At 66.3% G+C, this 56775-nt stretch carries 50 protein-coding genes and 1 pseudogene (2 of these 51 cut by a window edge); 26 read left to right on the plus strand and 25 right to left on the minus strand.

Translation table 11 applies throughout. The annotated features are described in order from the left end of the window. Nucleotides 1–952 carry the 3' portion of a hypothetical protein gene (locus CYJ10_RS18085; RefSeq protein ID WP_101682857.1) on the plus strand. 68 nt of this gene lie to the left of the window's left edge, so the window shows 952 of its 1020 coding nt (coding positions 69–1020); its start codon lies beyond the left edge, outside the window; it ends in the stop codon at nt 950–952. Between the two features lie 175 nt (nt 953–1127). Beyond that, the gene (locus tag CYJ10_RS18090; RefSeq protein WP_101682858.1) at nt 1128–2627 is read left to right on the plus strand and encodes an MltF family protein; all 1500 of its coding nucleotides are present in this window, start codon (nt 1128–1130) and stop codon (nt 2625–2627) included. Between the two features lie 33 nt (nt 2628–2660). On the opposite strand, the gene ybaL is transcribed toward CYJ10_RS18090, so the two are convergent. Then, nucleotides 2661–4394, minus strand: a complete 1734-nt coding sequence (gene ybaL / locus CYJ10_RS18095; RefSeq protein ID WP_101682859.1) for a YbaL family putative K(+) efflux transporter — start codon at nt 4392–4394, stop codon at nt 2661–2663. Between the two features lie 208 nt (nt 4395–4602). Next, nucleotides 4603–5415, minus strand: coding sequence for a hypothetical protein (locus CYJ10_RS18100; RefSeq protein WP_101682860.1), 813 nt, complete (start codon nt 5413–5415; stop codon nt 4603–4605). Nucleotides 5416–5552: 137 nt separating this feature from the next. Here CYJ10_RS18100 and CYJ10_RS18105 point away from each other — a divergent pair, with 137 nt between their 5' ends. Next, nucleotides 5553–6407 carry a lysozyme inhibitor LprI family protein gene (locus CYJ10_RS18105; RefSeq protein WP_257993404.1) on the plus strand — a complete coding sequence of 285 codons (855 nt, stop codon included), beginning with the start codon at nt 5553–5555 and terminating at the stop codon, nt 6405–6407. Nucleotides 6408–6526: 119 nt separating this feature from the next. Here CYJ10_RS18105 and CYJ10_RS18110 read toward each other — a convergent pair whose 3' ends face one another. After that, nucleotides 6527–6817 (minus strand): hypothetical protein, encoded by a 291-nt coding sequence (locus CYJ10_RS18110; RefSeq protein WP_257993405.1) that lies wholly within the window; start codon nt 6815–6817, stop codon nt 6527–6529. A gap of 508 nt (nt 6818–7325) precedes the next feature. Between CYJ10_RS18110 and CYJ10_RS18115 the strand changes: the two genes are divergently transcribed. Together CYJ10_RS18115 and aspT are read left to right on the plus strand one after the other, a co-directional pair. Further along, on the plus strand, nt 7326–8945 hold the full coding sequence (locus CYJ10_RS18115; RefSeq protein WP_101682862.1) for a bifunctional aspartate transaminase/aspartate 4-decarboxylase: 1620 nt from the start codon (nt 7326–7328) through the stop codon (nt 8943–8945). A 62-nt stretch (nt 8946–9007) separates the two neighbouring features. Then, nucleotides 9008–10696 carry an aspartate-alanine antiporter gene (gene aspT, locus CYJ10_RS18120; RefSeq protein WP_101682863.1) on the plus strand — a complete coding sequence of 563 codons (1689 nt, stop codon included), beginning with the start codon at nt 9008–9010 and terminating at the stop codon, nt 10694–10696. A gap of 67 nt (nt 10697–10763) precedes the next feature. Here the strand turns inward: aspT and CYJ10_RS18125 are convergent, their stop codons facing one another. Next, nucleotides 10764–11738: a Bug family tripartite tricarboxylate transporter substrate binding protein gene (locus CYJ10_RS18125; RefSeq protein WP_180862973.1), complete on the minus strand. Its 975-nt coding sequence runs from the start codon at nt 11736–11738 to the stop codon at nt 10764–10766. Between the two features lie 359 nt (nt 11739–12097). On the opposite strand from CYJ10_RS18125, the gene CYJ10_RS18130 reads away from it, so the two are divergent. Further along, nucleotides 12098–13942, plus strand: a complete 1845-nt coding sequence (locus CYJ10_RS18130) for a CocE/NonD family hydrolase (RefSeq protein ID WP_101682864.1) — start codon at nt 12098–12100, stop codon at nt 13940–13942. A gap of 78 nt (nt 13943–14020) precedes the next feature. Next, nucleotides 14021–15034, plus strand: coding sequence for a LysR substrate-binding domain-containing protein (locus CYJ10_RS18135; RefSeq protein ID WP_257993406.1), 1014 nt, complete (start codon nt 14021–14023; stop codon nt 15032–15034). Here CYJ10_RS18135 and CYJ10_RS18140 read toward each other — a convergent pair. Then, nucleotides 14996–15934 carry a LysR family transcriptional regulator gene (locus CYJ10_RS18140; protein ID WP_257993407.1) on the minus strand — a complete coding sequence of 313 codons (939 nt, stop codon included), beginning with the start codon at nt 15932–15934 and terminating at the stop codon, nt 14996–14998. The genes CYJ10_RS18135 and CYJ10_RS18140 overlap by 39 nt on opposite strands. Before the next feature lie 121 nt (nt 15935–16055). Between CYJ10_RS18140 and CYJ10_RS18145 the strand changes: the two genes are divergently transcribed. Together CYJ10_RS18145 and ggt are read left to right on the plus strand one after the other, a co-directional pair. Next, nucleotides 16056–17039 carry a Bug family tripartite tricarboxylate transporter substrate binding protein gene (locus tag CYJ10_RS18145; RefSeq protein WP_101682867.1) on the plus strand — a complete coding sequence of 328 codons (984 nt, stop codon included), beginning with the start codon at nt 16056–16058 and terminating at the stop codon, nt 17037–17039. A gap of 10 nt (nt 17040–17049) precedes the next feature. Next, complete coding sequence (ggt, locus tag CYJ10_RS18150) at nt 17050–18675, plus strand: gamma-glutamyltransferase (protein ID WP_257993408.1); 1626 nt, start codon at nt 17050–17052, stop codon at nt 18673–18675. Nucleotides 18676–18734: 59 nt separating this feature from the next. Here the strand turns inward: ggt and CYJ10_RS18155 are convergent, their stop codons facing one another. Further along, nucleotides 18735–20531: an ATP-binding cassette domain-containing protein gene (locus tag CYJ10_RS18155; protein WP_257993409.1), complete on the minus strand. Its 1797-nt coding sequence runs from the start codon at nt 20529–20531 to the stop codon at nt 18735–18737. 196 nt (nt 20532–20727) lie between these two features. On the opposite strand from CYJ10_RS18155, the gene CYJ10_RS34185 reads away from it, so the two are divergent. Further along, the gene (locus CYJ10_RS34185) at nt 20728–20865 is read left to right on the plus strand and encodes a hypothetical protein (protein WP_180862974.1); all 138 of its coding nucleotides are present in this window, start codon (nt 20728–20730) and stop codon (nt 20863–20865) included. A gap of 122 nt (nt 20866–20987) precedes the next feature. Here CYJ10_RS34185 and CYJ10_RS18160 read toward each other — a convergent pair. Both CYJ10_RS18160 and CYJ10_RS35120 read right to left on the minus strand, forming a co-directional pair. Beyond that, a protein-coding gene (locus tag CYJ10_RS18160) for an IS3 family transposase (RefSeq protein WP_374703210.1) occupies nt 20988–22357 on the minus strand; the annotation gives its coding sequence in 2 pieces (ribosomal slippage) (nt 20988–21889 and nt 21889–22357; 1371 coding nt in all). Between the two features lie 85 nt (nt 22358–22442). After that, nucleotides 22443–24068 (minus strand): methyl-accepting chemotaxis protein, encoded by a 1626-nt coding sequence (locus tag CYJ10_RS35120; RefSeq protein ID WP_180862975.1) that lies wholly within the window; start codon nt 24066–24068, stop codon nt 22443–22445. Between the two features lie 322 nt (nt 24069–24390). Between CYJ10_RS35120 and CYJ10_RS18170 the strand changes: the two genes are divergently transcribed. Next, a complete protein-coding gene (locus CYJ10_RS18170) occupies nt 24391–24657 on the plus strand; it encodes an XRE family transcriptional regulator (protein WP_101682870.1) in 267 nt (88 codons plus the stop codon). A gap of 37 nt (nt 24658–24694) precedes the next feature. Here CYJ10_RS18170 and CYJ10_RS18175 read toward each other — a convergent pair whose 3' ends face one another. Further along, nucleotides 24695–25630 (minus strand): response regulator transcription factor, encoded by a 936-nt coding sequence (locus tag CYJ10_RS18175; RefSeq protein WP_101682871.1) that lies wholly within the window; start codon nt 25628–25630, stop codon nt 24695–24697. Beyond that, nucleotides 25614–28979 (minus strand): hybrid sensor histidine kinase/response regulator, encoded by a 3366-nt coding sequence (locus CYJ10_RS18180; RefSeq protein ID WP_101682872.1) that lies wholly within the window; start codon nt 28977–28979, stop codon nt 25614–25616. Before CYJ10_RS18180 ends, CYJ10_RS18175 begins: the two co-directional genes overlap by 17 nt. A gap of 178 nt (nt 28980–29157) precedes the next feature. Here CYJ10_RS18180 and urtA point away from each other — a divergent pair, with 178 nt between their 5' ends. From urtA to CYJ10_RS18215, 7 genes are read left to right on the plus strand one after another with little or no spacing between them, the layout of a single operon-like run. Then, nucleotides 29158–30453 carry an urea ABC transporter substrate-binding protein gene (urtA, locus tag CYJ10_RS18185; RefSeq protein WP_219621478.1) on the plus strand — a complete coding sequence of 432 codons (1296 nt, stop codon included), beginning with the start codon at nt 29158–29160 and terminating at the stop codon, nt 30451–30453. 23 nt (nt 30454–30476) lie between these two features. Beyond that, nucleotides 30477–31391, plus strand: coding sequence for an urea ABC transporter permease subunit UrtB (urtB, locus tag CYJ10_RS18190; protein ID WP_101682873.1), 915 nt, complete (start codon nt 30477–30479; stop codon nt 31389–31391). A 31-nt stretch (nt 31392–31422) separates the two neighbouring features. Then, complete coding sequence (gene urtC / locus CYJ10_RS18195) at nt 31423–32562, plus strand: urea ABC transporter permease subunit UrtC (RefSeq protein WP_101682874.1); 1140 nt, start codon at nt 31423–31425, stop codon at nt 32560–32562. Between the two features lie 12 nt (nt 32563–32574). Further along, the gene (urtD, locus tag CYJ10_RS18200) at nt 32575–33318 is read left to right on the plus strand and encodes an urea ABC transporter ATP-binding protein UrtD (RefSeq protein ID WP_101682875.1); all 744 of its coding nucleotides are present in this window, start codon (nt 32575–32577) and stop codon (nt 33316–33318) included. A gap of 33 nt (nt 33319–33351) precedes the next feature. Next, on the plus strand, nt 33352–34041 hold the full coding sequence (urtE, locus tag CYJ10_RS18205) for an urea ABC transporter ATP-binding subunit UrtE (protein WP_101682876.1): 690 nt from the start codon (nt 33352–33354) through the stop codon (nt 34039–34041). A 60-nt stretch (nt 34042–34101) separates the two neighbouring features. Beyond that, the gene (gene fmdA, locus CYJ10_RS18210; protein WP_101682877.1) at nt 34102–35334 is read left to right on the plus strand and encodes a formamidase; all 1233 of its coding nucleotides are present in this window, start codon (nt 34102–34104) and stop codon (nt 35332–35334) included. Between the two features lie 23 nt (nt 35335–35357). Next, nucleotides 35358–35672, plus strand: coding sequence for a zinc ribbon domain-containing protein (locus CYJ10_RS18215; protein WP_101682878.1), 315 nt, complete (start codon nt 35358–35360; stop codon nt 35670–35672). Nucleotides 35673–35682: 10 nt separating this feature from the next. Here CYJ10_RS18215 and CYJ10_RS18220 read toward each other — a convergent pair whose 3' ends face one another. The 5 genes from CYJ10_RS18220 to CYJ10_RS18240 all read right to left on the minus strand — a co-directional run bounded on the left by CYJ10_RS18220 (nt 35683) and on the right by CYJ10_RS18240 (nt 40624). Further along, nucleotides 35683–36882, minus strand: a complete 1200-nt coding sequence (locus tag CYJ10_RS18220; protein WP_101682971.1) for an MFS transporter — start codon at nt 36880–36882, stop codon at nt 35683–35685. 159 nt (nt 36883–37041) lie between these two features. Next, nucleotides 37042–37983, minus strand: coding sequence for a LysR family transcriptional regulator (locus tag CYJ10_RS18225; protein WP_101682879.1), 942 nt, complete (start codon nt 37981–37983; stop codon nt 37042–37044). A 127-nt stretch (nt 37984–38110) separates the two neighbouring features. Then, a complete protein-coding gene (locus CYJ10_RS18230) occupies nt 38111–38824 on the minus strand; it encodes a 4-carboxy-4-hydroxy-2-oxoadipate aldolase/oxaloacetate decarboxylase (RefSeq protein ID WP_101682880.1) in 714 nt (237 codons plus the stop codon). Further along, nucleotides 38821–39552 (minus strand): PIG-L deacetylase family protein, encoded by a 732-nt coding sequence (locus tag CYJ10_RS18235; protein ID WP_101682881.1) that lies wholly within the window; start codon nt 39550–39552, stop codon nt 38821–38823. Before CYJ10_RS18235 ends, CYJ10_RS18230 begins: the two co-directional genes overlap by 4 nt. A 55-nt stretch (nt 39553–39607) precedes the next feature. Beyond that, the gene (locus CYJ10_RS18240; protein ID WP_101682882.1) at nt 39608–40624 is read right to left on the minus strand and encodes a tripartite tricarboxylate transporter substrate binding protein; all 1017 of its coding nucleotides are present in this window, start codon (nt 40622–40624) and stop codon (nt 39608–39610) included. 101 nt (nt 40625–40725) lie between these two features. On the opposite strand from CYJ10_RS18240, the gene CYJ10_RS18245 reads away from it, so the two are divergent. Continuing rightward, a complete protein-coding gene (locus CYJ10_RS18245) occupies nt 40726–41607 on the plus strand; it encodes a LysR family transcriptional regulator (RefSeq protein WP_101682883.1) in 882 nt (293 codons plus the stop codon). Nucleotides 41608–41682: 75 nt separating this feature from the next. On the opposite strand, the gene alaC is transcribed toward CYJ10_RS18245, so the two are convergent. From alaC to CYJ10_RS18265, 4 genes are all read right to left on the minus strand, one after another. Continuing rightward, the gene (gene alaC, locus CYJ10_RS18250; protein WP_101682884.1) at nt 41683–42900 is read right to left on the minus strand and encodes an alanine transaminase; all 1218 of its coding nucleotides are present in this window, start codon (nt 42898–42900) and stop codon (nt 41683–41685) included. Between the two features lie 129 nt (nt 42901–43029). Beyond that, nucleotides 43030–43419, minus strand: coding sequence for a hypothetical protein (locus tag CYJ10_RS18255; protein ID WP_101682972.1), 390 nt, complete (start codon nt 43417–43419; stop codon nt 43030–43032). A gap of 71 nt (nt 43420–43490) precedes the next feature. Then, nucleotides 43491–44327, minus strand: coding sequence for a siderophore-interacting protein (locus tag CYJ10_RS18260; protein ID WP_101682885.1), 837 nt, complete (start codon nt 44325–44327; stop codon nt 43491–43493). 2 nt (nt 44328–44329) lie between these two features. Then, complete coding sequence (locus CYJ10_RS18265; RefSeq protein WP_101682886.1) at nt 44330–45046, minus strand: PadR family transcriptional regulator; 717 nt, start codon at nt 45044–45046, stop codon at nt 44330–44332. A gap of 163 nt (nt 45047–45209) precedes the next feature. On the opposite strand from CYJ10_RS18265, the gene CYJ10_RS18270 reads away from it, so the two are divergent. Further along, nucleotides 45210–45803, plus strand: a complete 594-nt coding sequence (locus CYJ10_RS18270; protein ID WP_101682887.1) for a 2-hydroxychromene-2-carboxylate isomerase — start codon at nt 45210–45212, stop codon at nt 45801–45803. A 78-nt stretch (nt 45804–45881) separates the two neighbouring features. Here CYJ10_RS18270 and CYJ10_RS18275 read toward each other — a convergent pair whose 3' ends face one another. From CYJ10_RS18275 to CYJ10_RS18285, 3 genes are all read right to left on the minus strand, one after another. After that, nucleotides 45882–47426, minus strand: a complete 1545-nt coding sequence (locus tag CYJ10_RS18275; protein ID WP_101682888.1) for a methyl-accepting chemotaxis protein — start codon at nt 47424–47426, stop codon at nt 45882–45884. Nucleotides 47427–47574: 148 nt separating this feature from the next. After that, the gene (locus tag CYJ10_RS18280) at nt 47575–48075 is read right to left on the minus strand and encodes a DUF6644 family protein (RefSeq protein ID WP_101682889.1); all 501 of its coding nucleotides are present in this window, start codon (nt 48073–48075) and stop codon (nt 47575–47577) included. A gap of 3 nt (nt 48076–48078) precedes the next feature. After that, nucleotides 48079–48453, minus strand: coding sequence for a DUF6152 family protein (locus tag CYJ10_RS18285; RefSeq protein ID WP_101682890.1), 375 nt, complete (start codon nt 48451–48453; stop codon nt 48079–48081). A 185-nt stretch (nt 48454–48638) separates the two neighbouring features. Here CYJ10_RS18285 and CYJ10_RS18290 point away from each other — a divergent pair, with 185 nt between their 5' ends. Further along, complete coding sequence (locus CYJ10_RS18290; protein ID WP_101682891.1) at nt 48639–49787, plus strand: DSD1 family PLP-dependent enzyme; 1149 nt, start codon at nt 48639–48641, stop codon at nt 49785–49787. 16 nt (nt 49788–49803) lie between these two features. Here CYJ10_RS18290 and CYJ10_RS18295 read toward each other — a convergent pair whose 3' ends face one another. Continuing rightward, nucleotides 49804–50286, minus strand: coding sequence for a hypothetical protein (locus CYJ10_RS18295; protein ID WP_101682892.1), 483 nt, complete (start codon nt 50284–50286; stop codon nt 49804–49806). A 468-nt stretch (nt 50287–50754) separates the two neighbouring features. On the opposite strand from CYJ10_RS18295, the gene CYJ10_RS34190 reads away from it, so the two are divergent. Together CYJ10_RS34190 and CYJ10_RS18300 are read left to right on the plus strand one after the other, a co-directional pair. Further along, nucleotides 50755–50928, plus strand: coding sequence for a hypothetical protein (locus tag CYJ10_RS34190; RefSeq protein ID WP_180862976.1), 174 nt, complete (start codon nt 50755–50757; stop codon nt 50926–50928). A gap of 65 nt (nt 50929–50993) precedes the next feature. Beyond that, entirely contained in the window at nt 50994–53138 is a 2145-nt protein-coding gene (locus CYJ10_RS18300) for a phosphocholine-specific phospholipase C (RefSeq protein WP_101682893.1), read from the plus strand. Nucleotides 53139–53162: 24 nt separating this feature from the next. Here CYJ10_RS18300 and CYJ10_RS34835 read toward each other — a convergent pair whose 3' ends face one another. Further along, on the minus strand, nt 53163–53720 hold the full coding sequence (locus CYJ10_RS34835) for a peptidase dimerization domain-containing protein (RefSeq protein ID WP_257993410.1): 558 nt from the start codon (nt 53718–53720) through the stop codon (nt 53163–53165). A 121-nt stretch (nt 53721–53841) separates the two neighbouring features. After that, a pseudogene (locus CYJ10_RS35125) lies at nt 53842–54327 on the minus strand (M20/M25/M40 family metallo-hydrolase); the annotation flags it as partial. A 190-nt stretch (nt 54328–54517) separates the two neighbouring features. Here CYJ10_RS35125 and CYJ10_RS18310 point away from each other — a divergent pair. The 3 genes in view from CYJ10_RS18310 to CYJ10_RS18320 are tightly spaced (at most 49 nt apart) and all read left to right on the plus strand, a layout consistent with a single transcriptional unit that may run on beyond the window. Further along, entirely contained in the window at nt 54518–55432 is a 915-nt protein-coding gene (locus CYJ10_RS18310) for a LysR substrate-binding domain-containing protein (protein WP_101682894.1), read from the plus strand. 49 nt (nt 55433–55481) lie between these two features. After that, on the plus strand, nt 55482–56513 hold the full coding sequence (locus tag CYJ10_RS18315; protein WP_101682895.1) for a M14 family zinc carboxypeptidase: 1032 nt from the start codon (nt 55482–55484) through the stop codon (nt 56511–56513). Beyond that, nucleotides 56510–56775, plus strand: the 5' end (the start) of a protein-coding gene (locus tag CYJ10_RS18320; protein WP_101682896.1) for an alpha/beta fold hydrolase. The gene runs 484 nt beyond the window's last position; 266 of the gene's 750 nt are visible here — the first part of the coding sequence; it begins with the start codon at nt 56510–56512; its stop codon lies beyond the right edge, outside the window. Before CYJ10_RS18315 ends, CYJ10_RS18320 begins: the two co-directional genes overlap by 4 nt.

Here is a 56775-nt window from a genome sequence, read left to right on the forward strand (position 1 = left end):
CGCACTCGCGGAGCGAGTCACACGGTTCAACCCCCGGCTGCGGCTGGTATCGCACTATGCGCGGCAGTTGCGGCCGGCCCTGGCGCGAGCCCTGACGCACGTGCGGGCACTGGTCCACGACGTGCCCGCGCCGCGCGACGCCAGCGACCACGCATGGGGCGTCGACCCCTATATCCACGCCTTCTTCGGCACGCCGCACGACGTGGCGCTGACCTTCAGCCGGTCGCCCGAACTGCGGGAATTCTTCGGCATATCCCCGGCTACGCAGACGGCCACCGCCGTGCTGGGCATGACCATGACCGAACGGCGCACGCTGGGCGTGGCGCTGGAAGGCGATGTCATGCGATCCGACGTACCACAGACCAACATCAGCTTCGGCGATCACCAGGTGACGATCATCGCCGACTCGGAAGCGGCCTTGCGCGACGAGATCGTGCACCGGATGTTCGACCAGTTGGCGCTGGAGTCCCTGGCCCGGTTCACCTCGGGCAAGTCGCGCCGCGACGAACTCGATCGCGAGCAGACGTTGCTGGTCGCGCGCCTGCGACTGTTCGAGCGCCAGGGCGCAGGCATGCGGTCGGTGGTGGGCGGCGATGCGCCGGTCAGCGCCGCCGAGGCCGCATCGCTGCGCGAACAGATCGCCAGCAACGAACAGGCGCTCTCCGAACTGGGCGCGACACCGGGCACCCTGGAGCGGCAGCTCGAATGCCTGACCGAAACGCTCGCGGACGCGCCGGCCAGATTTTCCATCACGCATCGCCCGCTGCGCCTGAGCGCGACGAATGTGCTGCTGGCGCCGGACAGCACGACGCCGGCCAGTGACATCGATCTGCTGACCGCCCACGTGCCGGGCGATCCGCCGCTGGTGCGCGCGTTCACGCTGGTCAACTTCGCGCGCGGCGACATGGTGTCGCCACGCGCCCTGCTCGACGAGGCCGAGCGCTACCTTTGAAACGCGCCGATTTCCGCCGTCCGCATGTCCGGGTATGGCGCCCTTGCACCGTTACCAACGCCGCCTATGCTGTAGAAGAGTCGTAGCCAGCGCCGGACGCCGTCCATTGCCTGACCACCAGACTGCCCACCGGCAGTGCCGGCCGGGCAGGACTCTGAACCGAACGGTGCATGTGATGCTATCTGCGCGCCCATGGCTTAAGACCGCCCTTCTCGCCGTGGCTCTCTGGCTGTCTGGCACACTTTGCAGCGCAGTTTGGTCCGGACCTTCGCCAGCGCCGGCCTCGGCGCCGCCCGCCGCGGGCCCCGCCAGAAAGCTCGACCTGACCGTGAAGGCCTGGCGCGGCGACTTCGACGCGATGCTCGAACGCCGCGTGATCCGGGTGCTGGTGCCCTTCAGCCGCACGCTGTACTTCAATGACCGGGGGCAGGAGCGCGGGCTGACCGCCGACTTCGTGCGCGACTTCGAGCGGTTCATCAACAAGACCTATGCGGCACGGCTGGGCAAGCGCCCGGTGACGGTGGTGATGATCCCGACCACGCGCGACCGCCTGCTGCCGGCCCTCAATGAAGGGCTTGGCGATATCGCCGCCGGCAACCTGACCGTCACCGACGAGCGCCTGAAGCAGGTCGACTTCGTGACGGCCACTGCGCAGAAGCCCACCCGGGAACTGGTGCTGACGGGGCCGAAGTCTCCCGCCCTCGCCTCGCTCGACGACCTGAGCGGCAAGACCGTGCACGTGCGCCGCCACAGCAGCTATTACGAAAGCCTGAATGCGCTCAACGGCCGCTTCGCCCAATCGCGCAAGCCGCCCATGAAGATCGTGCTGCTGCCCGACGCGCTGGAAGACGAGGACGCGATGGAAATGCTGAACGTCGGCCTGCTGCAGATCCTGGTGGTGGACGACTGGAAGGCGCGCATGTGGGTGCAGATGCTGCCGCAGGTGAAGGTCCACGAGAACATGGCCGTGCGGGAAGGCGGGTATGTCGGCTGGGCCATGCGCAAGCAGAGCCCCCAGCTGCAGGCGGCGGTCAGCAACTTCTACGACAACTACATCAAGAAGCAGAGCATCGCGCAGATCCGGCTGAAGCAGTACATGCAGGGGATCAAGCAGATCCACAGCAACGCCGAAAGCAGCGAGCTCAAGCGGTTCGCGGTGACCGTGGCCTTCTTTGAGAAGTATGGCCAGCAGTACCGCTTCGATCCGCTCATGCTGGCGGCGCAGGGCTTTCAGGAATCGCAGCTCAAGCAGGACGCCAAGAGCCGGGTCGGCGCGATCGGGATCATGCAGCTGATGCCCGCGACCGGCAAGGAACTGAACGTGGGCAACATCAAGGTGGCCGAGTCGAACATCCATGCCGGCGCCAAGTACCTGGACCAGCTGATGACGCGCTACTTCAAGGATGCCAACTTCTCGGAGCTTGATCGGCCGCTGTTCGCTTTCGCCAGCTATAACGCCGGCCCCGGCAATATCGCGAAGATGCGCCAGCTGGCGGCGGAGCGCGGACTCAACCCCGATGTCTGGTTCAACAACGTCGAAATCGTCGTGGCAGAGAAAATCGGCATCGAGACCACGACCTACGTCCGGAACATCTACAAGTACTACGCGTCCTACCGGCTGCTCAAGGACGCCGAGGCCCAGCGGCAGCGCGCGGTACAGCAGGTCAACCGCTGAACCGCACTGGCGCCGGGGCTCCCGTGCGCCGCCTTACAGGGCCACCGGGCTGGCGCTGGCGCCATTCACGCTCTCGGGCACGAAGCGCCCCAGCACATGGCCGGACATGCCCTTGGCCAGTTCCTCCTCGCCATAGAACACGGTGCCCAGCCCTTCCTTGCGCAGCAGCTTCGACTCGTCTTCGCTATGCGTGCGCAGCACGACCTCGACATGCGGATTGAGCGTGCGGGCCGTCTCCACCATCTGCCGCACGTACAGCGGTTCCGGCACGGCCACCACCAGCATGGCCGCATGGGCGATATGCGCCTGGATCAGCACGGCCGGGTCGGCCGCGTTGCCCGACACCGCCGCAAAGCCAGCCTTGCGCAGGCTCTCCACGAGTTCGCGGTTTTCGTCGGCAATCACGAACGGGATGCCGCGATCCTGCATCGCCTTGGCAATGCGGCGACCCACGCGGCCGTAGCCTACCAGCACCACCTGGCCCTGCAGATACTTGCGCTCGGTCGTGACCGGCAGTTCGGCATACGGATCGCCGCGTTGCTCAAGGTTGCGCGCCATCGACGAACGCGCCAGGATCCAGCGCCGCACGGGCTCCAGCGCCGCAAACAGCAGCGGATTCAGGGCGATGGAGATCAGCGCGCCGGCCAGGATCAGGCTCATGCCCTCTTCGGGCAGCAGGCCGAGCGTCACGCCAAGCCCCGCCAGGATGAACGAGAACTCGCCAATCTGCGCCAGGCTGGCCGACACCGTCAGCGCCGTGTTGAGCGGGTAGCGGAACGCCAGCACCAGCGCGAAGGCGGCCAGCGACTTGCCCACCACGATGACGGCCACTACCGCCAGCACGTGCAGGGGCTGCTCCACCAGGATCTCCGGCTTGAACAGCATGCCGACGGAAACGAAGAACAGCACCGAGAACGCATCGCGCAGCGGCAGCGATTCTTCGGCGGCACGATGACTGAATTGCGATTCGCGCATCACCATGCCGGCAAAGAAGGCGCCGAGCGCAAACGACACGCTGAAAATCTCCGCCGCACCGAACGCGATGCCGATCGCCACCGCCACCACCGCCAGCGTGAACAGCTCGCGCGAGCCGGTCTTGGCCACCTGCCACAGCAGCCACGGCAACACCCGACGCCCGGCGATCAGCATCAGCGCGATAAAGGCCACCACCTGCAGCAACGTCTGGAACACCGTCATGCCGATCGACTGCGAGGCCTGCGCTTCGGCGTTCACCGTCCCGCCCAGCAGCCCGGCCAGCGGCGGCAGCAGCACGAGCACCAGCACCGTTGCCAGATCCTCGACCACCAGCCAGCCCACCGCGATGCGCCCGTTCATGGTTTCCAGCACACCGCGGCTTTCCAGCGCCTTCAGCAGCACGACCGTGCTGGCGCACGACAGCGACAGCCCGAAGATCAGCCCGGTGCCCCAATGCCAGCCCCAGCCCCAGCCGATGGCCATGCCCAGCAGCGTGGCAATACCCATCTGTACCACCGCTCCCGGTATGGCAATGCGCTTCACGGCGAGCAGGTCGCTCAACGAGAAATGCAGGCCCACGCCGAACATCAGCAGCATTACGCCGATCTCGGACAACTGGGCAGCCAGGTGGACATCCGCGACGAAACCCGGGGTGCCGGGGCCAATGATGATGCCCGACACGAGATAGCCGACCAGCGCCGGAATCTTCATGCGCTCCGCGAGAAATCCGAGCACAAGCGCGATACCAAAGCCTGCGGCGAGCGTGGTGATGAGGGTCAGGTTGTGATCCATGGGTCAGGGGCGTCCGGGAGGTCAAGCGGCAAAGGGGCGTTCACGAATTGTAACTGCCATGCCGGCATTGCATCGCGAACCCTTGCCTGGCATGCATGATCCGGCCCCTTATCGCACGACAGTGCGGCACGACAATGCGGCACGGCAACGTGCGCCACCATGGCGCCGGTGTACCGTCGCGCCGCCGATGCGGCCGGGCCCGACCTGACTACCGGGTGCCGGACTCGCCGTTCTCGATGATCGGCCGCAGCAACGTGAAGTCGTTGGGATAGAACGGCGGCACCGCCGAGGGGCTCTTCTTGCGCGCCACTTCCACGAACGGGCGGTCCGCTTCGATGGCCAGCATCAGGTCGAACCGTTTGACGCCCGCAGCCTTGGCGCGTTCCACATCGCGCTCGCTCTTGGCGCGATAGGCAATGGTTCGCATCAACAGGTCATAGAGCAGCCGTGGCCGGCGCTCCACGGCCAGTTCCGCATCGTGGCGGCGCCTTTCCAGCACCGCCTGCCACAGCGCGGACGCTTCCAGTCCGGCGGTGTGCTCGGCCAGCGCAACCAGTTGCACCTTGCCGGTGCGCGGCGAGTACGCGACACCCTGCGCGTCCAGGAATGCACGGATGTCCGGCATCCGCTGGCCAAGCAGTTCCTCGGTCCGGGTCTTTGCCTTCTGGGGCAGGTCGATGTCGGTCCAGTGCGAAGGGAACGCACCCATCTCGGCAAAAATGACCGCCCAGTCGTCGTACTCGGTCCACGTCCAGTCGCGCCCCCTGAAGTACCCCGCATACACCTGCTCGAAGTACCCCGCCATGTTCAGGCCGTCGGAACCGCTGCGCTTGACGATGTCGAGAATCTCGGCGGCGTCGGCCTGGGAGATGCCGACCACGTTCTCCATCACGCGATTGAAGACGCGCTCGTAGGAACTGGTTGTATCCTGAACATACAACGCAGCCGGCGCGGCCTTCGGCACCGGAATGGCTTCAGCCGGACCGCGTCGGGCCTTGCGAAAGAATTTGAATACTCCCACTTCTCTTATGTGTGCCACGGGCAACACTATATCGGTTGATTCGTGACATTTTTGCATATTTGCAAGAAAACGAGGCGGCGATGCGATCTGCCGATAGCCATGCCGGGCAAGCCGGGCTAGCACCCTTCCTGCACGCCTTGCGCGCACTGCTGCTCCTGGCTGGCGGCTTTTTCTCGGCCAGCGCACCGGCCATGGACTTCCGCATCTACCACCAGCCCGAGCTGAACCGGCGGATGATTGTTGGCGAGGGGCGTATCGAGGATGGCGACGCAGACAAGTTCCGGGCAGTGGCCCGGATCGCCGATCGCGACGACGAGGGCCTGGTCACCCTGATCCTGGACAGCCCCGGCGGCAACGTGGAAGCCGCCTTCCGGCTGGTCGACGCGATGGACAAGGTGCATGTCTACACGGCGGTGCCGGACAGTGCCCGATGCGCGTCGGCATGTGCGTCGATCGTCTTCGCCTCGGGAGAACGCCGCAGCGTCCTGGGCTCCGGGTTGCTGGGATTCCACAGCTGCTACAAGCGCCAGGGATCGACCCTGCTTTCAGACTCCCTGTGCAACGAGATCGTGGCGGCAAACGCGATGCAGCGCGGCGTGACCCATGCCGCCATCAACCGGTTCGTGGCGGACCACGGCGCGAAGGACATGGCATGGGTCGGCCGCAACGTCGTGTGCAGGTCCCTGCAAGGGCTGTGCAAGCCGGGCCGCGTCGAAAATCGGACCGACACCCACGCAGCGCTTGCGCGCAGCTTCGATTGCAGCCGGCTCACCTCCATGGCGTCGCAACTGATATGCGGCGATACCGATCTTGCGCGCGCCGACAAGGAACTTGCCGACCTGTACGGCCGCAAGCTCGCGTCCAGCGCCAACAAGACGCGCGTCAGGGACGACCAGCGATCCTGGCTGCGCGACGAGCGGAACCGCTGCAGCGACAAGGCTTGCCTGCAGCGCGCCTATCGCAGCCGGATCGAGGCGTTGAAGCGGGCGTGACAAGCCCACCGCCCTACCGGCCTACCGCCGTACCGCCCTACCGCCCTACCGCCCTACCGCCCTACCGCCCTACCCGCCCTCGGTCTGGCGGCGCAGCCCTTGCGCCCCCAACTTCCCGGCTAGTACTTGATATCCCGCGCCGCTTCCCGGCCGCCCTGCTTGGTCTGCCGCTTGTCCTGCCGGCATGCCGAATTGCTCTTCTGGTCGGCGGCGCGACAATCCTGCTTGGTCTCGCGCGAACCCTGGCGCGTATCCTGGCGCACGTCGCGCCCCTGGCGCCGCTGCTGGGCCTGCTCGGTGGCCCACGTGGGCGTGGCAGGCAGCGCGACCACCAGCGCCAGCCATGCCAGCACGCAGGCCTTCGCATGGCGCCTGGCTTGGCCTTTCCCCTGACAGTTTCCGTTACGCATCACAGTTGCCTCGTCGGTAGTGAAAAATCGTTAGCTTGCCGGCGCCCCCCGGACTCCCCTTGTTGCGGCGCCGCAGACGGAGCCTTCGCCAGCCGGCCTTCGGCCACGGCCAGGCACCGGCGGAGATCACGCTTCGACGTCTGCGCGTTCACTTGCCGATCCGCTCGTCGCAGGAAATTTGGGGCGATGCCAGGTATCGCCCCGCACGCGATGCCTGCACGGACAGCGACCCAGTCAATCTGAGAATTTGGCAATCCGCGCCGGTTTTTCCATTGGACCTTGGCCTAATCCGGCGCGCAAATGCCGCGCAAACCGCATCCAGTAGCCCTTTGGACCAATTGAGCACAATCGCTTGGCCGACTACGTTGTGTATCTGGGAATAGTGCGTGGCACCCGCGCGTGATTTTCGCGATTCGCCAAGGTGCCCATTCATCACGCAGCCCGCGAAACGCGCCTACAGGGATGGCCGCTTTCGCGCTGCAACATTGGATCAAACCGGAGACACATGATGAGCAAGCGGGATACCTCCAAGCTGGCCAGCCTTTCGCCGTTCGAGCTGAAGGACGAGTTGATCAAACTAGCCGGCAGCGTGTCCAACCGGCTCATGCTCAATGCCGGGCGCGGCAATCCGAACTTCCTGGCCACCGTGCCGCGTCATGGCTTCTGGCAGCTAGGGCTGTTCGCCATGCGCGAATCGGAGCGGTCGTTCTCGTATCTGACCGAAGGCGTGGGCGGCTTTCCGCGCCGCGCCGGTATCGAGGAACGCTTCGACCTCTTTGCCCGCGAGCATCGCGATGTGCCGGGCGTGCGCTTCCTGGCTGGCGCTGTTTCCTATGTGCGCGACCAGCTCGGGCTCGATGGCGGCGATTTCCTGTACGAGATGTGCGAAGGCATCCTGGCCTGCAACTACCCAGTGCCCGACCGCATGCTCAGGTTGTCAGAAAAAATCGTCAAGCAATACATCCGCCGGGAAATGATCGGCAAGCATCCGTTCCTTGGCGATTTCGATCTGTATGCAGTGGAAGGCGGTACCGCCGCCATGACCTACCTGTTCAATTCGATGCGGGTCAATCACCTGCTCAAGGCGGGCGACACGATCGCGCTGGGCATGCCGATCTTCACGCCCTACATCGAAATCCCCGAATTGGCCGAGTATCACCTGACAGAAATTTCGATCGACGCCGATCCGTCCGACGGCTGGCAATACCCGAAAAAGGAACTCGACAAGCTGCGCGACCCCAAGGTCAAGGCATTCTTCCTGGTCAACCCCAGCAACCCGCCGTCGGTGAAGATCAGCGATGAAAGCCTGAAATACATCGCCGAGATCGTCAAGGAGCGTCCGGACCTGATCCTCCTGACCGACGATGTCTATGGCACGTTCGCCGATAACTTCGTGTCGTTGTTCGCCATGTGCCCGCGCAACACCATCCTGGTCTATTCGTACTCGAAGTATTTCGGGGCCACGGGCTGGCGGCTGGGCGTGATCGCCACGCACAAGTCGAACCTGTTCGACGAAAAGCTGGCGAACCTGCCCAAGGACGAACGCACCGTCCTGAACAAGCGCTACTCGTCCATCACTACCGACCCCGAGAAGCTGCTGTTCATCGACCGCATCGTGGCCGACAGCCGCACCGTCGCGCTCAATCACACCGCGGGCCTGTCCACGCCCCAGCAGGTGCAGATGGTGCTGTTCTCGCTGTTCTCACTCATGGACACCGCCGAGAGCTACAAGAAGGCCATGAAGAGACTGATTCGCAGCCGCAAGGCGGCGCTGTATCGCGGCATGGGTGCGCCGATGGCCGAGGTCGACGAGAACGTCGTCGACTACTACACCCTGCTCGATGTCGAACAGATGAGCCGCGAGGTCGGGCCGGAGTTCGTCAAGTGGCTGCTCGAATCGATCCAGCCGCACGAACTGCTGTTCAGGCTGGCCGAAGAGGCGGGCGTGGTGCTGCTGCCCGGTGGCGGCTTTGGCACCCGGCATCCGTCCGGACGCGTGTCGCTGGCTAACCTCAACGAAGAGGACTACGTCAAGATCGGCCGCTCGGTGCGCAAGCTGCGCGACGAATACCTGGAGCGCTATCGCGAGACCGAAGGCGGCAAGGAGACCAAGTCGAAAAAGAAGTAGGCCCGTTCCCCGCGACCATCCCGTCTCGCCGCAAACGCTGAGGTCCGACAAGGAGCATTACCATGACGTGGTTCGTTGATACGCTCAAGGCCTACCCGGAGATCGCCATCTTCCTGGCGCTGGGTATTGGCTACTGGGTGGGCGGAAAGAGCTTCAAGGGGTTCAGCCTGGGCGCTGTGACGTCCACGCTGCTGGTGGCCATCGTCATCGGCATCCTCGGCGTGAAGATCTCCGCGAACGTGAAGTCGGTCTTCTTCCTGATGTTCCTGTTCGCGGTCGGCTACGGGGTGGGTCCGCAGTTCGTGCGCGGCATCGCCAAGGACGGGGTGCCGCAAGCGATCTTCGCGGTCATCATGGCGGTGCTGTCGCTTGCTGCATCCGTGGTAGCCGCCATGGTCGCCGGGTACGACCTCGGCTCCGCGGCGGGCCTGTTCGCCGGATCGCAGACCATTTCGGCGTCGATGGGCCTGGCCACCGACGCCATCAACCGGCTCGGGCGCTCGCCGGAAGAAACCAAGATGCTGCTGGACGGCATGCCGATTGCCTATGCGGTGACGTACATCTTCGGCACGGTGGGATCGGCCATCGTCCTGGCCCAGATCGGGCCCAAGCTGCTGGGCATCGATCTCGTGGCCGCCTGCAAGGATTACGAACGGATGCTGGGGGCCGGGTCGGCCGGGGGCTCCGGCACCGAATGGCACGAGTTCGAGGTGCGCGCCTACTCCGTGGCACCCGACAGCCCGTTCATCGGCAAGTCGGTGGGCGAGTTGGAAGCCGGCACGCACGACGGTGTGCGCGCCTTCATCGAACGCATCCGGCGCGACGGCAAGATCATCGAGGTAGACCAGCACACGCTGATCGAAGGGGGCGACGTGGTCGCCATCGGCGGCAAGCGCGACCAGCTGATCGCGCGCCTGGGCCCCAGCGGCCGCGAGGTGGACGATGCGGAACTGCTCAACATCCACACCGAAGGCGTCGACATCTACATCACCAACAAGGAAGTCGACGGCAAGCCGCTGCAAGAACTGGCGCGCTGGCCCGGCGCGCGCGGCGTATTCCTCAAGAAGATCAAGCGCGGCCCGACCGAGACCGTGATCCCCGTGTTGCCCAAGACCCAGCTCTATCGGGGCGACGTGATTACGCTGGTGGGCCGCACGCAGGACATCAACGCCACCGCCAAGCAGTTGGGCTATGTGGACCGCCCCACCACGGTCACCGACGTCGCCTTCGTCTCGCTGGCCATCACGGTCGGCGCGCTGATCGGTGCCATCGTAATCAAGGTGGCGGACATTCCGTTGACGATCTCCACGGCGGGCGGCTCGCTGATCGCCGGCATCATCTTCGGCTGGTTCCGCGCCATCCATCCCACGTTCGGCCGCATTCCCGAGCCCACGCTCTGGTTCATGAACTCGGTGGGCCTGAACGTCTTTATCGCGGTGGTAGGCATCTCGGCCGGTCCAGGCTTCATCGCCGGGCTGCAAAAGCTGGGCGTCAGCCTGTTCCTGTGGGGCATCTTCGCCACCGCCGTGCCGCTGATCATCGGCATGTTCCTGGCCAAGTACGTGTTCCGCTTCCACCCGGCGCTGATCCTGGGCATCTGCGCCGGTGCGCGAACCACCACGGCGGCGCTGGGGATGGTGTGCGAAGCGGCCAAGAGCCAGGTGCCCGGGCTGGGCTATACCGTGACGTACGCGGTGGGCAACACGCTGCTGACCATCTGGGGAATGGTGGTGATCATGATCCTGTCCTGACCGCTTGAGGAAAGCAGGCGCCGGGCCACCGCATCGGGCCCGGCGCCAGCCATCCCAGCCGCACAGGTCACGACCCCTGGATGCCGCGCTTGCGGATGAAGTCGCCCCAGACCTTCGATTCCGACATCGCACGCTGCTTGATGGTGTCGGCACTGCCCACAACCGGGAACAGGTACAACGATGCCAGCTTGGCCTTGATCTGCGGATCGGCCAGCGCCGACTGCACGGCAGTGTTGAGCCGGGTCACGATCTTGGGGTCCAGGCCCGCGGGCCCCACCAGCGCGTACCAGCTCGGCATCAGCGGCACATCGATGCCAGCCTCCTTGAGCGTCGGCACATTCGGCAGTTCCTTCACGCGCTGCGCGCCGACAATGGCCACCGGCACCACCGTACCGCCCGTGACCTGCGGCAACGCTGCGCCCAGCACGCTCACCATCGCGTCCACCTCGCCCGCCACCACGCCGGTCAGCGCGGGGCCAGAGCCCTTGTAGGCCACGTGGGTCATCTTCAGGCCCAGCTTGTCCGCCACGACTTCCATGGCCAGGTGCGTGGAGTTGCCCACGCCGGCGCTGCTGAACGTCAGGCCACCCGGCTTGTGTTTGGCCTTGTCGACAAAGGTCTGCACCGACGTGATGCCGCTGGCCTTGCTCGCCACGATCACAAACGGCGTGTCGACCACCGGCGAGATGAACGTGTAGTCCTTCTGCGGGTTGTATGGCAGCGATGTGTACAGGTGCGGGTTGAAGCTGATCTGCGACACGCCCGTCAGCAGCACCGTGTAGCCATCCGGTGCCGCTTTGGCCACGGTGCTCATCGCCACGATGCCGTTCGCGCCGGGACGGTTATCCACCACGATGGATTGCCCCAGGTCTTGCGACAGCCGGTCACTGAGCAGGCGCGCCACCACGTCGCCGCCGGAGCCGGCCGACTGCGGCACGATCATCCGGATCGGCCGGGTCGGGTACGCATCCTGCGCCTGCACAGCGCCATGGCACAACACCGCCGAGGCGAGGAACGCGGAAGCCATCAAACGTCGGTACATCAATACTCTCCAATCGAATCGAAGCCAGTCACGAAATTTTCATGGCGATGGTATGGATCTGCGCGAGCCACGACCAATACGGATTGTCGATGCCAACATAGGCTAGGGCTATGCCCGGTGAAAACCCTGACGCACCCGCCCATCCATGGGGCCTCTACGCACTATTGCAATGCAGCATCGACGCCCCACGCACCGGCCTTGTGCCTGGCAGGCAGGTTTTCCGGCGGATCGACACGTGGCGGTGTGGCTGGCCATAGGGCCGACCTATGACCAGATCGGAATTTCGTCTTTCCGCAACCGCAGGACCGCTCCGTACCATGGGGCCGTTATCCAGGCCCTTCTGCACAAGCACACAAGTCATGTCCGACATCGATACCCGTGGCAACGCGTGGCTGACGCCGCCGTCCGCCTATCTGGCAAGCCGACCGTCCACCTTCGCCGTACCGGTCCAGCCAGCCTCCTGCTATCTGCCCATGCGCGACGGCTGCCGCCTGGCCGCCGATGTGTACCTGCCGCAGCCGCTGCCGGGCAGCGCCGCACCGGACACCTTTCCCACCGTGGTCATCTTCACGCCGTACTACCGGCGCTTCCGCCTGTCCCGTCCCGGCGCGGAACCCAGCCCCAACGGCGCCAAGTACCGCGATGCCTTCGTGCCCAAGGGCTACGCGGTGGTCGTGGTCGATGTGCGCGGCACCGGCGCCAGCTTCGGCACGCGCGACGCGCTACGGTCGCCCACCGAGCGCGACGACTACTACGAAGTAGCCGAATGGATCGCCAACCAGCCGTGGTCGAACGGCAGGATCGGCTCCACCGGCATTTCCTACCTGGGCGCGGCGGCCTGCTTCCTGGCCAGTACCGGCCACCCGGCAGTCAAGGCCATCGCCCCGCTGTTCTCGGTATCCGACATCTACAGCGAGCAGTTGTACCCCGGCGGCATGCTGTCGAAGGTCTGGGTGGAAGCCTATGACGAGCTGATGCTCGCGCTGGACCAGGACCGTCGTGACCTGGTAGCCGGCTTTCCCTACTTCAACGACCCCACCTTCCAGGGCCCCGAGCGTACCGACGAGGACGCCGACGGTGCACTGGTGGCCGCCGCTGTCGCCGAGCACCGCAACAACTTCACGCTGGCCGATCTGGTGCCCGAGTTCGCCTACCGCGACGGCGCGGCCTTTCACGACCCGTCGCTCAATTCCGGCAGCTGCAGCCCGTACCGCTATCTCGACGGCATCGCGCCCGACGTCGCCGTCTATTCGATCTCGGGCTGGTACGATGGCGGCGGCTACGCCAACGGTGCCATCACGCGCTTTCTGTCGCTGCCGTCGCACGACAGCCGCCTGCTGCTGGGCCCGTGGGACCACGGTGCGCGCACCAACGTGTCGCCCTGGCGCGACCGCGCCGCATCCGACTTTCCGCTCCTGGGCGAAGTGCTGCGCTTCTTCGATCACCACCTGCTTGGCCTACCCACCGGCCTGGAACGCGAAGCGCGCGTGCATTACCACAGCATCCACGACAACCGGTGGCAGCCGGCCGACGCCTGGCCGCCCGCCCCGGCCAGCACCCGGCTGCACCTGACGGAAGGCAGCGCGCTGTCTGTCACACCGCAATCGGGGTCCTCCACGGCCCCGACGCAGGTCAGCTTCGACTGGACCACTGGCCGCCAGACGCGCTACGAGCGGCTGGGTGCCGCCAATATCGAGGACTACTACGCCGACTGGGGCCAGCATGAGGCGGCGCTGCCGCATTTCGACTCGGCGCCGCTGACGTCGCCGATGGCGATTGCGGGCCACGTCGTGGCCCACCTGCAGGTGGCCTCGTCACAGCCCGACGCGGCGGTGTTCGTCTATCTGTCGGAAGTGGAAGCCGATGGCACGGTGCGCTATATCACCGAGGGCATGCTGCGTGCTTCGCACCGGAAGACCGAGCCTTGCCCGGCGGAATACCGCACAAGCTGGCCGTATCGCGCGCACCGCCGCGCCGACGCCGAACGGTTGACACCGGGCGAGCCCGTCACGCTGGACTTCGCGCTGCTGCCCGTGGCGTGGACGCTGGCCACCGGCAGCCGGCTGCGTGTGTCGATCGCGGGCGCCGACCGTGGCCACTTTCCGCAGGTACCTCACGGCCGTCCGCCTCTGCTGACCCTGGGCCTGGGCCGCGGCGGCTGCCATATCGACGTGCCCGTGACCGCCCAGGCAAGCGGCCGCTAGTGCCGGATAGCGCCGGATCACCCGCGATAAGGCAGATGACGCCAGGACGATGCCTGCCCCGGCACATGAAGTGCTAGAGTGGGCATCCGTCCCTACGTTTCCGCAGTCATGGATTTCCGGCAGCTTCGCTATTTCGCGCGCATCGTCGAACTCGAGAGCATTACCGCCGCAGCCGATGCGCTGCATATCGCCCAGCCGTCGCTAAGCCAGCACGTGGTCAACCTGGAGTCCGAGCTGGGCGCCAAGCTGCTGGTGCGCGGGCCGTTTGGCGCCCGCCCCACCGAGACCGGCCAGATCCTGTATCGGCACGCCAAGATGGTGCTGCGCCAGATGGAGGAAGCGCATGCGGCCGTCCGGCATGGCCGCGATGTGCCGTCGGGCCACGTCAGGGTGGGCCTGCCCACCAGCACGTCGCGTGTGCTGGCCGTGCCGCTGCTGCAGTTCGTCACCCGCAACGTGCCGGACGTGACGGTCGAGATCGTGGAAGGCAGCAGCGCCGACCTGGCCGAACTCGTGACGGCGCAGAAGCTCGACCTGTGCATCGCCATGGATGCCCAGCAGCGTCCGAACATGCATCTTGTGCCGTTGCTCGATGAAGACCTGATGGCCGTGGGCCCAGGGTCGGCGCAGCGCGACGCGGCGCTGACCCTGGCCGAGATGGCCGCGCTGCCGCTGCTGCTGCCGAGCTTTCCCAATTCGGTGCGGGTGCTGACGGACCGCGCGTTCGTCGCCGCCGGGCTCGAACTGAAGCTCGTGGCCGAAACCAGCGCGGTGTCGGTGCTGCTGTCGGCCGTCAGCGCCGGCATGGGGTGGACCATCCTGCCCTGCAGCGCCCTGGCCACCGAACCGCCCGAGGCATTCGCGTGCGTGCCGATCTCCGATTCGTCGCTGGTGCGCCGCGTGTTCCTGTGCGTGGCAGGCGCCGCACGGCTCAGCCTTGCCTGCAAGACGGTCGAAGACGCCCTGCTGAAGCTCATCGTCGATGCCATCGCCACCCAGGCCTGGAAAGGCGTCAGCCCGCTTGGCAGCCTGACCGGCGCCAGCGCCGACGCGCTATCGGCCCAGCTTCCCGGCCTCGCTGCGAAGCAGTGACACGAAGTCGAGCAGCATCTCGTCGGCGCCGCCCCGGCGCCACACCGCGCCCACGGGCCCGAACGATCCGACATCGGCCAACGGCAGGATAGCGACGAGCCCACGGCTCTGCAGATGCGCCGCCATCGCCGCCGAGCAGACGCCGACATGATCGCTGCCGCGCACCACCGATTCCAGCACCACGATCGATCCGGTTTCGATCTTCGGCTTGATGCCGGCGCCACCGCGTTCCAGCAAGGTGTTTTCCAGCCGCACCCGCATCAGCGTGTCGCGCGGCGGCATCAGCCACGGATAGCCGAACACGTCGGCCCAGCTCACGCGGCGCGCCGTGGCCAGCGGATGGTCGGGGCCCACGACGATCGCGATGTCATCGGCAAACAGCACCTCGTGTTCCAGATGCTGACCGTAGGCGCGGGCGTCGATCGACCCCACCACCAGGTCGTACTCGCGCTCCTCCAGGCCGCTCAGCAGCGCGTTGAACACGCCCTCTGTCACCTGGAACGACACATCCGCATGGCGCGCCTGGAAGGCCAGCACCGCGCGCGGAATCAGATGGGCGATACCGGCCGTGACACTGCCAATGTGCACGCGCGCCACGTCGCCCTTGGCCAGCGACAGCAGCTCGGCGTTGGTCCGCCCCACCTCGCCCAGCACCCGCAGCGCCAGCTTGCGCACGGCCTCGCCGGCGGCCGTCAGCTTCATCTGCTTGCCGCGCAGCACCAGCTTCGTACCGACCAGATCCTCCATCTCGCCCAGCCAGTGCGACATGGCAGACTGGGTCATATGCAGGCGCTGGGCGGCCAGCGTCAGCGTGCCCGCCTCGTGCAGGACCAGGAACGATTCAAGGTGACGCATCCGCAACCGGCGCGCCCAGGCTACGGTGTCCGGAGACTGCAACATGAACAAATACTCATACAAGGTTCGGAACATTTCATTGGCCGTTCCGCGCATCCCGCGCCATTATTGGCGCTTCTGCGGCCGCGGAACAATCCATGGAATCACTGATCAAGAAGGACACGACATGAGAAAAATCTCCATCATGGGGAAACTGCTGGCCGCGATGCTCGCAGTGGGTGCATCGGCGCCGGGCTGGGCATGCGGCGAAGCGGGGAACACGCGGCCCATCAAGCTGGTGGTCTCGCAGCAGGCCGGCGGCAGCACCGATACGCTGGCGCGCATGTGGGCCGAGACGGCGTCGAAGGAACTGGGCACCACCGTGCTCGTGGAAAACAAGGCCGGCGCCGGTGGCGTGATCGCGGCCAAGTACGTGCTGTCCCAACCTGCCGATGGATGCACGCTGTTCCTGGCCGGCGTCTCGCAGATGGTGCTGAACAAGTTCGCCTACGCCCCGCTGTCGTACAAGCCCGAAACCGACTTCACCCCCGTGTCGGTGCTGACCACGGTGCCGTTCGTGCTGGTGGCCAATCCGCAGACCGGCTTCCACACGCTGGCCGACCTGGTGGCTGCCGCCCGCGCCAAGCCCGGCAAGATCAATTTCGCGTCGTCGGGCAATGGCAATTCCACGCACCTGGTGGTGGAGCTGTTCCAGAAGAACCAGAACATCCACATGACGCATGTGCCGTACAAGGGCGAGCCCGATGGCGTGGTGGCCACCGTGGGCGGCCAGACGCAGGTCATGGCGCCGGTGCTGAGCACGGCCATGCCGCAGATTCGCGCCGGCAAGCTGGTGCCGCTGGTGCTGTTCGCGCCAAAGCGGCTGCCAGACCTGCCGGACGTGCCGACCGCGTCCGAGCTTGGCCTGTCCGGGCTGGATGACCTGGGCTGGATGGGTGTGGCCGCCAAGGGCGGCACGTCGCCCGATGTCGTGAAGCGCCTGCACGCCGTGTCGCAGGTCTTCCTGGCCGACAAGGGCACGCTCGACAAGCTCAAGACCATGCAGGTGGTGCCGATGCCCGGCCCGTCCGGCATGCTCATGCAGATGACCGTGCGCGACACCGCCAAGGTGCAGGACGCACTGGGCTCCGTCGACTTCCAATCCAGGTAAGGACCGTCCCATGACAAATCCTGGAATGGTGACCTGCCCGCAGCCGGAAGCGGCCGAGTCGGGCGTCGAGATCCTGAAGGCGGGCGGCAATGCCGTGGATGCGGCCGTGGCCTGCGCGCTGGCGCAGACCGTGGTCGATCCCCTCATGTGCGGCATCGCGGGCTTTGGTACCGGCGCGGTGTACATGCGCGACACCCGTGCCCACGAATATTTCGACTTCCACGCCACGGCCCCGGCCAGCGCACGCCCCGACATGTGGGCCGATCTGCTCGAAGGCGAGGCGCGCGACGGCTTTGGCTTCTTCATCAAGGACCGTCTCAACGACATCGGCTATCAGTCGATCGCCACCCCCGGCACGCTGCGCGGCCTGGAAGCCATGCACGCCGCGCACGGCCGCCTGCCGTGGCGCGAGGTGGTGGCACCCGCCATCGCCTGGGCACGCGACGGCTATTTTGTGCGTCCCGGCATGCATGCGTTCTGGATGGACGAAGCCACGCTGGGCCGCGCCAGCAACCGCGAGCGGCTGGCCTTCAGCGAATCGGGCCGCCGCGTCTACTGCCGCGAAGACGGCTGGCCCCGGCCCATCGGCGCACCCATCGTCAACACCGACATGGCCGATGTGCTTGACGTCATTGCGCGCGACGGCGCCGATGCCTTCTACCGGGGATCGATTGCCGACGCCATCGTCGCGGACATGCAGGCCAACGGCGGCCTGCTGAACCGCCAGGACCTGGCGGACTACCGCGTGATCCGCCAGAAGCCGCTGTTCGGCCGTTATCGCGACCGCGTCATCGCCACGAACCAGCCGCCCGGGGGCGGCGCAATGCTGCTGGAGATGCTGCACGCGCTGGAGCAGTTCGACCTGCGCTCGATGCCGCACAACTCGCCCGAATACCTGCGCATCGTCTGCGAAGTCATGAAGCAGGCCACCGTGGACAAGGACATGCATCTGGGCGACCCGGCCTTCGTCGACATCCCGCTCGAACGCCTGCTGTCTTCCGAGCGCGCCGCGCAGACCGCCGCCGCCGTGCGCGCGCACGAGAAGGTGTCTGTCACGCGCGTGAACCCCGGCCACGTGGTGCCGCGCGATACCACGCACCTGTCGGTCGTGGACGGCGACGGCAACTGCGTGTCGCTGACGCATTCGCTGGCCATGCCATCCGGCGCCATCACGCCCAGCCTGGGCTTCATGTACAACGGGTGCATGGGCGTCTTCGATCCCCGCCCGGGCCGCGCCGGCAGCATCGCACCGGGCAAGCGTCGTTTCACGTCGTCGTGCCCCACTATCGTGTTCCGCGACAACCAGCCGGAGATCGTGCTCGGCGCGCCGGGCGGCACGCAGATCGCCATGGGCGTGCTGCAGGTCATCCTGAATGCGGTGGACCATGGCATGCCGATCCAGGACGCCGTGTCGGCCCCGCGTTTCTCGTCGACCAGCAATGCCATCGACGTCTGCAACCGCATCCCGCGCGCGGTCTGCCGGCAGCTCGAACAGCAGGGCTACGAGGTGATCCGCAATCCGTACAACTACACGATCGGATGGGTGCATGCGGTACATATCGACGGCACCGCGCTGCGCGGTGGCGCGGACCCCGGGCGCGATGGCGTCGCGTACTCGACCGACTCACTGATGTAACGGAACCGCGCGGCACCGAGCGGCACCACGCCGGCCGCCCTGCGGCCGGCGCCACCAGATCAATCGCCGCGCCTTGCCAGCACTGCGTCGCGCGGCCCGGCATCGACCACCCGGCCGGCTTCTACCACGACGATGGTGTCGAATCGCGCCAGCAGGCTTGGCCGATGGACCGAAGCGACGATGCAGGCCGACGGGAAGGCCGCGAACATGCGGTCGAACACGCGGCCTTCGGCCTGCGGATCGAGCGCACTGGTCGGTTCGTCGAGCAGCAACAGCGAACTGCCCTGCGCCGCCAGCGCCCCGCGCGCCAGGGCCAGCCGCTGCCGCTGGCCGCCGGACAGATTGGCACCACGCTCGCTGAGCGGGCTGGCCAGCCCATCGGGCATGCGCTGCAGCACCTCGTCGAACACGCCCGTATGCACGGCCGCCTGCAGCGCCGCCGCATCGGCCGGCTCGCCGAAGGTCAGGTTCTCTTGCACGCTGGCCTCGAACACCTCGGCCTCCTGCGGAATCAGCGTGGCCAGCGCGCGCAGTTCGATCCAGTCCTCGGCCATGCCGTCGCGGCGCAGTTCGCCGTGCTGCGGGCGATAGAGGCCTGCCAGCGCGCGCAGCAGCGTGCTCTTGCCGCCGCCACTGGGGCCGATCAGCGCAATCCGCGCACCGCGCCGCAGTTGCAGATCGATACCGTGCAGCCCCCCGCGCGCATCGTCGGCGTAGCGCCAGGTGGCGCCGCGCAGTTCCAGCGTCTGCCAGGGGGCATCGGGTATCACGGCAGGCACCGCCGCGTCCGGGTCGCCGGGCGTCGCCCAGATTGGCTCGGCGCTGCCGTAGTCCGTATGCATGCGCGCGAAGCTCTGGAAGTTGGACGCCATCGCACCAACCACCGTCGCGGCCTGCTGCGCATACTGGTAGATCATGAAGACCGTGCCCAGCAGCACCGCCTGGCCGGGCTGCCGCGCCTGCAGCACGTACACCACCACCAGAATCCACGTCAGCCCCATGCCAAGCAGGTCGACGGCAAACCATTTGCCTTCGTTGACCACCACCGCGCGGCGCAGCGGTGCCATCACGGCCGCCATGCGATGGTCCAGCAGCTTGCGCGACGCGACCTGCAGCCGCAGCCCGATCACCGTGCCGGCGTTGCCGACAAAATCCAGCAACGCGGCGGCATAGCGACGCTCCGCGTCATTCTCGGCACGCGCCAGTTGCATCAGGGTACGGTCGAAACGCAGGATGATCAGCGCGACCACCACATAGCCGGTCACGGCGATCACGCCACTCGTGCGCGACAGCAGCGCCAGCGCGACGATCGGCCCCACGAAGTTGAACGCGCTTTGCAGGTAGCCAAACTGGTTCTGGGCGAAGTCCGACAGCGCGCGGCTGGACTGCACCACACGGTGCTGCAGTTCGCCCGAGTGCCGGCCGTCGCGCCAGTCCAGCGGCGCGGACGCAATGCGCGCGTAGAGCTGGTCGGACAGGCGCTCGCGCACCCGCACGCCCACGTTGCGCTCCAGCACCCGGCCCGGGCCGTGCAGCAGCCACGACAACAGATAGATGCCGATCAGATAGACGATCCAGCGGCCGGCCACTTCCATCTGTCCCTGCTGCAGCGCATTGATGGCCTGCGCGGCCAGCCAGGGCATGGTCAGCCGCAGCAGCTGCGCGGCCGACAACAGGCCGGCGGCGCCGAGCATCTGGGTCCGCACCCCATGGGCGTGCTGCCAGAGCGCGCGATAGAGGTCGCGTGCCGCGCTGCCGAGGCCGATGGCGGGCGGACGCGTGGGCCTGTCGGGTGAGTCGGGCTTGCCGGGCGAGTCGGAAGCATCGGGCGAGGCGGACATATCGGGCACCGTCATGCGGTCATCTCTCCTGTGCCGGGGCGCGCGGTCCATCGCCGGTGAGCATCGGGGCGCGCGAAGCTTGCTATTGTGCCAAGCCCGCCGGCCCCTGTGCAGCGTCATCGCCAACATCGTGGCCGCCCGCGCATGGCACGCATCCTGCACACCACAACGCTGTCGGCCCACCGGGCCCCGGACTTCGAGGAGGACACCCATGCAGCAAGGCGACGTGCAGGACCGCGAAGAAAAGATGCAGAAACTGCGTGGAAACCGCCGCTATACGTGGACGCACCCGATTTTCCTGATCGCCATCGCGCTGATTGTGGTGGGCTACGCGGCCACCTTCTGGTAGCCGCTGCCGGGCCCCGACACGCCCGGCAGGATTCGGGAGGGCCGTGTAACGATTACCGGCGGCACGGCGTAAAAAAGCCGGAGACAGGTGAACTGACCCCAGAAAGTTGGACAGTTGATTTGCTAGGCTAGAGAGGGCTGAGTCCTGTACTTCACGGGACTCAGCCCTTTAAGTTTGAGCTTGATGCGGTCGTGATTGTAATAGTGAATGTATTGGCGCAGGCCTTGCTGTAGCTCCTCGACGCTGGCGAACTTGTTCAGGTAGAAGAACTCGGACTTCAGGGTGCCGAAGAAGCTTTCCATGGTGGCGTTGTCGAGGCAATTGCCCTTGCGGGACATGCTGGGACGGATTCTGCGCTGTTTGAGCATCCGCTGATAGGCCGGCATCTGGTACTGCCAACCCTGATCGGAATGCAGCAGCGGTCGGTCCTTCGGGCTGAGGCGGCGGAACGCCTTCTTCAGCATATTGCTCACCATCTCGAAGGTGGGCCTACGGGCAGTCTCGTAGGCGATGATCTCGCCGTTGTACAGGTCCAGCACCGGGGAGAGGTACAGCTTCTCGCCGGCCACGTTGAATTCGGTCACGTCGGTTACCCACTTCCGATTCGGACGCCTGGCCTGGAATTGCCGTTGCAGAACATTGGGTGCGACACGGCCTACCGTGCCCTTGTAGGAGCGGTATTTCTTCGGCCGGACCAACGACTTCAGTCCCATCTCTCTCATGAGGCGCTGAACCGTCTTGTGGTTGACGATCGTGCCGGTTTGCCGGATTACCGCCGTGATGCGGCGGTAGCCATAACGGCCCATGTGCCGGGCAAAGAGTTCGCGAATGCGCGCTTTCAGCTCCGTATATTTGTCGTGGGCCTGCAGCACGGCCTGCTGGTAGTAGAACGTGCTGCGCGCCAGTCCTGCCACCCTCAGCAAGCCGGCCAACGGGTACTGCTGCCTCAGCTCAAGCACTATTTGCGCTTTTTGGGTTGCGCAGATGTCTTGCTCGCTTGAACCAAGGCGTCGAGCTTTTTTAGGTACGCGTTCTCCATGCGCAGGTAGTCCAACTCTTCAAGGAGTTCTTCGCGCGTGCGCGTCAGGTCGCCTGATGACCGCGATGGCTTTGTCTTGGGAGTCCGTTGTGGCATCTTGCTGGGCCGTCGTCCCCTGGGGCGAGGCGTCAGAGCTTCTAAACCCCCAGCATCATACTGGCGTTCCCACACGCCAATGGCGCCGCTACCGCGGATGTCGAACAGCGCCGCCACTTCCCGATGCGACAAGCCTTGGCGGCGCATCCGCTCAAGCACGGAGAGCTTGAACTCTGCGCTGTAGGTCTTGTACCTGCGCTTGAGACTGGCTTGGCCATGCAGCCGATAGGCTGCAACCCACCGCCGCACCGTCCCCTCGTCAATCCCATAGCGCTTGGCGAGCGCGCCGGCCCCTGCGTGCCCGGTCAGATACTCCTTGATGACCGACAGTCTGAACTGCTCGGTGTACCTATACATGAAAACACCCCAAAAGTTGGTGTCCAACTTTTGGGGTGCAGTTCAAGGCTCCGGCTTTCTTCTGACTCGCTACGCCGGCCCGGGATCAGGCAAGCGCGGGCACGCCACCGTGGCGGAAGCCGAAGGCTTCGCCGCTGCGCGACGCGGCCCGCCCGTCAGACAACTTGAACACAGCCACCGACGACAGCAGGCTGCGGCTCTGTTCGTCAAGAGCCGTCGCGGCGGCCGCCGCTTCTTCAACCAGCGCCGCGTTCTGCTGGGTCACGTCGTCGATCTGCGTCACCGCCGCGTTCACCTGCTCGATGCCGCTGGTCTGTTCCGTCGACGCCGCCGAGATGTCGGCCACCAGCTGCGACACCTGCCGCACGGCTTCCACGATCTCGTGCATGGTCTGGCCGGCGTTGTCGACCAGCGTGGAACCTTCCTGCACCTTGCTGACCGATCCTTCGATCAGCTCCTTGATCTCCTTGGCCGCCGCGGCGCTGCGCTGGGCCAGCGTGCGCACCTCGCCGGCCACCACGGCAAAGCCGCGTCCCTGCTCGCCGGCACGGGCCGCTTCCACGGCAGCGTTCAGCGCCAGGATGTTGGTCTGGAACGCAATGCCTTCGATCACGCCGATGATGTCGACGATGCGACCGGAGCGCTTCGAGATATCGCCCATGGTGCTGACCACATTGCCCACCACCTGGCCACCCTTCTCGGCCAGCGACGACGCGCTTTGCGCCAGCTTGTCGGCATGACCGGCATTGTCGGCGTTCTGCCTGACCGTGACAGCCAGTTCCTCGATGCTCGCGGCGGTCTGTTCCAGCGCCGAAGCCTGCTCCTCGGTGCGCTGCGACAGGTCGACGTTGCCTTGCGCGATCTGCCCCGAAGCGGTAGCCACCGCCTCGCTCGACGCCTTGATGTGGTGAACGATATCGGCCAGCGTCAGGCGCATGCGATTCATCGCGTGCAGCATGCTGGACGTATCGCCCGGCTTCAGCACGACTTCCAGCGCCAGGTTGCCGGCCGCCACTTCGCCGGCCACCTGCGCCGCGTAGGCCGGCTCGCCGCCCAGCTGGCGCACCAGCCCGCGTGCCAGTACCAGCGCAAGCGCCACCACCAGTACCGCCATCGTCAGCAGCGCGCCAATCATCAGGTTGCGTGCCGACGCAAAGACCTGCTCCACATGCTTGCCGCTGGCTTCCGACCCGGTCACGTTGAGCTTGACGGCCTGGTCGATGCTGGCTTCCAGCTGGCTGCGCACCTGGAACGATTCGCCGCGCAGCATGGCCACCGCACCCTGGCGGTCGCCGCCGCGCGACAGCGCCAGCAACTTGTCGTGGACGGCCAGGTACTGCGCCATGAGCGCCGTCATCTCACGATACGTGAGCCGTTCGGCTTCCGTCGCAAGCAGGCTGGCAAAGGTTTTCTCGGCGTCGCGGAAGGCATCGAGCTGCTTGCCCATCAGGGCCTCGTATCGGCGGAATTCCTCGTCCGAGGCCGACAGCACGTGCTGCAACTCCGACGTGCGATACGCGTTCAAGTGGCTCTTCATCTCAAGGGAATGACGCACCGACGGCATCCAGTTGTCCTTGATATCCCGCGCGGCATCGCCGACACGGCCCAACTCGAACAGCGCGAAACCGCCCATTCCGCATGTCATCGCAAGCACGACCGCAAAGGCCGACATGATGCGCTGGAAGACGGTCATTCGTTGAAAAAGTTGCATTGGCGTTACCTCCCGGTATCTGGATTTATTGGCTGGGCATGATGTGTTGTCCGCGAAGTTTCCCGTTCGGGCCGTATCCTCGACCTCTCCAGTCATCGGCTAACGGTGGTTTGTTGACTCAACTAAACGGTCAATTGGTCAGATTCACGCCCTTCCGAAGTGGGGAGGTCGGGCAGGCGATGCCTGCCGCGCGTGCCGATTACGCCGCCACGGGCAGCAATATGGCGTAACACGGCGACATGTTTCCGCTAGCGAATTCCGGCCCGGTCCGGCCTATAGTTCGCAGCGTCGCCGCACTCGGCAGTACCAGGCAGGAAGCGCCATGTTCAGCTTTGTCTATGGACCGGACAACGTCTACGCCCGTCTCGGCTTTGTCGACGCCGAAGACATCCCGCGCAAGGCCGCGATCGTGATGGATCTGGCGCGGGGGCTGCAGGCGGCCCGGGTGACGCTGGCGGACGCCGCAGCGCTGCTGCGCCTGCCGCAGTCTGACCTGGCCATGCTCCTGGCCGGCAAGTTCCAGCATTTCCGGCTGGACGAGTTGTGCCAATGGCGCGAACGCGTGCGCAGGCTGCGCATCAAGGCGTGAGGATGGCGATCTCCTCGACTTGGGTGCCCCGCCGGCTTCAGCCGTTGCCGGCAGATTGCCCCAGGCGTCGCTGCGACGCCGCCACGGCTGCGGTGCGTGTTTCCACACCGAGCTTTTCGTAGATGTGTTCCAGGTGCTTGTTGACGGTGCGCGGGCTCATGCCCAGTATCTCCGCAACATCGCGATTGGTCTTGCCGCGCGCCACCCAGGCCATGACCTCGGCCTCGCGTGCAGTGAGCACGGGCCCGGCGCCGGCCGGGGCGTCGGCATCGGCCCCCTCGCCGGCCAACGTAGGCGCGCCCAGTTCGACCACCATCCAGTCCGATGCATCCCCGGTCAAGCGGCGCAGCGACATGCCATCCAGCGTGACATGCGCCGCAAGCCTGAGCCGCTGCAGCGCGTCGTGCAGCGCTGACGGCAAGCCACCGCCCGGCACCGGGGCCGGCCACCCCCGGTCAAGCCACACCTGCGTGGCGCTGGCGTTGCTCCACAGCCAGCGGCCATCGAGTCCCGCCGCAAACATCGGCACCGTGCTGCCCAGCACGGCGTCACGCGCGCTGCGGGCCAGCCGCGCCTTGCTGGCGTGGGACCGCACCCGCGCGACGACCTCGGCAATGGCCACGGGCTTGGTGACATAGTCGCAGGCCCCCACCTCGAAGCCCCGCACGATATGCCCCGTATCGCCCAGCCCGGTCATGAAAATGACCGGCAGGTCGGCGTGGCGGTCCATCAGCGCCTGGCAGGTGGCGAAGCCGTCCATGCCGGGCATGTCGACGTCGAGCAATACGGCATCGGGCGCGAAGAACGCCAGCGCATCGAGCGCGGCGTTGCCGCTTGACGCGGCATGCACGAGCATGGCCTCGTCGCCCAGCGCACGGGTCAGCATGCCGCGCGCGTCGGGGCTGTCGTCCACCACCAGCACACGTGTTTCCATGGCGTCAGCCAGACGCCGGATATCAGGATCGGGTTGCATGAAGCGCCTCGCCAAGTGAAGCGGTCAGGGCCGCAGCGTCGGTTCGTGCCAGCGCCAGCATCTGGCTAGCCCACGCGGCAACGGCATCACCGCCCTGCGCCAGTTCCGACAAATGCGCCTCGGCGGCACGAAGCCGGCCGGTTGCGCCCATCGCCAGCAGTTCGCGCAAGGTCTCGTCATCCGGCTGGGCCGGCTGTTGCGGCGGCGGTTGCGCCGGTAGCGGCGTCGGCGCCAGAGCCAGCGCGCGGTGGACCATATCAATCAGCTCCGCCTCGCGCACGGGCTTGCTGACAAAGCCGAGGTAGCCATGCAGCTGGCGGGCCTCCTCGGTGTTTTCATGGGCATTGGCGGACACGATGACCACCTGCGGCGCAGGCTGCTCCGCGCGAATCTCGCGACACAGATCCCAGCCCGAGGCATCGGGCAGGTTCAGATCGAGCAGCACCAGCTGCGGCCGCCAGTCACGCAGCACAGGCAGCACCTGCGCGCCCTCGCCCACCTCCTGCACCGCCAGGTCGAGCGGCGCCAGAAAGCCCCGCAGCACGGCGCGATGCGCAGCCCTGTCATCGACGATCAGCACGCGCGCACCCGACGGCAACGGCTTCGCCGGCATCGCCTTGCGTGGCTTGGGTACCGCCGAGACCACCGGCAGATAGAGCCGCACCAGAAACTCGCTGCCTTCGCCGGGCGCGCTGCGCACGACGATGTCCCCGCCCATCAGGTCTGCCAGCAGCCGCACGATGGCAAGCCCCAGCCCGATCCCTTCGCGGTCGTCGTGCGGCGTGACGCGCTCGAATGGGTCGAAGATGCGCGCCTGGTCTTCGGCGGGAATGCCGGGGCCGGTGTCGCTTACGCTGATGGTGGCCAGTTCGCGCTGATGGCGCACGGTCAGCGTGACCGATCCGTGATCGGTGAACTTGATCGCGTTGCTGACCAGGTTGATGACAATCTGCCGGAGCCGCTTGGAGTCTCCATGCACATGCAGCGGCAGCCGGCCCGCTACGCGATAGTGGAATGCCAGCCCGCGCGCGGCGGCCAGGGGACGGAACATGCGGACCAGGTCGTCGAACAGGGATTCCAGCGACACGGCCTCCTGCTCCAGCCGCAGCTTGCCGGCCTCGATGCGCGACAACTCCAGCAGGCCGTCCACCAGGCTAGAGAGGTGTTCGCCGGCGCGCCCGATCGTGCGCACGTCCTCGCGGCACGGGATGGGCAGCGTGGGTACGCGCAGCAGCAATTGCGAGTATCCAAGGATCGAATTCAGCCCGGCACGCATTTCATGGCTCATGCCGGTGATGAAGCGGCTCTTGGCCACGTTGGCCTTCTCGGCCACATCCTTGGCGTGCTGCAGCAGCGCATCGGTCTGCCGGTGCGCGTCGATTTCCTTCTGCAGCAGCACGTTCTGGCGCTCCGATTCTTCCTGCGCCACCGTACGGCTTTCATTGACCAGCACCAGCCACCACGCCGCCACGGCCGAGAACAGCGTCAGCCCCGCGCCGATCTTCAGGAACAACGCGCCACCGGTCGGCCCGGCCGATGCCAGCACACTCGACAGTTGCTCTTGCGTATAGAGCAGCCAGAGCAGCGTGCCAAACGCGAACACCATGCCGGCAAGCATCAGCACGAACTGCCCGATGCGGCGCGCGGCCACCGGCGGCGTGCCGGCCGGCAGCACGCGGGTGAGCGCGGTGGCAATCTGCTCCTGCGCGCTGGCGCCCGGCTTGCAGCGGTCACCGCAACGTGCGTCGAGCGTGCAGCAGAGCGAACAGATCGGCCCGCGGTACGCGGGGCAGCCGGCCATGTCCTCGCGCTCGAACGCATTGCGGCAGATCGCGCAACGGATCACGGCATGGCGGTCGCCAAAGTCCACCGGCGTGCGCGCCATGAAGTAGCGGCTCTGCGTCACCAGCGCGATCACCGGCGGCAATACCGTCGCCAGCGCCAGCGCTACACCGATCGACGCAGGCCGCAGGACGTCGCCGAACACGCCCAGGTGCATCAGCAGCGACAGCCCCGACGCCAGGGCCATGCTGCCGAAGCCGGCTGGATTGATGTCGAACAGGTAGGCACGCCGGAACTCGACATGGTGTGGCGACAGCCCCAGTGGCTTGCTGATGACCAGGTCACCGAATATCGCGCCCACCCACGCCACGGCCAGATGCGCATAGAGGGCCAGCACCTGCTCCATCGCCTCGAACACGCCCATGGCCATCAGCATGACCGCAATCAACACATTGAACGCCAGCCAGACCACGCGCCCGGGATGGCTGTGCGTCAGCCGCGCAAACACGTTGGACCAGGCAAGCGAACCGGCGTAGGCATTGGTGATGTTGATCTTGGTCTGCGATACCAGTACCAGCAGTCCGGTCAGCACTACCGGCGCCCATGCCGGCCACCCATCGCCCAGCCCGCGTGCGAAGCCCGCCAGGTACATCTGCGTGGGCTCCAGCGCATGGGCAATCGGCAACTCCGCCCGCAGCACGATGAACGCCAGAAAGGCACCGCCCGCCATCTTGGCGGCGCCCAGCACGATCCAGCCGGGCCCGGCGGCTATCAGCGCCGTCCACCAGCGAAAGCGATTCTTGCGCGTCAGTGGCGGCATGAAGCGCAGGAAGTCCACCTGCTCGGCAATCTGCCCGATCAGCGCCGCGGCCACCGTGGCTGCCGCGCCGAACGCGTGCCAGGAGAAGCCGTCGCCATCGGCCAGGCGGCCGTTCAGCGACAGAAACGCGGTGTAGTGCTGGGGCTCGCGCCAGAGGATCAGTGCGTAGGGCAGCACCAGCAACACCAGCCAGAGCGGCTGCGTCCATAGCTGGATACGCGACAGCAGCGTGACGCCATGCGTGACCAGCGGGATCACGATGACCGACGACAACAGGTAGCCGATCCATCGCGGCATGCCGAACAGCAACTCGAACGCCTGCGCCATGATGGCCGCCTCGAGCGCAAAGAAGATGAACGTGAAGCTGGCGTAGATCAGCGACGTGATGGTCGACCCCAGGTAGCCGAACCCGGCGCCGCGTGCGAGCAGGTCCATGTCCAGGCCGTCGCGCGCCGCGTGGTAGGAGATCGGCAGGCCGGTCAGGAAGATGACCAGGCTGACCACGCCGATGGCCCACATCGCGTTGGTAAAGCCGTAACTCAGCGTGATGGCCGCACCAATCGCTTCCAGCGCCAGGAAGGCCACTGCACCAAAAGCGGTATTGGCCACCCGGAAGGCGCTCCATTTGCGGAACGACCTTGGTGCATAGCGCAGGGCGTAATCCTCCAGCGTCTCGTCGGCAACCCAGCGGTTGTAATCGCGCCGGATCTTGCTGATGCGCTGCACGGGCTGGGTGGCACTCGACATATCGTGGATGCGGGCAGGGTCGAACCGCCTTGCGAATGCAAGAGGCGTGCCGTGCCTGCCGACGACGCGCGGCACCCCCCGCCGTACGTTGAATGACGTATTCCGCCCTGCGCATGCCCCCCGCATGATCCGCCCAACGCAGCATCCACCCCCAACTTGCCTTCCAGGAGCGTTGAACATGCGTGACAAGAACCAAAACGGGTCGTCTCCGGCAGCCTCGGCCGAAGATCGTGCGGTATCGCTGAACCGGCGCCGGCTGATGCAGGGCCTGGCCGCCCTGCCCGCACTGCCGCTGGCCGGCATGGCGGCCCAGGCCCACGGCGCCAACCTGCCCACGTCGGCCGTCAACACGACAAAGCTGGCGGTGACCGATACCGAAGTCACCGTCGGCCAGCTCCATTCGGCCACGGGCACCATGGCGATCTCGGAAACCGGTTCCATCCAGGCCGAGCAGCTGGCCATCGACCAGATCAACGCGGCCGGCGGCATCCTGGGTCGCAAGATCAAGGTCATCAAGGAAGACGGCGCATCCGACTGGCCCACGTTCGCCGAGAAATCGAAGAAGCTGCTCGTCAACGACCGCGTGGCGGCCGTGTTCGGCTGCTGGACGTCGGCCTCGCGCAAGGCCGTGCTGCCGGTCTTTGAAAAGGAAAACGGCCTGCTGTACTACCCCACCTTCTATGAAGGGCTGGAACAGTCGAAGAACGTGATCTACACCGGCCAGGAGGCCACGCAGCAGATCATCTGGGGCCTGGACTGGGCCGCCAAGCAGAAGAACGCGAAGAGCTTCTTCCTGATCGGATCGGACTACATCTGGCCGCGCACGTCGAACAAGATCGCTCGCAAGCACATCGAGAACTTCCAGAAGGCCAAGGTGGTGGGCGAAGAGTACTACCCGCTGGGCCACACCAACTTCAACTCGCTGATCAACAAGATCAAGGTGGCCAAGCCCGACTGCATCTACGCGATCGTGGTGGGCGGCTCGAACGTGGCTTTCTACAAGCAGCTCAAGGCAGCGGGCATCACGGCGGACAAGCAGTTCCTGCTGACGATCTCGGTGACCGAGGACGAAGTGCTGGGCATCGGCGGCGAGAACATCGCCGGCTTCTATGCCGCCATGAAGTACTTCCAGTCGCTGGACAACCCCAACAACAAGCAGTTCGTGGACGCCTTCAAGGCGAAGTTTGGCGCGAAGTCCGTGATTGGCGATGTCACGCAGGCAGCCTACCTGGGCCCCTGGCTGTGGAAGGCCGCCGTGGAGAAGGCCGGCAGCTTCGACATCGACAAGGTGGTGGCGGCCTCACCGGGCATCGAGCTGAAGACCGCCCCCGAAGGGTATGTGAAGGTCGACGCGAACCACCATCTCTGGAGCAAGACCCGCGTCGGACTGGCGCAGCTGGACGGCCAGTTCAAGGTGGTGGCCGAGTCGCCGCAGCTGATCCCGCCGAACCCGTTCCCCAAGGGTTACCAGTAAACATCAACGCGGGAGCAACGGTCATGAATCTCTCCGACATGCTGAACATTGGCCTGATGCAGGGCTTTGCCGGCCTGAGCCTGTTCTCGGTGCTGCTGCTGATGGCGCTGGGCCTGGCCATCATCTTCGGGCAGATGGGTGTCATCAACATGGCCCATGGCGAGTTCATGACCATCGGCGCCTATACGATCTTCCTGGCATCCACCACCGTCGAGCGGCTGGCGCCGGCGTGGATGGCCTGGTACTTCCCGCTGGCCATCTGCGCCGCCTTCGGCATCGCGTTCGTCGCGGGCTGGCTGGCCGAATGGGCGCTGATCCGGCACCTGTACAAGCGCCCGCTCGATACCCTGCTGGCCACCTGGGGGCTCTCGCTGGGCATGCAGCAGATGTTCCGCTCGACCTTCGGGCCCAAGGAAGTGAGCCCGACGCTGCCCGACTGGCTGATGGGGTCGTGGGCCCCTGCGCCGGGGCTCGACATCCCGATCAACGGGCTGTTCGTGATGGCGCTGACGCTTGGCGTGACCGGACTGGTGTGGCTGGCGCTGTATCGGTCCCGCTGGGGTCTGCGCGTGCGGGCCACCACGGCCAACCGGGCCATGGCCAATGCTGCCGGCATCAATACGAAACGCACCGACCGCCTGACGTTCGCCATCGGTTGCGGTATTGCCGGCGTGGCAGGCGCGGCCTTCACGACGATTGGCTCGACCGGACCCACCAGCGGTGCGCTGTATATCGTCGATTCGTTCCTGGTGGTGACGTTCGGCGGCGCTGCCAGCCTGGCCGGCACGGTGGCATCGGCTTTCGGTATCGCCCAGACCCAATCGATCACCGAGTTCTTCATGACGGGGTCGATGGCGCGCGTGGTGACGCTGCTGCTGATCGTGTCGATCCTGATGATTCGCCCGCAGGGCCTGTTCGCCCCGGCAGTACGGCGTTGACCCCGAACCAATCTGCTCACGGAGTTCGATGATGTCTCCCACCCAATCGCTGTCGCTACGGCAACGGCTTCGCGCCTTCAGCGGCGAATGGCTCGGCTACGCCCTGCTGGCGCTGGTCCTGGTCGTGGTCATGCCGCTGGCGCTCGACGTCTTCCGCCTGAACCTGGTCGGCAAGTACCTGAGCTATGCGTTCATTGCAGTGGGCCTGGTCATGCTGTGGGGCTATGGCGGCGTGCTGAGCCTGGGCCAGGGCGTGTTCTTCGGGCTGGGCGGCTATGCCATGGCCATGTTCCTGAAGCTGGAGGCATCGGATGCCAAAAGCACGGCCATCCAGTCCACCCCCGGCATTCCCGACTTCATGGACTGGAACCAGCTCACGGCACTGCCCTGGTGGTGGGAGCCGTTCCGGCATCTGCCGTTCGCGTTGCTGGGCGTCATCGTGGTGCCCGTGCTGCTCGCCTTCGTGGTCAGCTTCGCCATGTTCCGGCGCCGTGTCGGCGGCGTCTACTTCGCCATCATCACGCAGGCCGTGGCACTGATCCTGTCGGTGCTGATCATCGGCCAGCAGGGCTATACGGGGGGCGTCAACGGCATCACGGACCTCAAGACCATGCTTGGCTGGGACATCCGTACCGACAGCGCAAAGATCATCCTCTACTTCGCCAACGTTGCCCTGCTCTTCGCCATGATGCTGCTGTGCCGCTGGATCCAGCGCACCAAGCTCGGCGTGCTGCTGTTGGCGATGCGCGACAAGGAAGACCGCGTACGGTTTTCGGGCTACGACGTCGCGATGTTCAAGGTCTTCGTGTTCTGCCTGGCCGCCGCGCTGTCGGCCATCGGCGGCGCCATGTTCACGCTGCAGGTGGGCTTCATGTCACCGTCGTTCGTCGGCATCGTGCCTTCGATCGAAATGGTGATCTTCGCGGCAGTGGGCGGGCGCATGAGCCTGGTGGGCGCGGTGTGGGGCACGTTGCTGGTCAACGCCGGCAAGACCTATTTCTCGGAGAGCTTTCCGGACCTGTGGCTGTTCCTGATGGCGGGGCTGTTCATCGGCGTGGTGGTGGCCTTCCCCGATGGCCTGGCCGGGCTTTACCGCAAGTATGTGACCGGCCGGCGCCGCGCCGGCGAGCCGACCGAGCCTGCCGAAGGCATGCCGGCCACCACAGCCTGACCGGGAGCGACCATGAGCAACACCGATTTCATGCTGGCGGTGGAAGACCTGTCCGTGTCGTTCGACGGCTTCAAGGCCATCGACAACCTCACGCTGTATGTCGACCGCGACGAACTCCGCGTCATCATCGGCCCGAACGGCGCAGGCAAGACCACGCTGCTGGACCTGGTGTGCGGCAAGACCCGCGCCACCGGCGGCAGCATCAAGTTCGCGAATCGGGAGATGACGGGGCTGTCGGAATACGCGATCGTGCGCGCCGGCGTCGGACGCAAGTTCCAGACGCCTTCGATCTACGAGAACCTGAGCGTGTTCCAGAACCTGGCGGTGTCCTTCCCGCGCGGTCGCGGCGTGTTCGGCGCCCTGGCCTTCCGCACGACCGACGAAGTGCGCCAGCGTGTGGCTGACGTGGCGGCCGAGATCGGCCTGGGCGACGCGCTGGACCGCGAGGCCGCGCAGCTTTCACACGGGCAGAAGCAATGGCTGGAGATAGGCATGCTGCTGATGCAGGCGCCTCAGCTGCTGATGCTGGACGAACCGATTGCCGGCATGAGTGTCCGCGAACGCGAACTGACCGCCAACCTGCTCAAGCGCATCAGCAAGGGCCGCGCCGTGATCGTGATCGAACACGACATGGATTTCGTGCAGCAGATCGCGGACAAGGTCACCGTCATGCACCAGGGCAGGATCCTGGCCGAAGGATCGATGGCGCAGGTGCAGAACGACCCGCGCGTCATCGACGTCTATCTGGGCCACTAGGCCCGCACGCCACCGGACAAGGAGGAATTCCGCATGCTGACCGTCGATAAAGTGGTGGTGAACTATGGCCAGAGCGAGGCGCTGCACGGCGTGTCGTTCGCGGCCGCGCAAGGCGAGACCGTTGCCATCATGGGCCGCAACGGCATGGGCAAGACCACGCTGTTCAAGGCCATGATCGGCATGCTGCCGCTGCGCGCCGGCCAGGTCTGCGTGAACGGCCACGACGTCTCGCGCGACGAGAGCTACCGGCGCGTGCGCGCCGGCATCGGCTATGTGCCGCAGGGGCGCATGATCTTCTCGCACCTGACCGTCGAGGAGAACATCCTGACCGGCATGGAACAGGGCAACACCCGGCGCATTCCCGACGAGATCTTCGCCATGTTTCCCGTGCTGTTCGACATGCGCCGTCGCAAGGGCGGCAACCTGTCCGGCGGGCAGCAGCAGCAACTGGCCATTGCCCGTGCGCTGGTGTCCAACCCGAAGGTGCTGCTGCTGGACGAGCCCACCGAAGGCATCCAGCCGTCGATCATCAAGGACATCGCGCGTGCGCTCAACGAGATCCGGCGCACCCGCGACATCACCATCGTCTTTTCCGAACAGGTGCTGAGCTTTGCGCTGGATGTGGCAGACCGCCTGTTCGTCATCGAGGGCGGGCGCTTTGTCCATGAGACCCAGCGGCACGGCACCGATGTGGCGCACATCCGCGAATACCTGTCCGTCTAGTTCCGCATCCCTTTCGTTCGTTCCTTCACCCATCCCTGCACGCACCCAGGAGGCAAGCGCATGACCGATACCCTGATCAAGGTCGATCTGGCCCAATCACCGTACGAGAATCCCAACGTCCACAACCGCTGGCACCCCGACATTCCGATGGCCTGCTGGGTCAAGCCGGGCGACGACTTCATTCTGGAAACCTACGACTGGACCGGCGGCTTCATCAAGAACAACGATTCCGCCGACGATGTACGCGACATCGACCTGTCCATCGTCCACTTCCTGTCTGGCCCGGTTGGGGTCGAAGGCGCCGAGCCGGGCGACCTGCTCGTGGTAGACCTCCTCGACATCGGCGCCAAGGCCGACAGCCAGTGGGGCTTCAACGGGTTCTTCTCGAAGCAGAACGGTGGCGGCTTCCTGACCGACCATTTCCCGCAGGCCCAGAAGTCGATCTGGGACTTCCATGGCATGTTCACGTCGTCGCGCCACATTCCTGGCGTGAACTTTGCCGGGCTGATCCATCCGGGCCTGATCGGCTGCCTGCCGGACCCGGCCATGCTGGAAACCTGGAACCAGCGCGAGGCCGACCTGCTGGCGACGGACCCGAACCGCGTTCCCGCCCTGGCCAATCCGCCGTTCGCGGCCACCGCGCACATGGGCAAGCTGCAGGGCGATGCCCGCGACCAGGCAGCGGCTACTGGCGCGCGCACCGTGCCGCCTCGCGAGCACGGCGGCAATTGCGACATCAAGGACCTGTCGCGCGGCGCCAAGATCTACTTTCCGGTCTATGTCGACGGCGCCGGCCTGTCCGTTGGCGACCTGCACTTCTCGCAGGGCGATGGCGAAATCACGTTCTGCGGCGCGATCGAAATGGCGGGCTGGGTCCACATGCGCGTCACGCTGATCAAGGGCGGCATGGCCAAGTACGGTGTCCGCAATCCGATCTTCAAGCCCAGCCCCATCACGCCGAACTACAACGACTACCTGATCTTTGAAGGCATCTCGGTCGACGAGTCGGGCAAGCAGCATTACCTGGACGTGAATGTCGCCTATCGCCAGGCCTGCCTCAACGCGATCGAATACCTGACGAAGTTCGGCTACTCGCGCGCCCAGGCCTATTCGCTGCTGGGCACCGCGCCCGTCCAGGGCCATATCAGCGGCGTGGTGGACGTGCCCAACGCCTGCGCCACGCTGTGGCTGCCGACACAGATATTCGACTTCGATATCCGCCCCAGCGCAAGCGGGCCAACCCGGATGATCCAGGGCGGCGTGGACCTGCCGCTTTCGCCGGACCTGATCTGAGCCACCCCGCCGCCGGAGCCACCATGCCCACCTACGACTATCGCTGCCACGGCTGTGGCACGTTCACCGTGATCCGCCCGATGGCGCGGCGCGACGACCCGGCGGCCTGTCCCGGATGCGGCACGGCCGCCAGCCGCGCGCTGGTGGCGGCCCCGGCGCTGGCCAGCCTGAGCACGGCCGCCCGCACCGCGCATGCCACCAACGAGCGCAGCGCGGCGGCGCCGAAGGAAAGCCGGTCACACGGTGCGGGATGCGGTTGCTGCGGGCCGGTCAAGCTGGCCAGCCCGCCCAACGCCATCAAGCAACCGGCCGGCCGGCCCTGGATGATCAGTCACTGACCGCACGCCATCACGGCTTGGCCAGCGACCGTGCGTGCCAGCGCCCCTGCGTCGTGCTGGCCACCATCACGGCGGCCAACAGCAAGGCCGCCAGGGTCCACGCCACGGCTGGCACCCATGGGAGCCAGCCTGCCAATGGCGCCGCCTTGCTGGCGCCCGAGGACACCGTGGCGATGCGGATGAATGCGGCAATCGCCCCCACCGCGAACACCAGCCCCGTGAAGGCGCCTTCGTGGCCCACATGACCGGCGTCCAGCGCAGCCCTCAGCATCGCGGCGAACAGGACACCCCAGAGTCCGCCGGCCACGCATTGCGCGACGAGCACGGCCGGTAGCGAACCGGCGGCGGCAAAGCCGAACAGCGCCAGCGCGCCGCAAGCGGCAGCCGCCACCAGCAACCGCCGGGCGGGATAGCGCCGCAGCGCGGCCAGTTCGGGCAACAGCACGCATAGCGCGAAGCCAATCCAGAACGCGGGCGTCACCTGCACAAGCTGCGCGGGCGACACGTACCGCAGGTAGGCCGGGGCCGAGTTGATGGCCGTATGGATCTGGAAGCCCAGCGCCAGCAGGCCGAACGCGCCAAACAGCAGCCACGTATGGATCCGTCGAGGTTGGTAGGCCGAAGGCGGCGCCGGTTCGGCAGCATCGCCGCTGCGCCGCGCGGCGGCCGGCTCCATCCATCGCAAGGCCATCACCGCAATCACCAGCACCACGCTGGCCGCCACAAACGGCAGCACCGGCGATGCGCCACGCAGCCGTGCTGTCAGCACCGGGCCGATGGCGCCGGCGAGCCCAACGCCCAGCAACGAGCAGGCCACCAGAAACGAGGGGGCGCTGCCGTGCAGCCGGCGCGCGATCATCACCATCGGGGGCGCGCGCAGCGCGGACGACGTCGCCGCCCAGAGCGCGGTCAGCGCCAGAAGCCACGCGGGGGACGCCACACCGGGCAGCAGCACGAAGGCCAGGGCCGACACAACGGACACCGCGAGCACCCAACCGCCCAGCCGCCGCATGGCATCGGCCACCCGATCGGCCATCACGCCAAGCGCAAGATCGGTGATGACAAAGATCACCTGGTCCATCATCAGGATCCAGGCCACCTGCGACTTGGGCAAGCCCGCCTGCGCGGCCAGTTGCGGCAGGAATGCGACGTAGAGTGTCCACGCCAGGGCCAGCAGGCACTGCACGGAACAGAGGATCAATGCGTGCATGGCGGCCACCCTGCCCTATGTCTCGGGCGCCGCACGATGCCAGCGCCCCGTCCACAGCTAGGATAGGAAGCGGCCAGCCCTTTCACCAGCGCAGTGGCGGCTATCGGCCAGCGGCCAGCGGCCAGCCCGTGCGAGCGGGCCCGCCGCCACATGACGGGATCAGCTTTCCAGCAGCCGGGCGCCGCGCCACTCGCCAGAGCGCACCAGCCCGCGTGCCGTATCGGCCAGCACCACGCGCAAGGCCAGCGCGGCGGGCGACAGTTCGTCGTCGGACAAGCTGCAGAGCAGGTTCTGGCGTCCCGCCTGCGGGTCATCGATCTGTGCCAGGTGGAAGCGCGTTTCCGCGTCGGGATAGCGCCCCACCGCCGCCCACGGCTGCAGCGTGGCGCCGAAGCCCATGTCCACGGCGTCCATCAGCATGGCCAGCGAATCCACCTCCTGGATCACGCGGGGCGTGACCTTGGCCCGCGCGAAGGCGGCGTCGAGCGTGCTGCGCAGGCCGTGGACGCCGCTGGGCATGATCAGTGGCACATCGGCCAGGTCGGCCATCGTGCGCTGCGTGGGTGGGTCGGCCTTGCCCTGCGGCAGCGTCTGGCGCGACTGGATCAGGAACAGGGTTTCTTCCAGCAGCGGCATCACCGTCCAGCGCCGGGCGGCGTGGGTGCCGAACAGCACGGCCAGGTCGAGCTGCCGCGCGTTCAGCATTGCGGTCAGGTGGCCGGACAGGCTTTCCACGATATGCAGCCGCACGTCGGGGTAGCGCTCGCGCATCGCGCGGATCAGCGGCACGCCGATCACCGATGCTGTAGTCGGCGCCAGGCCCACGCTGACCGCACCGGACAGGCGCGCCTGATGCGCGGCACGGCGCGCCTGCTCGGCGTGGCGCAGCGTCAACTGGGCTTCGTGAAAAAAGGCCAGGCCGGCCTCTGTGGGGGTCACGCCCTGCGGCGTGCGGCGCAGCAGGCGGGTGGCGAGTTCGCTTTCCAGGCGGCTGATCTGCTGGCTGACCGCCGATTGCACCATGTCGAGTTCCAGCGCGGCACGGCTCATGCTGCCCAGTTCGACCACCCGCACGAAATACTGAAGCTGGCGCAATTCCATCTGGCTCCCCCGGCTGGGCCGATCCGCCCGCGCCAAGCGGGGATCGACTTCGATGTTGTTGGGGGTCTTATACCAGATACGCCGGTATCGCGGTCTGGCGACACCGGCGCGTCAATGCGTCACCGCATCACGCCTCGTCGGCGCCGCTGTACCAGTCCACGGTCGTGTCCAGGTAGACCAGGCCCTTGTCGGCCAGGCCGGGGCGCATGTTGTACATGTCCACGCCCAGCACGCCCGACGCCAGCTTGTCGCGCTTGCCGGCCTCCAGCGCTTCGCGCTCGGCGGCCTTGAGGGCGATCTCCGCCGCGTGCGGACGCGCCACCACGACCACGCCGTCGTCGTCGGCCACGATTACATCGCCCGGGCGCACCTGCGCGCCGGCGCAGACCACCGGCACATTGACCGCGCCCACGGTTTCCTTGACCGCTCCCTGCGCCGACACCGCGCGGGACCACACCGGGAAACCCATCGCATTGAGCGTCGATACATCACGGCAGCCCGCGTCGAGGATCAGGCCGCGTGCGCCGCGCGCCTTCAGCGACGTGGCCAGCAGGTCACCGAACACGCCGTCGGTGCAGTCGCTGGTCAGCGCCACCACCAGAACGTCGCCCGGCTGGATCATCTCCACGGCCACGTGGATCATCCAGTTGTCGCCCGGATGCATCAGGGCCGTCACCGCGCTGCCGGCGATGGCCGTGCCCGACTGGATCGGGCGCAGGTACGGCTTCATCAGGCCGGTGCGGCGCTGGGCCTCGTGTACGGTGGCCACGCCGGACTTGCCCAGCGTTTCGATGTCGCGCGCCTCGGCACGCAGGATGTTGCGGTAGGCAACGTTTCTCATGCCAGCACCTCCGTCACTTGCGGGAACACGCGGGCGTAGCCCTCGCCGTATTGAATCTTGCTATCCGAATTGCGGGTCGCCTGGGCGCCGCGCTGCAGCGCCACGCGGGTGTAGTACTCCCACAGGTGTTCCTGCGCGGCCATCGTCGTGAAGGCGCGCTGCTTTTTCTCCCAGACGGAGGAAATGTCCAGCAGCACATCCGGTTTCCAGTTGCACTGCTCGGGCTGGTGTGGCTCGAACAGGAACACCGGCGGCGCGCCAATGACCGGCACCTCGGGCTTGTAGCCGTGCGCCTGGGCGATGACCCGCGCTTCCTGCGCCACGTGCGTGGCCAGCGGATGGTCGAAGTTGTAGATGTCCTCGCGCGAATGGCTGAGCACCAGTTCCGGCCGAATCTCGCGGTAGATGTCGGCCAGGCGCAGCAGGGCCTCGTCGGATACGCGCAGCGGATAGTCGCCCAGGTCGAAGCATTCCAGCGTGCCACCCAGGATGTCGGCGGCGCGCTGCGCCTCTTCCAGACGCACGGCCTTCACGCGGTCGATCGTCATGCCCGGCTGGCGCCACATCTTGGCCGATTCGCCACGTTCGCCGAACGACAGGCACACGATGCGCACGTGGTAGCCGCGTTCGGCATACAGCGCGATCGCGCCGCCCGCACGCCAGACAAAGTCGGCCGCATGCGCGCTGACCACCAGGATCGACGGCTGGGTTGCTTGGGGTTGGGACATCGTAACTTCCTTAAATCTGTAGCTGTATGGACCTTGGATGGACCTTGTCTGGACCTCAGTCCGCCGTGATGCCGGCCTTGCGGATCACGTTGTTCCACGTCGTGGTTTCGGTCTTCACGAACTGGCCGAACTGTTCCGGCGTGCCCGATACGATCGTCACGCCAAGCTGGCCCAGCTGCTTCTTCACTTCGGGGTCGGCCAGAGCGGTGTTGGCCGCGGTGTTCAGTTGCCTGATGACCGGCGCCGGCGTCTTCGCCGGGGCGACCAGGCCCCACCACACCGAAGCGGTGAAATTCGGCAGGCCCTCTTCCTTGGCGGTCGGCACGTTCGGCAGTTGCGCCGAGTGCTGGGCGCTGGCCACCGCCAGCGGGCGCAGCGTGCCGGCCTTGATATGCGACACCACTTCGAGCGGGTTGATCGGCATGAACGTGATGCGCTCGCCGATCAGGTCGGTGATCGCCGGCGCGCCGCCCTTGTAGGGCACGTGCAGCACGTCGATACCGGCCGTGTCCTTGAGCATTTCGCCGGCCAGGTGGCCCGAGCTGCCGTTGCCGGCCGATGCGTAGTTGAGCTTGCCCGGCTGCGCCTTGGCCTGGGCAACCAGGTCCTTCAGCGACTTGAACGGCGACTTGGCCGGCACCACCACCACCAGCGACGCCTCGCCGATGCGCGCCACGGGCGCGAAATCGGTGGCCGGGTTGAAGCTGAGCTTGTTGAAGAGCGCGGCGTTGGTGGCCAGGCTGTTCGACGCCATCATGATCGTGTAGCCGTCGGCCGGTGCCTTGGCGACGAAGTCCATGCCGATATTGGTGCTGGCACCGGGCCGGTTGTCGACGATGATCGGCTGCTTGAGCAGCTGGCTCATGCGCTGGCCCACCGAGCGGGCCACGATATCCACCGCGCCGCCGGCCGCGTACGGCACCACCAGGCGGATCGGCTTGTCCGGATAGCTGTCGGCGCGCGCCACCGTGGCGCCCAGCGACAGGGTAGCCAGCGTCGCCGCCAGCAACGTTGCCAGAACCGGGCGGCTCCCGCCCTGCAGATTACGAATACGAGCGAGCCCGCGCAGCATGCAAGTCTCCAGATGTTTTGAGGATGTGCTCGCATTCTGGTTGGCGCCCGTGATACTGTCCAATACGTTTTCGGATAGCTTGTTATTTCAAATCCCTATCAATGGACTTCCGCCAACTTCGCTATTTCGTGGCCGTGGCCGAGGCGCTGAGCTTCAGCGAGGCAGCACGGCGCCTGCATGTGAGCCAGCCGCCCCTCAGTGTGCAGATCAAGGCGCTGGAAGAGGAACTGGGCAGCGCGTTGCTGGAGCGCTCGCGTCATCACGTGGCGCTCACGCCCGCCGGCGAGCTGTTCCTGGACAAGGCACGGGCGGCGCTGGCCAACCTGGACCAGGCGCGCGAGGTGGTCAAGCAGGTGGCCTCGGGCGAGGCCGGCGAGATTCGGGTGGGATTCACGGCGTCGGTGCCCATGCAGGACATGTTTCCGCGTGCCGTGCATGCCTTCCGCGAGGCCCATCGCAATGCAAAGCTGGAACTGGTCCATATGTCCACGGGGCAGCAGTTGCAGCAGCTGGAGAATGGCGAGATCGATGTCGCATTCCTGCGGCCGTCGCCGCAGTTCCGGCCGCCGGCCAGCATTGCCGTGCGCGAGGTCCTTGCCGATCGGCTGGTGGCGGTAGTACCGATGGCCCATCCGCTGGCGGCAGGCCCGCAGGACATCGACATCAGCACGCTGTCGCCCGAGCGCTTTCTGCTCTTTCCGCGCGGCCTGGGCTGCGGGCTGTTCGACCATGTGACGACGTTGTGCAACCGTTCCGGTTTCGCGCCCAACGTCGCGCAGGAGGCGCGCGAGGCCACCACGATCATCGGACTGGTGGCCAGTGGCGCGGGGATTTCGGTATTGCCGCAGATCTATGCGCGGACGGGCATTCCGGGCGTGGCCTACCTGCCCATCGCCGGCCCGGACGCCGCCAGCCGCATCCTGATGGCCCATCGCGCGGAAGCGCTGTCGCCGATCATGAAGCGGTTCGTGGGGTATTTCTGAAGGGGGAGTATCGCCGGGTTGCCGGTATCTGCTCCCCTCTCCCGCGCGCGGGAGAGGGGAGCAACCAATCGCGGTTCAGGCTACCGTTGGCTTGACCAGCCCATCGGCACGGAACATCGCCTTGATGCCGCGCACGGCCTGGCGAATCCGCGATTCATTCTCGATCAGGGCGAAACGCACGTACTCGTCGCCGAAGTCGCCAAAGCCGATACCGGGCGATACCGACACCTTGGCCTTGGCCAGCAGCTGCTTCGAGAATTCCAGCGATCCCAGCGCCCGATAGGGCTCGGGGATCCGGGCCCAGATGTACATCGACGCCTTCGGGATGTCGACCTGCCAGCCGGCCTCGATCAGGCCACGCGCCAGCACGTCGCGGCGCGCCTGGTACTGGGCGGCGATCTCCTTCACGCACTGCTGGTCGCCCTCCAGCGCGGCAATGGCCGCCACCTGCAACGGCGTGAACGTGCCGTAGTCGTGATAGCTCTTGATGCGCGTCAGCGCGGCGACCAGATCAGGGTTGCCCACCATGAAGCCGATGCGCCAGCCAGCCATGTTGTAGCTCTTCGACAGCGTGAAGAACTCCACGGCAATGTCCTTGGCACCGGGCACCTGCATGATCGACGGCGCTTTCCAGCCATCGAACACGATGTCCGCGTAGGCCAGGTCGTGCACCACGAAGATGTCGTGCTTGCGCGCCAGCGCGATCACGCGCTCGAAGAAATCCAGTTCCACGCAGGCCGCCGTCGGATTCGACGGGAACCCCAGCACGATCATCTTGGGCTTCGGGTAGCTGCCGCGAATGGCGCGTTCGAGTTCGGCAAAGAAATCGATGTCCGGTGTCAGCGGCACCGAGCGGATATCGGCGCCGGCAATCACCGCACCGTAGATATGGATCGGATAGCTCGGATCGGGTACCAGCACCGTGTCGCCACGGTCCAGCGTGGCCAGCATCAGGTGCGCCAGCCCTTCCTTCGAGCCAATCGTGACAATGGCCTCCTTGTCCGGATCGATCTCCACGTCGTAGCGGTCGCGATACCAGTGCGAGATCGCGCGACGCAGGCGCGGAATGCCCTTCGACGCCGAATAACCATGGGTATCGGGCCGCTGCGCGGCGTCCACGAGCTTGGCCACGATATGCGGCGGCGTGGCCCCGTCGGGGTTGCCCATGCTCATGTCGATGATGTCCTCGCCACGGCGGCGGGCGGCCATCTTGAGCTCGGCGGTGATATTGAAGACGTAGGGGGGAAGACGATCGATGCGCGCAAAGCGGCGCTTGCCGGATTCGGCAGTCATGGAGAGGTCCTTTACGTAAGCGCCCGGAACCGTCCGAGCGACGTCGTGGCCGTTGTCTCGGCCACTGGGGACTGATATTAGCCAGCCACGCGCATTTGCACAACGGGCTGGCGAACAAAAATCACGAAATCAGAACATGCCGCCAGGCGGGCTGGTAGGCCGGTCAGGCGGAAGGTTGCGCACGATGCAGTCCAGAGCGTCGGCGTTGGGCTTGCTGCCGCCGAATGCGCCCGCGATCGAGTCGCGGTACTGGGGCACGGTGATCCGGTTGTAGTACAGCCGCGACGTCTGGTCGAGCCAGTACACGTAGTTGCTGTCGCTGTCGTCCGAACCGCTGCGCAGCCATTCGCCCAGCGGCCGGTCGTTCAGCCGCGTGTTGGCGCAAACGTCCTGGATCTTGTCGAGATAGTTGTTGAGGCCGCGGGCCTCGTAGTTGCGGAACGAATCGGGCGCGCAGGCGGCCAGTCCGATCGAAGCGGTCAGCGCGGCAATCGACAACAACGGGCGAAGGCGAGGCATGGCAGGGTCCGTGGCAATGGGCGTGCAGGCAGTGTAGCCGCGCCGCATCGCCACGGGAACCAGACTTTAGGTTAGTCGTCGATCGTTTCGTGAACGGCCGCGTTGCCGCGCTTCCAGTACGCCGACGCCCGGATGCGCGACTTGTGGATGCCGCGCTCGGTCACCAGGTACTGGCGCACCTCGCGCATCGCGGCCGCTTCGCCGGCGGCCCACACGTAGCCCTCTCCGGCCGGCAGGCTCAGCCAGCGCAGCGTGGCCGTCAGCAGGCTGCCCTCGGGCGCGGCTTCGTCAGCCTCGCCACGATGTTCGTCACGATGGATCCAGTGCACCTCGGCATGCGGGCCGGTGGCCAGCGGAATGCGCGCCGATTCATCGGCCACCTCGACCACGACGATCACGCGCGCGTCCGGTCCCAGTTCCTCGATGCGGCGGCCAATGGCCGGCAGCGCGGTGTCGTCGCCGATCAGCAGGTGCCAGTCGAATTCGGCCGGGATCACGAACGACCCACGCGGGCCGCCCACGCCCAGGTGCTGGCCCGGCTGCGCCTGCGCGGCCCAGGTCGATGCGGGCCCGTCGCCATGCAGCACGAATTCGATATCGAGTTCGCGGGCGGCCGTGTCGTAGCGGCGCGGCGTATAGTCGCGCGCCTGCGGGCGCGGCTGGTCCTCGGGAAACTTGATGCCGTCCGGACCGGCCTGCGGCAGCACCGGCTTGTCGGTACCGGCCTCGGGAAAGAAGACCTTGACGTGGTCGTCGAACGATCCGGAAACGAAATCGGCCAGGTCTTCGCCGCCCAGCGTCACGCGCAGCAGTTGCGGCGACACCTGGCGGGTGCGCAGCACCTTGAGCAGGCGCATCTTCAGCGGATGGCGCACGCGTTGTACGGTCAGGTCACGGGTATCGCTCATGGTTACTCCGGTTGATTGGTGTCGCGCTCGCCGCGCTCAATCTCGTCGGCCGCGCGTTCCAGGATGGCGGCGATGCGGCGCTGCTCGTCGGCCGTGGCGCCGCTGCGCATCATCAGGGCCTGCTTCAGCCGCCCGCGCGCCTGCATCAGTTCTGGTGCCCAGCCGCCTTCCTCGACATCGCGCTGGGGCTGGCCGTTCATGGCCCGGCGCATGAAATCCATCTTGCGCGCCACGTGCTGCAGGCGCGCCACCATCTGTTCCAGCCGCGCGCGGTGCTGGTCCAGGTAGGCGCGGCCAGCGTCCGACAACTGGTAGCGCTTCTTGTTGCCTTCCAGGTCCACCGTGGCGTAGCCGACGTCTTCCAGGAAGGTCAGCGCGGGGTACACCACGCCGGGGCTCGGCTTGTAGAAGCCGCCGGTGCGCGTTTCCAGCGCCTTGATCAGTTCGTAGCCGTGCGATGGCTTTTCATCGAGCAGCGAAAGCAGCAGCAGTTGCAGGTCCTCGGCGCTGAACTTGCGGCCACGGCGCAGGTTGTCGCCGTCGAAACCGTCGCCATCGCCGTCAAAACCGCCGCCGCCCTGCGACCAGAAGCCACCGCCCCGGCCACCCATCATGCCCATCAGCTTCATCGCCATCATGGCGCGCATGCCGCCATGGTGCTTGCCGTGCGGGCCGCAGTGGCCCATATGACCGTGCAAATGATTGAAATGGTGTCGCATTCTTCACTCCAACATATCGTAAGACGTATCGTAAGATATATATCGTACGATATAAAGTCAAGGCGGAATTACAGGATGCCCGCGTGGCGGAGTTCCTGTCACAATGCAAGTCACCTGAGCATATCCAGCGACACAACATCACAAACCACAACGGAGACAGGCGATGACCAGGCAGGTGGAATTCTTCTTTGACTTCGGCAGCCCCTATTCGTACCTGGCGTACAAGGAACTGCCGCGCGTGGCGGCGCGCACCGGCGCCACCATCGTGTGGCGGCCGATGCTGCTCGGTGGCGTGTTCAAGGCCACGGGCAACCACAGCCCGATGGAGATTCCCGCCAAGCGGCAGTGGTCGGACGGCGATCTCGACTGCTGGGCCCGGCGCTACGGCGCGCCATTCCGGCTCAATCCGCACTTTCCGATCAATACGCTGGCGCTGATGCGTGGCGCGATCGGTTACCAGCGCAAGGGCGAGGCCGAATTCCACGAGTATGTGGATGCAATCTTCACGGCGATGTGGGAAACGGGCAGGAACCTGAACGATCCGGTCGAGATCGGCAAGGTTCTGGTGGCGGCGGGGCTGGACCCGCGCGAGGCGCTGGCGATGCTGGACGACCCCGAGGTCAAGGCCGACCTCAAGCGCGTGACCGAGGAAGCCGTGGCGCGCGGCATCTTTGGCGCGCCCAGCTTCATCGTGGAAGACAAGCTGTACTGGGGCAACGACCGGCTGCTGTTCGTGGAGGAACAACTGGCCGGCTGATCGATCGTTGCTGTCGCGTCGTTCGCTACGTTCGCTACGTTCGTTCGCGCCCCGTGGCCGGAATCAGGCCAGCCCGAATCAGGCCAGCCGAAAGGTCGCCACGGCGGCGGCCAGATGGTTGGCCTGCGATTCCAGCGAATCGGCGGCGGCGGCCGCCTGCTCCACCAGCGCGGCGTTCTGCTGGTTCACCTGTTCCATCTGCGACACGGCTTCGCTGACCTGCGTGATGCCGCTGGATTGCTCGATCGACGCCGCCGAGATTTCGCTGACCGTATCGGCCAGGCGCTTCACGGCCGCCACGATTTCCTCGATCGTGCTGCCGGCCTGCTCCACCTGCTGGCTGCCCGCATCCACCTTGTCGACCGACGAATCGATCAGGCCCTTGATTTCCTTGGCCGCATTGGCGCTGCGCTGCGCCAGGCTGCGCACCTCGCCGGCCACCACGGCAAACCCGCGCCCCTGCTCGCCGGCACGCGCCGCTTCCACGGCGGCGTTCAGCGCCAGGATGTTCGTCTGGAACGCGATGCCGTCGATCACGCCGATGATGTCGACGATCTTCTGCGAGCTGGAGTTGATCTCGCTCATCGTCTGCACCACACCGCGCACCACCTCGCCACCGCGCGCGGCCAGGTCTGCCGCGTTGCGCGCCAGGGTGCTGGCATGCGTGGCGCTTTCGGCGTTATTGCCGACGGTCGACGTCAGTTGCTCCATGCTGGCCGCCGTTTCTTCCAGCGCCGACGACTGCTCTTCGGTTCGCGACGACAGGTCCGTGTTGCCGGCCGCAATCTCGCGCGCCCCGGTGGTCACGGCGTCGGAACCCGCGCGCACCTTGGCCACGGTCTGCGTCAGGCCGGCCTGCATGCGCGACACCGCATCCAGCAACTGGCCAATTTCGTTACGCCCCGCCTGCGGCACCTTGATGGTCAGGTCGCCGTCGGCCACGCGCATGATCAGGTCGCGCGCCAGGTACAGCGGCGTGACCACCAGGCGGCGCAGCGCCAGGTGCACGACCACGATCAGGGCAGCGGACATCGCCAGGCCCACGCACACCAGCAGGATCACGCGGTTCAGGCGCTGTCGGCCCTCGCCCGCCGCCTCGTCGTTCAGCTTCTCGGCGAACTGCTGGAAGCGCTCCACGCCGGCCGAGTACTTGGCGCCCGACGACGTGATGTCCTTGTCATTGATGGCCGCGTAGCCATCCGGATCGCCGCCGCGCAGCGCGTCCAGGCCACGCTGCACCACGTCCATGTGGGCGCGGCCGGCGGCGATGATGTCGTCGCGCGTGGTGGCGTCCTGCTCCGCGAAGGCCGCGGCCTTCTCGAACCGTTCAAGCTCGTCCTTCGATTTGGCGATCGACTTGGTGGCGCTGGCCAGCGCGTCATCGTTCACCTGGCCGCTGGCCTTGGCCGCGCTGTACGCGCGCGTCAGCGCGGAGCGCGCGCGCGTCATGTCCTTGTAGGCGTCGTTGAGCAGGATCGCCCGCGACGAAATCAGGTGGATGCGTTCGGCGGCATCGCTGCTGGCGCTCAGTTGACTGACACCCAGCGCGGCGCCAAATACGATCATCAGGCCAAAAATCACAAGCGTCGCCAGCAGGCCGTGGCGAATACTCAGGTTATTCATCGGGGGGCTCTACACGTATGGATTCAGCCCAGCCTTAACGTCCCCCTTCCTTAAACCTTGAGCCTGGCGATACACAGCCTTTGCGTTACATCAAATTAGAGGCTGGATACGTGGCGCATACACCACTCCCCGATACTGCGGACGTCTGCTAGACGTAGGCGATCAACCGCCCGGCGCAAATGACCAGCACCCACGTCAGCAGCGACAGCACGGCACACGCGCGGGCCACCGGTGGCGGGGATCGCAGGGTTTCCCAGCTGCTGTGACCGGCGTGCAGCGCCCGGTAGGGGCCGGCGTGGAACCATGCGGCGTTGGCCACGCCCAGCGCAATCAGACACAGCTTGATCAGAAAGGCGCGATTGCCGATCAGGTCATCGGCATGGGCCACGAACAACAGCGCGCCGCTCAGCAGGATCACCACAAAGCCGACCAGGGTGGCTGGCAAGGCGTGCCGCAGCAGCAACGTCACCGGCAACTGGCGGCCCAGGCCGGCCAGGCGCAGGTCCACCACCACGATCGACCCGAAAAGCAGGGCCATGCCGGCCAGGTGCAGCATTTCGCAGACCGGATAGGCCCATGCCGACGCGCGCAGCCATACCGCGAACGGCGACGCCGCAAGCTGGCCGGCCAAGGCATCGATCGCCGCCATCGGTCAGCGCAGTTCCACGGTCTGGCCGCCGTCGAACGTGATGCGCTCTACGCGCATCTCATCGGCCTTTTCCTTGCTGGCGTAGCCGACCATCGTCACCTGCTTGCCCACGGCCACCTTTTCGGCCGTGGCCCCGCGCGACGTCATGCGCGACACGGGCGCCAGCACGGCCAGCCAGCGCTTGCCCTGCACATCCACGCGGATCGTGGCGTGGGGGTTCTCATAGTGCGTCTCCACGATCTTGCCGGTCACGGTGAGCGGCTTGGTCTCGTCGTAGGTGGACCATCCGTGATGGGCGATGGCCGGCAGGCTGACCAGCGCCGTGGCTGCGGCCAGGCACAGCAGCGGGCGGGAGACGGCGATGCGCGGGAAGATCATGGCGAGACTCCTATGTCGGAACAGGGCGTTGGCCGGCGGATGGCAGCGGGCGGATGGCAGGCGGCACGCACGGACATCCAACCCATCGTAGATGACCCACACCGGAGTGCAAGGCGGAGCATCCCGCACGCCGTGGTACGCTGTGGCTCGCCTTTTCACCCCGCTGCAGCTTCTCCTCCATCGCCATGCCCATCGCCTTCGATCTGCCACCGGCCGCGCGGCCAGGCCAGCCCGCCGATACCATCGACACCCCTTCCCTGGTCCTGGATCTGGATCTCTTCGCCGCCAACGTCGACCGCATGCAGGCTGCCGCAGACCGGCGCGGCATCAAGCTGCGGCCCCATGCCAAGGCCCACAAGTGCCCCGATATCTCGCTGGCGCAGATCGCGCGTGGCGCGGTGGGCATCTGCTGCCAGAAGGTCAGCGAGGCCATCCCGTTCGTGCGCGCCGGCGTACGCGACATCCACATCAGCAATGAAGTGGCCGGCCCCGCCAAGGCGGCGCTGCTGGCCGACCTGGCACGACTCGCCACGCTGAGCGTCTGCGTGGACGACATCGCGCAGGTCGATGCCCTGGCCGCCGCCACCGCAGCGGCCGGCAGCAAGCTCGGCGTCTTTGTCGAGGTCAATGTCGGCCAGGGACGTTGCGGCGTCACCGATCCGGCCGCGATGCTGGCCCTGGTGGAACGCATTGCGCAGCATGGCCAGTTGACGATGCGCGGGCTGCAGGCCTACCACGGCGGCATCCAGCATCTGCGCGGCTGGAACGAGCGGCGCGATGGCGCGGCGCAGGCGGCGGATCGCACCGGCAGCTTCATCGCGCGACTCAATGCCGCCGGCGTACGCTGCGACGTGGTCACGGGCGGCGGCAGCGGCAGCGTGGAGTTCGACCTGGGCAGCGGCGTCTATACCGAAATCCAGCCGGGCTCGTATGTGTTCATGGATGCCGACTACGGCGCCAACGACTATGCGGGCGCGCTGCGCTTCGAGCACAGCCTGTTTATCGCCACGTCGGTCATGAGCGTGGCGGCCGGCGATCGGGTGGTGGTGGATGCGGGCCTGAAGTCGATGGCCGTGGATTCCGGGCTGCCGTGGATCTGGGCCGATGGCAAGCAATCGGCCACGCTCGACTACGTGGCGGCCAACGACGAGCACGGCATCGTGAAGCCGAAACACGAAGACCTGGTGGGCAAGCTGCCCGCGCTGGGCAGCCGGATGATGCTGGTGCCCGGCCATTGCGATCCCACGCTGAACCTCTATGACGAGATCGTGGGCATCCGGGCGGGTGTGGTGGAAAGCGTCTGGCCGGTGTCGGCTCGCGGGCTGAGCCGCTAGGCCTCAACCACGGCAGTCAGGCGAACTGGGCCACCAGTTCGTCTAGGTCGGCCTGCACCCACGCAGCGCCGGTCCACTTTTCAAATTGCAGATCGTCCAGCGGCACGGCCGTCAGCGTGCCGATCCAGTCGGTGGGGGCCGCGCCGCAGCGCAGGCCGCTGGCAACCATCGTCATCGCCTCGGGGACATCGATGTCGGCCACGCGCGTGACCGTCGGCCACGGCAGCAGGCGCATGTCGTGCTCGGGCAGGCCAAAGCGGTAGAGACCAAAGCGTGTGTGCAAGGCGGCACGCGACAGCGTTTGCCTGGCCTGGCCCAATCCGTCGTCGCGCGTTGCGGACGGATCCCATTGCTGGTTGCGCGAGAACCAGAGAATGCCGTCACCGGACCGCGGTGCCAAGCCATGTGCCGCGGCAGGCATAAGCCCGCCCGAGCGCGCGATGGCGACCAGCGGGGTGCCTACCGTGTAATGCCAGACGTAACCGGTTTCGTTTTCCATGTGCAGCTCCTGCGAACGCCCTTTCCGCCTACCACTTTGGTGGCGGCATGCCCCGTTTACAAGCAAGGTCACGGCGTGTTGCAACCGCAACAAATATCGAGCAAGAGGTCTCGCATCTCGCGTCACTTCCCTGCAGGCCAGAACTGGCGCGGCTTCCCGGAAATCCGCAGATGTCGCTGCTTTGGCGCACCTGTTCGTGAATTGAGGGAAACGTCTAAAACCATAGCACACGACGTGGTGCATCGCAGCAGAAATCGCGCCGTGAAAGGTTGTCGAAAGCGTTGCCCGCGCCACCTTTGTCCATCATGGCCATGTCCGCAATGTCTGTACATGGACGGTAAAAAACACGAATAGCGGTATCGGAAATCTTGTCCTCTATGTCACCCGGGTGACCTGTCCGCTGCTTACGCTGCGGACCGCATCGCGCGTCACGCGCTGCCATTTGCCACCCCGCACGAGACACAGACCATGACCGAAGCCCTTCACACCCTTGCCCGGCGACGCCCGCTGGGCATGCTGGCCGCCCTGCTGCTGTGTACGGCGCTGACCGCCTGCGGCGGCGACAGCGACAGCACGCCCCCGTCGAACACCCCAGGCACCGGCACGCCCGACGTCAAGCCGCAAATGAAGTGCGCGCCCTGATCACCGCGCCAGACCCCGTCAGCCAAACCACATACCGCGCATCCGACCCCTCAGGGCAATCCGACATGACTTCCAGCAGCCGACGCAATTTCCTCAAGATGGCCGGTGGCAGCGCCGCCGCCACCGCCGCCCTTTCCGCCTTCCCGCCAGCCATCCGCCGCGCCCTAGCCATTCCGGCCAACAACGCGACCAAGTCCATCCGGGACGTGGAGTACGTGGTGGTGCTGATGCAGGAGAACCGCTCGTTCGATAACTACTTCGGCACCATGAACGGTGTCCGCGGCTTCAGCGACCGCTTCACGATTCCGCTGCCGGGTGGCCGGCACGTACTCCAGCAGACCTATGCCAGCGGCAACACGAATCGCGTCGTGCTGCCGTACCACCTGGACCAGACCGCCGGCAACGCCCAGCGCGTGAGCGGCACGCCGCACAGCCAGCCCGACGCCCAGGCCGCGTATGACCTGGGCCGCATGAGCGCCTGGCCCACGTCGAAGAAGACTCAGTCGATGGGGTACTACACCGAGCAGGAACTGGGCTTCCAGTACGCGCTGGCCAATGCGTTCACACTGTGCGACGCCTACCACTGCAGCTTCCACGGCGGCACCAACACCAACCGCCTGTTTCACTGGACCGGCACCAACGACCCGTTCGGCACTCATGGCGGCCCGGTCATCGACAACAGCGGTGATTCGCTCGACGCCACGGGTATCAACTACACCTGGACGACGTACCCGGAGCGCCTGCAGGCTGCCGGCGTGAGCTGGAAGCTCTACCAGAACATGCCGGACAACTTCACCGACAACCCCCTGGCCGGCTTCCAGCAATACCGCGCCGCCAACGCCGCCCGGGGCAATGCCGCGAATGGCTCGCCGTATCCGGCCTACACGCCAGCCGACGACACCACGAACCCGCTGTTCAAGGGCATTGGCAACACCATGCCCGACGGCGGCTTCCTGCAGGCGCTGCGCGACGACATCGCCGCCGGCACGCTGCCGCAGGTGTCATGGATCGTCGCCCCCGCCACGTATTCGGAGCACCCAGGGCCGTCGAGCCCGGTCCAGGGCGCGTGGTACACCCAGCAGGTGCTCGATGCGCTGACCGCCAACCCCGACGTGTGGAGCCGCACGGTCCTGCTGATCAATTTCGATGAAAACGACGGCTTCTTCGACCACGTGCCGCCGCCGTGCGCCCCGGCACTCGACGGCGCCGGGCAGCCGGTGGGCTACACGACGATGGACGCGTCGACCGAGTACTACAGCGTGGACAAGACGCCGTTCGGCCCGGGGCCGCGCGTGCCGATGTACGTGGTGTCGCCGTGGAGCCGCGGCGGCTGGGTGAACTCGCAGGTGTTCGACCATACGTCGGTGCTGCGCTTTCTGGAGCAACGGTTTGGCGTGGCCGAAACCAACATCAGCACGTACCGCCGCGCCATCATGGGCGACCTGATGTCGGCGTTCGACTTCGTCAACCCGAACGCCAACGTGGCGCTGGGCATCACACCGCTGACGCAGACCGGTGCGGACGCCGAGCGCGCCGCCCAGGACGCCAAGGCGCAGATCCCGGCGCCGACCGTGGCCGCCCAGTCGATGCCGACGCAGAAGCGCGGCACGCGCCCGTCGCGCGCCCTGCCCTATTCGCTGCACACCAGCGGCCTGGAAGAGCCGAACACCAACACGTTCTGGCTGCGCTTCAAGAACGATGGCCAGCAGGCTGCGGTGTTCCACGTCTACGACCGCCTGCACCTGGGCAACGTACCGCGCCGCTACGCCATCGAGGCGGGCAAGTCCTACGACGCCAAGATCGACGTCGGCGCCGACGGCGGCCGCTACAACTTCTGGGTGTTGGGCCCGAACGGGTACCACCGCGCCTTCGTGGGCGATGTCAGCGCGCAGAAGGCCGCCGGCGGCGGCGCCGCGCCAGAGATCCGCGTCTGCTATGACGAGGCCAATGCCCAGGTCTGGCTGACGCTGATCAACCGTGGCACCGCCACCTGCACGTTCACGGTCAAGCCGAACGCCTACCGCAACGATGGCCCGACGACGTTCGAGCTGCCGCCGGGCAAGGAACTGGACCAGCACTGGCCGGTCGGGTCGCAAGGCAACTGGTACGACTTTACGGTGACCACCCAGCAGGGCGGGTTCAGCCGCCGCTTTGCCGGGCGTCTCGAAAACGGTACGCACACCACGTCCGATCCGGCCATGGGCGTTTGAGTTGCCGGCCGGTAGCGGCCGCCGCTACCGGCCCAGGCTCAGGTCCATGATCATGCGCGCCTCCAGGTACAGGCGGCGCGGAATGGCATCGATCAGGATGTACTCGTCGGCATTGGTGTGATAGCCCATGCCGGGCAGGTCCATGCCTTCCAGCACGGGCTTGCCCGACAGCGCGGCGTAGGCAGCATCGCTGCCGCCGCCCGTGCGCTCGGTGGCGATGCCGATCTTGCCGCCCACCTCCTGATAGATTGTCTGCCCTTTCGCGGCCAGTGCCCGGCCGGCGGCCGAGGCATTGAACGCGGGGCGCCCCTTCTTCATATCGATGGTGATCTCGGCGCCGGGCAGCCGCTTGCGCAGGGCGCGCTCGTCGAGCAGGGCGACGATGGCATCGTAGTCGTCGTTGCGGCCGTAGCGCATGTCGGCGGTCAGCGTGGCCGAGGCGGGAATGGCGTTCGACGCCGACCCTGCGGACGTCAGCGTCCAGTTGAAGCAGATCTCGCGCGCCTTGTCGTCGATGTCCTGCGTACGCAGGATCAGGTCCGCCGCCTCGGTCAGCGCGTTGACGCCATGCGACGCCGGCATGGGGCGCCACGCCCTGGATCGTGACTTCCGCATGGGCAATGCCCGACGTGGCCAGGCCAAAGCTCTCGGCCGTGGCAAAGGCCGGCTCGTGCGACAGGACATAGTCGTGCGACGCCGCCAGGCGCCGGATCAGCGCATGCGACCCGAACGACCCGGTTTCCTCGTCGATATTGAACAGGACGGTCAGCGTGCCGTAGTCGCGGAAGCCGCGCGCATCGAGCAGCCCCAGCGCGTGCAGGATCACCGCGATCCCACTCTTGTCGTCGGCGATGTCAGGCCCGTAGGCATGGTTGCCGTCGATCCGGAATGGCGCTTTGGCCAGAAATCCGCGCGGGTACACGGTGTCCATATGCGCCAGCAGCAGGATCTTCTTCGTGCCGGTGCCCTGGAATACAACGACGACGTTGTCGCCGACCACGCCGGCATCGGCCGGATAGCGGGTCACGGCCGCGCCAAGGGTGGCCAGCACGGGGACCTGTTGCGTCCTGGCGGCGACATCGAGCGCGCCGTCGTAGCCCGGCAGCGCAGCGACACTGTCCGAGCAGCCATAAGACACCATCGCGGCGCCGGCGATGGCCGCCGCGCCAAGCAATCTCCTGTACATCATGTTGACTCCGGAGTGATCAAGCCCCTCGGCGTCGGCGCTGTCTGGTGATCTTCGGATGGTCTTTCGCGGCGTGAGGCGGCATTATTGCCAGCCGCTCCAGGAAGGCGATTGACCGAACGCATGGATTCGTCACGCTGTCATATTTCCGCCTTATAGTCCCCGGCTATCGCTTTTTGTCCCCGGGAGTCCCATGCTTGGCGACCTGCTGATGACCTTCTACGAGGTGGCGCGACAGGGCAGCATCACCACGGCCGCGCGTCAGTTGCGCGTGAGCCAGCCCACGGTCACCGGTCGCATCCGGCAGCTCGAGGAGCTGTATGGCGTGGAACTGTTCCACCGCCGCGCCAGCCGCGTGGACCTCAGTGACGTGGGGGTGGCGCTGATGCCGCTGGCGGAGCAGATCATGCAGCAGGAAAGCAATGCCGACTTTCTGCTGCGCAACGCCGGCAACCTGCGCTTTGGCAACCTGCGGATCGGCGCCACCGGGCCCTATTACATCCTGCGCAGCGTGGCCGCCTTCCGGCAGCGCTATCCCGCCATCGAGATCAGCATCGAGATCGGCAACTCCAAGCAGATGATCGAGGCGCTGTACGAATACCGCATCGACGCAGCCGTGTCGTCGCACGCGCTTGACGATGACCGCCTGCACCGCGTGACGCTGGCCGCCGACCCGATGGTGCTGGTGGTGCACCCGGTGCATCCGCTGGCGCGCCGATCACGCGTGGAAGTGGCGGAACTGGCGGCATGCCATCTGCTGGTGCGCGAACAGGGGTCGATGACGCGCGAGGCCACCGAGGCGTCGCTGCGCGCAGCCGGCGCGGGCATGCCGCCGCATACGGTCATCGGCAGCCGCGAGGCCATCTGCGAGGCGATTCGCCACAACCTTGGCGCCAGTGTCATGCCCGCGGGCGAAGTGCCGCGCGATCCGGCACTGGTGGTGGTGCCGTTCGCCAGCCAGGCCCCGGTGATCCACGAGTACCTGTACTGCCTGACCGGCCGCCGTCACACCCGACTGGTTGGCGCCTTGCTCGATTGTCTGGTGGCGCCCGCAGGCGCGGCCGTGCCGCATTGCGAAGCGCCACCGCCAGCGCCTATATTGAACTGACCACCTCTTTCCAAGCCCCCCAGGCCTCCACGCCCCCCGAGCCCCGCCCATGACCGGTCCGGTCCCTTCCAGCTTTCCAGAGTACGATCAACTGCTGACGCTGCTGGAGCTGGGCGCACCGTGGTTCGACACCCGCACGGCATGCCAAGTCACCGTGCACGACCGCACGTTCGCCGTGCCGGTCGCCAGCCTGGGCACGCAGGCGCCCGATGCGCCAGCCATCGGCATCTTCGGCGGCATCCACGGCCTGGAACGCATCGGCACGCAACTGGTGCTGGACTACATGCGCTCGCTGCTGTGCCGGCTGAGCTGGGACGATCTGCTGCACCGGCAGCTGGAAAGCGTGAGGCTGGTGTTCATGCCGATCGTCAACCCCGGTGGCATGTATATCGCCACGCGCGCCAATCCGAATGGCGTGGACCTGATGCGCAACGCCCCGCAGAATGCCGATGCCCGGGTGCCCTTTCTGGCCGGCGGACAGCGCGTCGGCAACTGGCTGCCCTGGTACCGTGGCCGCGCGGGTTCGCCGATGGAGACCGAAAGCATGGCGCTGCTGCGCGTGGTGGAATCCGAACTGCTGCCCCGCCCGCTGAGCTTTGCCGTGGATTGCCATTCAGGCTACGGCTGGCGCGACAGCATCTGGTTTCCGTATGCGCGCACGCACGCACTGATGCCGCACCTGCCCGAGATGTATCTGCTCAAGACCATGTTTGAACAGGCCCATCCGCACCATGGCTATGCGTTCGAGCCGCAGAGCCACCAATACCTGCTGCATGGCGATCTCTGGGACTACGCCTACGATCGCACGCCGCCGGCATGCCTGTTCCTGCCAATGACGCTCGAACTTGGGTCCTGGCTCTGGATCAAGAAAAATCCGCGCCAGCTCTTTTCGCGGGCGGGCATCTTCAATCCGATCAAGGCACACCGCACCGCCCGCGTGCTACGGCGCCATGTGAGCCTGTTCGACTTCCTGGGCCGCGTGGCGGTGGCACCCGGGCGCTGGCTGCCACAGGGCCCGCACCGTCAACAACTGCTGGAGCAAGCCCGCGCGCACTGGCAGAACGGCAAGCCCGCGCCATGAGCGGGTGGATCTTCCTGCGCGGCCTGACGCGCGAGTCGCGCCACTGGGGAGATCTGCCTGAACACTGGTGCGCCCACGGCCTGCCGGCGCCACTGATGATCGACCTGCCCGGCAACGGCAGCGCACGGCACCTGGACGTACCCGCCAATGTGCGTGGCATGACCGAGGCCGTACGGGCTACCGCACAGGCCACGGGCCGCAGCGGGCCCTGGTGCATCCTGGCGATGTCGCTCGGCGCCATGGTGGCCACCGACTGGGCACA

Origin of the sequence: Cupriavidus pauculus, from assembly GCF_002858765.1 — a bacterium.
GTDB classification, from domain to species: domain Bacteria; phylum Pseudomonadota; class Gammaproteobacteria; order Burkholderiales; family Burkholderiaceae; genus Cupriavidus; species Cupriavidus pauculus_B.

What these genes read in the sequence shown, in the direction of transcription:
- CYJ10_RS18140 (WP_257993407.1), bottom strand. Translation starts at nt 15,934, where the DNA reads ATGTTGCAGTCTCCGGACACCGTAGCCTGGGCGCGCCGGTTGCGGATG.
- CYJ10_RS18110 (WP_257993405.1), bottom strand. Translation starts at nt 6,817, where the DNA reads ATGCGTAACGGAAACTGTCAGGGGAAAGGCCAAGCCAGGCGCCATGCG.
- ybaL (WP_101682859.1), bottom strand. Translation starts at nt 4,394, where the DNA reads ATGGATCACAACCTGACCCTCATCACCACGCTCGCCGCAGGCTTTGGT.
- urtB (WP_101682873.1), top strand. Translation starts at nt 30,477, where the DNA reads ATGAATCTCTCCGACATGCTGAACATTGGCCTGATGCAGGGCTTTGCC.
- fmdA (WP_101682877.1), top strand. Translation starts at nt 34,102, where the DNA reads ATGACCGATACCCTGATCAAGGTCGATCTGGCCCAATCACCGTACGAG.
- urtA (WP_219621478.1), top strand. Translation starts at nt 29,158, where the DNA reads ATGCGTGACAAGAACCAAAACGGGTCGTCTCCGGCAGCCTCGGCCGAA.
- CYJ10_RS18155 (WP_257993409.1), bottom strand. Translation starts at nt 20,531, where the DNA reads ATGACGGTGCCCGATATGTCCGCCTCGCCCGATGCTTCCGACTCGCCC.
- CYJ10_RS35120 (WP_180862975.1), bottom strand. Translation starts at nt 24,068, where the DNA reads ATGCAACTTTTTCAACGAATGACCGTCTTCCAGCGCATCATGTCGGCC.
- CYJ10_RS18215 (WP_101682878.1), top strand. Translation starts at nt 35,358, where the DNA reads ATGCCCACCTACGACTATCGCTGCCACGGCTGTGGCACGTTCACCGTG.
- CYJ10_RS18225 (WP_101682879.1), bottom strand. Translation starts at nt 37,983, where the DNA reads ATGGAATTGCGCCAGCTTCAGTATTTCGTGCGGGTGGTCGAACTGGGC.
- CYJ10_RS18285 (WP_101682890.1), bottom strand. Translation starts at nt 48,453, where the DNA reads ATGATCTTCCCGCGCATCGCCGTCTCCCGCCCGCTGCTGTGCCTGGCC.
- CYJ10_RS18220 (WP_101682971.1), bottom strand. Translation starts at nt 36,882, where the DNA reads ATGCACGCATTGATCCTCTGTTCCGTGCAGTGCCTGCTGGCCCTGGCG.
- CYJ10_RS18315 (WP_101682895.1), top strand. Translation starts at nt 55,482, where the DNA reads ATGACCGGTCCGGTCCCTTCCAGCTTTCCAGAGTACGATCAACTGCTG.
- CYJ10_RS18260 (WP_101682885.1), bottom strand. Translation starts at nt 44,327, where the DNA reads ATGAGCGATACCCGTGACCTGACCGTACAACGCGTGCGCCATCCGCTG.
- CYJ10_RS18130 (WP_101682864.1), top strand. Translation starts at nt 12,098, where the DNA reads ATGTCCGACATCGATACCCGTGGCAACGCGTGGCTGACGCCGCCGTCC.
- CYJ10_RS18230 (WP_101682880.1), bottom strand. Translation starts at nt 38,824, where the DNA reads ATGAGAAACGTTGCCTACCGCAACATCCTGCGTGCCGAGGCGCGCGAC.
- CYJ10_RS18265 (WP_101682886.1), bottom strand. Translation starts at nt 45,046, where the DNA reads ATGCGACACCATTTCAATCATTTGCACGGTCATATGGGCCACTGCGGC.
- alaC (WP_101682884.1), bottom strand. Translation starts at nt 42,900, where the DNA reads ATGACTGCCGAATCCGGCAAGCGCCGCTTTGCGCGCATCGATCGTCTT.
- CYJ10_RS18275 (WP_101682888.1), bottom strand. Translation starts at nt 47,426, where the DNA reads ATGAATAACCTGAGTATTCGCCACGGCCTGCTGGCGACGCTTGTGATT.
- CYJ10_RS34185 (WP_180862974.1), top strand. Translation starts at nt 20,728, where the DNA reads ATGCAGCAAGGCGACGTGCAGGACCGCGAAGAAAAGATGCAGAAACTG.
- CYJ10_RS18290 (WP_101682891.1), top strand. Translation starts at nt 48,639, where the DNA reads ATGCCCATCGCCTTCGATCTGCCACCGGCCGCGCGGCCAGGCCAGCCC.
- CYJ10_RS18235 (WP_101682881.1), bottom strand. Translation starts at nt 39,552, where the DNA reads ATGTCCCAACCCCAAGCAACCCAGCCGTCGATCCTGGTGGTCAGCGCG.
- CYJ10_RS18310 (WP_101682894.1), top strand. Translation starts at nt 54,518, where the DNA reads ATGCTTGGCGACCTGCTGATGACCTTCTACGAGGTGGCGCGACAGGGC.
- CYJ10_RS18145 (WP_101682867.1), top strand. Translation starts at nt 16,056, where the DNA reads ATGAGAAAAATCTCCATCATGGGGAAACTGCTGGCCGCGATGCTCGCA.
- CYJ10_RS18245 (WP_101682883.1), top strand. Translation starts at nt 40,726, where the DNA reads ATGGACTTCCGCCAACTTCGCTATTTCGTGGCCGTGGCCGAGGCGCTG.
- CYJ10_RS18240 (WP_101682882.1), bottom strand. Translation starts at nt 40,624, where the DNA reads ATGCTGCGCGGGCTCGCTCGTATTCGTAATCTGCAGGGCGGGAGCCGC.
- CYJ10_RS18115 (WP_101682862.1), top strand. Translation starts at nt 7,326, where the DNA reads ATGAGCAAGCGGGATACCTCCAAGCTGGCCAGCCTTTCGCCGTTCGAG.
- urtC (WP_101682874.1), top strand. Translation starts at nt 31,423, where the DNA reads ATGTCTCCCACCCAATCGCTGTCGCTACGGCAACGGCTTCGCGCCTTC.
- CYJ10_RS18175 (WP_101682871.1), bottom strand. Translation starts at nt 25,630, where the DNA reads ATGCAACCCGATCCTGATATCCGGCGTCTGGCTGACGCCATGGAAACA.
- CYJ10_RS18270 (WP_101682887.1), top strand. Translation starts at nt 45,210, where the DNA reads ATGACCAGGCAGGTGGAATTCTTCTTTGACTTCGGCAGCCCCTATTCG.
- CYJ10_RS18295 (WP_101682892.1), bottom strand. Translation starts at nt 50,286, where the DNA reads ATGGAAAACGAAACCGGTTACGTCTGGCATTACACGGTAGGCACCCCG.
- CYJ10_RS18300 (WP_101682893.1), top strand. Translation starts at nt 50,994, where the DNA reads ATGACTTCCAGCAGCCGACGCAATTTCCTCAAGATGGCCGGTGGCAGC.
- CYJ10_RS34190 (WP_180862976.1), top strand. Translation starts at nt 50,755, where the DNA reads ATGACCGAAGCCCTTCACACCCTTGCCCGGCGACGCCCGCTGGGCATG.
- aspT (WP_101682863.1), top strand. Translation starts at nt 9,008, where the DNA reads ATGACGTGGTTCGTTGATACGCTCAAGGCCTACCCGGAGATCGCCATC.
- urtE (WP_101682876.1), top strand. Translation starts at nt 33,352, where the DNA reads ATGCTGACCGTCGATAAAGTGGTGGTGAACTATGGCCAGAGCGAGGCG.
- CYJ10_RS18170 (WP_101682870.1), top strand. Translation starts at nt 24,391, where the DNA reads ATGTTCAGCTTTGTCTATGGACCGGACAACGTCTACGCCCGTCTCGGC.
- urtD (WP_101682875.1), top strand. Translation starts at nt 32,575, where the DNA reads ATGAGCAACACCGATTTCATGCTGGCGGTGGAAGACCTGTCCGTGTCG.
- CYJ10_RS18125 (WP_180862973.1), bottom strand. Translation starts at nt 11,738, where the DNA reads ATGTACCGACGTTTGATGGCTTCCGCGTTCCTCGCCTCGGCGGTGTTG.
- CYJ10_RS18180 (WP_101682872.1), bottom strand. Translation starts at nt 28,979, where the DNA reads ATGTCGAGTGCCACCCAGCCCGTGCAGCGCATCAGCAAGATCCGGCGC.
- CYJ10_RS18090 (WP_101682858.1), top strand. Translation starts at nt 1,128, where the DNA reads ATGCTATCTGCGCGCCCATGGCTTAAGACCGCCCTTCTCGCCGTGGCT.
- CYJ10_RS34835 (WP_257993410.1), bottom strand. Translation starts at nt 53,720, where the DNA reads ATGCCGGCGTCGCATGGCGTCAACGCGCTGACCGAGGCGGCGGACCTG.
- ggt (WP_257993408.1), top strand. Translation starts at nt 17,050, where the DNA reads ATGACAAATCCTGGAATGGTGACCTGCCCGCAGCCGGAAGCGGCCGAG.
- CYJ10_RS18255 (WP_101682972.1), bottom strand. Translation starts at nt 43,419, where the DNA reads ATGCCTCGCCTTCGCCCGTTGTTGTCGATTGCCGCGCTGACCGCTTCG.
- CYJ10_RS18280 (WP_101682889.1), bottom strand. Translation starts at nt 48,075, where the DNA reads ATGGCGGCGATCGATGCCTTGGCCGGCCAGCTTGCGGCGTCGCCGTTC.